Below are 55,457 nucleotides of genomic sequence, written 5' to 3'. Positions count from 1 at the left end.
TCATCCGACGGCGCCGGCACCACGTTCGGCAGGCCGTCCACCGTCGGGTACACATAGAAGCAGTCCGTGCCGGCCGGTATCGGCGTGCCCTGCGGGCTTCCGCCCGTGACGTCCGTGGTGTCGAGGGGTACTTGGTCGTGGCTCGCCGGGTACGTAGCCGTCACCGGCCCGCACGCGCCGTGGCACATCCACACCGGCGCCGGCAGTGCGTTCGGCACGGCCAGGCTCGCGGTCAGTGCCGCCGCGGCGGCCAGGGTTCCCCAGATCATGAGTGAAGTGAACCAGGGGGTACCCGCCCGCTCCCCCCGCTTGTCACCCGTTCGAGGTACACGGGTTTTTCACATGCGCTTCCCATGTGGCAACAGGACGCAAACGGGAAGCGCACGTGACAGCGCCGGGGTGCCGGAAACCGTATTTCGGTGTGCCGGAGAGCGTGACTCGCGGGGGGTGTCCCCGGTGCTCCGGGGGGGTAGCCCGGGTGCGGCGGCCGCCACCACCGCACCCGGCCCCTCCGGGTTACGCGCCGCCGCGTACCCGGCGAATGGTGTCGCGATACCACAGAGCGCTGGCCTTCAACGTGCGCTGCTGGGTCTCGTAGTCGACGCGGACGATGCCGAAGCGCTTGGCGTAGCCGTAGGACCACTCGAAGTTGTCCATCAGGGACCAGGCGAAGTAGCCGCGGACGTCGGCGCCGGCCTGGCGGGCGGCGGCGACGGCGCCGATGTGGGACTGGAAGTAGGCGACGCGGTCGTCGTCCTGGACGTAGTCGTCGGCGTCGGGCTGGTCGGCGTAGGCGGCGCCGTTCTCGGTGATGACCATGGGCAGGCCGGGGTAGTCGCGACCGAGGCGCACCAGCAGGTCGGTGAAGCCGGAGGGCACGATCTCCCAGCCCATGTCGGTCACGGGCAGGCCGGACATGACCTGGCGGGTGACGGGCAGGCCGTCGGCGTCACGGGTGGAGCCGTCCTCGGCCACGCCGGAGTAGCGGTGGCTGGAGTAGTAGTTGACGCCGAGCACGTCGATGGGCGCGGAGATGATCTCCAGGTCGCCGTCCCGCACGGGGATCTCGACGCCGCGCTGCAACAGGTCCGCGACGACGTCCTTGGGGTACCGCCCGTAGCGCAGCGGGTCCAGGTAGATCCGGCCGCCGAGGCCGTCGGCGCGACGGGCGGCCTCGCGGTCGGCGGCGCTGTCGGTGGCGGGGTAGGACGACCCCATGTTCAGGGTGATGCCCAGCTCGACCGGAGAGGTCGCGGCCTCACGCATGCGTTGCGTGGCAAGGCCGTGCCCGAGCAGCAGGTGGTGCACGGCGGCGATGGCGGCGGGGAACTCCTGCCGGCCCGGGGCCTGCCGCCCCTCGGAGTAGCCGAGCATGGCGGTGCACCATGGCTCGTTCAACGTCGTCCAGATCCGGACCCGGTCCTGGAGCTTGTCGAACACCATCATCGCGTAGTCGGCGAACCGGTAGGCGGTGTCGCGCACGGGCCAGCCGCCGGCGTCCTCGAGCTCCTGCGGCAGGTCCCAGTGGTACAGCGTCACCCACGGGTCGATGCCCTGGCCGAGCAGCTCGTCGACGAGCCGGTCGTAGAAGGCCAGCCCCTTCTCGTTGACGGGACCCGTGCCCCGGGGCTGGACCCGGGGCCACGCCACGGAGAACCGGTAGGTGTCGACGCCGAGCTCCTTGATCAGCGCGACGTCCTCGGGCATCCGGTGGTAGTGGTCGCAGGCCACGTCGCCGTTCTCGGCGTTGTGCACCATGCCGGGCGTCCGGCAGTAGGTGTCCCAGATGGACGGTGTGCGGCCGTCCTCGTCGACGGCGCCCTCGATCTGGTACGCGGAAGTGGCCACGCCCCAACGGAAGCTCGCCGGCAGGCTGGCGATGAGATCTGCCTCTACCGCCGTGGCAGTGGTTTCCATCGAATCTCCTCCAGTGTCGATACGCGGGTCAGCGGACGGGGTGCAGCCAGCAGGCCACCTCTCTGTCCGAACCGCCGGGAACATCGGGCACACCGAGCACCGGGAGGTCCCGCGCGCACGGCTCGAAGGATTTCGGGCACCGCGGGTGGAAAGCGCACCCGGTCGGCATGGCCCGCAGGTCCGCCCGGCTCGACTTTGGAGTAAAGTCTTCGGCATGGCACGGCACCTTTTCGACTGAACTCACTACCGGCTCTACACATCACTAGGGTTTGATATTCCCTGAAGCCGGGGTGCGGCGGCGACCCCGGAATGCCCGTCAGCTCCCGCTTGGGCCCGCGCAGCGCGGGGAAGGAGCCGAGCAGTCCGGCACTGTAGGGGTGGTACGAGTCGGTGTAGATCTCCTTGGCCGGCGCCTGTTCCACGATCCGGCCGCCGTACATGATGGCGATCCGGTCGGAGAACTCGACCAGCAGCGACAGGTCGTGGGTGATGAACAGCACCGAGAAGCCCAGCCGCTCGCGCAGCTGCACCAGCTCGCCCAGGATCTGCCGCTGCATCACCACGTCCAGCGCAGTGGTCGGCTCGTCCATGATGACGACCTTGGGCTCCAGGGCCAGCGCCATGCCGATCATCACGCGCTGGCGCATGCCGCCGGAGAGCTGGTGCGGGTAGCTGTCCAGCCGGTCGGACGGGATGCCGACCAGGGTGAGCAGCTCACGGGCCCGGGCCAGCCGGGCTTCCTTGCTGCTGCGGGGATCGTGCGCCCGGATGACGTCGGTGAGCTGGCTGCCGATGCGGTGCACCGGGTTGAGCGAGTTCATCGCGCCCTGGAACACGATCGAGGTCTCGGCCCAGCGGAAGTCGCGCAGCTCGTTGTTGGTCAGCGACAACACGTCATACGGGCCGCGCTCGGGGTCGTGGTAGATCACCTCGCCACCGGCGACGACGCCGGGCGGCGGCAGCAGGCGGGTCATGCCGTAGGCCAGCGTGGACTTGCCGCTGCCGCTCTCGCCGGCCAGACCGAGCACCTCGCCGCGGTGCAGCGTCAGGGTGACGTCGCTGACGGCGTGCACCGCGTCGTCGCCCAGGCCGTAGTCGACGTTGAGGTTCTTGATCTCGATAAGGGGTTCGGCCATCAGCGGTTCTCCTTGCCCAGAACCGGCGTGAAGCCGATCCGCATGCGCACCGACTTGCCCTTGATCCGGCCCGCGTTGCGCAGTCGGGGGTTGACGATCTCGTCGATGCCGAAGTTGATCAGGGACAGCGCCGTGCCCAGCACCGCGATGGCCAGGCCGGCCGGCACGAACCACCACCACGCACCCTGGGCCAGCGCCTGCTGGCTCTGCGCCCAGAACAGGATGGTGCCCCAGTTCCAGACGGTCGGGTCGGCGACGCCGATGAAGGCCAGCGTGATCTCCGAGAGCACCGCGAAGATCACCGTGCCGACGAAGCCGGAGGCGATGACCGCGGTCAGGTTGGGCAGCAGCTCGAAGAAGATGATCCGCCAGGTGGACTCGCCGGTCGCCTTGGCCGCGTCGACATAATCCCGGCCGCGCAACGACAATGTCTGTGCTCGCAGCACCCGCGCACCCCAGGCCCACGAGGTCAGCCCGATGACCAGGCCGATGATCGTGTTGCTGACCGTGGGCAGGATCGAGGCCACGATGATGATCAGCGGCAGGGCCGGGATCACCAGGAACACGTTGGACAGCGCGGACAACGCCTCGCCGCCGGTGTTGGCCAGGTAGCCCGAGCTGACGCCGATGATCACGGCCAGCGCGGTGGCGACCAGGCCGGCCAGCAGGCCGACGTAGACCACGCCGCGGGCGCCGGCCAGCACCTGGCTGAAGATGTCCTGGCCGAGGTGCGTGGTGCCGAACCAGTGCGCGCTGGTGGGCGGCGACTGCAGCACGTCGCCGCGGGCGTCCGGGTCGTACGGCGCGATCATCGGCCCGAAGATGGCCAGCAGCACGTAGAAGCCGAGGATGATCAGGCCGATCAGCGTCTTGGTGTTGGTGATGAAGCGGAACTTCTGCCGCCTGGCCGGCTTGGGGGTCGGCGCGGCCGCCCCGGCGGCGGCCTGCAGGTCGACGGTGGAGATGGCCACGGCTCAGCCCTCCTTGCGGGTGCGCGGATCGAGCACCAGGTAGGCCAGGTCGGCGATGAAGTTGGCGGCCAGCACGGACAGCGTGATGATCAGGAAGATGCCCTGCATCAGCGGGTAGTCCTTGGCCCCGACCGCCTGGAACAGCTGGAAGCCCACGCCCGGGAAGGAGAACACGATCTCCACCAGCAGCGTGCCGCCGACGATCAGGCCGAGCGACAGCGCGAAACCGGACACGTTGGGCAGCAGCGCGTTGCGCGCCGCGTAACTGAGCATCACTCGTCGGTCGGACAGGCCCTTGGCGTGCGCGACGGTGATGTAGTCCTCCGAGGACACCGTCACCATCATGTTGCGCATGCTCAGGATCCAGCCGCTCATCGACGAGATGAGGATGGTCAACGCCGGCAGCAGGCTGTGCTGCACCGCGCTGCCGATGAAGTCGATGTCCCAGCCGGGCACGACACCGGGGTCGTAGCCGCCCGAGGACGGGAAGAAGCTGTTCGGGCCGGCCAGCAGCTCGATCATGATCAGGCCGAACCAGAAGTACGGCACCGAGGAGATGAAGGTCGTCACCGGCAGCACCAGGTCGACCCAGCTGCCGCGCCGCCAGCCGGCCAGCACGCCGAGGCCGGTGCCGAGCATGAAGCTGCACACGGTGGTGACGCCGACCAGGATGAGCGTCCACGGCAGGCTGGAGCTGATCACCTCGGAGACCGGCGTCGGGAAGAAGGTGAACGACAGGCCGAGGTCGCCGTGCAGCAGCTGGCCCCAGTAGTCGACGTACTGCTGCCACAGGGGCTGCTGCTTGTCCAGTCCGAACAGGACGTACAGCGAGTGCACGGCGTCGGTGGACAGCTGGCCCTGCTCCTTGGCGATCAGGGCCTGCACCGGGTCGCCGGGCATCAGCCGCGGCAGGAAGAAGTTGATGGTGATCGCGGCCCACGCCGTGAAGACGTAGAACACGATGCGCCGCAGGAGATAGCTCATCCGGCGACCTCCCCGCCGGCGACGGTCGCGGGCTTGGTCACACCGTCGGCGTAGAGCCAGCACGCGGCCCAGTGGCCGGGAACGTCGCCGATCTCCAGCCGCGGCGGCTGCTCCGTCCTGCACCGCTCCATCACGTGCGGGCAGCGCGGGTTGAACCGGCAGCCCTGCGGCGGGCGGATGAGGCTGGGCGGTTCGCCCCCGACCTCGTCGGCCTGTGCGGGCCGGTCGGGGTCGGGAGCGGACTCGATCAGCAGCTGGGTGTACGGGTGGGCCGGGTTCTGGGTGACGGTCTCGCTGTCGCCGCCCTCCACCACCCGGCCCGCGTACATGACCAGCGTCGTGTCGGCGAAGTAGCGGGCCGACGCGATGTCGTGCGTGATGTACAGGATCGCCAGGTTGAGGCGTTCCTTCAGGTCCCGCAACAGGTTCAGCACGCCGAGCCGGATGGAGACGTCCAACATGGACACCGGCTCGTCGGCCAGCAGCGCCTCCGGGTTGGCGCCGAGCGCGCGGGCGATGGCCACGCGCTGGCGCTGCCCGCCGGACAGCTCGTGCGGGAACTTGTCGATGTAGCGCTCCGGCGGCGTGAGCTGCACCCGGGTCAGCAGCTCACGCAGGGCCTCCTCGATGTTCCCGTTGGCATTGCCGTGGATGCGCAGCGACCTGGTCAGGTGGTAGCGCACCGTGTGCACGGGGTTCAGGGAGCCGAAGGGGTCCTGGAAGATCATCTGCACCTGCCGGACGTAGGCCCGGAACCGGCGCCCGCCTCTGACGTTGACCTTCTTGCCGTGCAAGCGGATCTCGCCCGAGGTGGGATGGTGCAGCTGGGCCAGCAGTCTGGCCACGGTGGACTTGCCCGAACCGGACTCGCCCACCATCGCCACCACATGGCCGCGGGTCAGCGTGAAACTGACATCGTCGACCGCGTGCACGCTGCGTGCCTTGCGGGTCAGTAGCTCCCGGCCTTTCCTTCGCACCGGGAAGTGCTTGCTGAGACCGTCTACTTCCAGGACGACCTCGCCGGTCTTGTCAGTCATGTCAGGCGGCCGGCCTCAGGTGCAGGATGACGTCAAGGGCTCCGGGCAGGGTGGGGTGCGCGTCGGCGTACGGGTCGCTCGTCGACGGCCAGCCCGTCCAGTTCTTGGTGCTGTACTCGCCGCCCAGGTTGGACGCGCTGGTCACGATGACCGGCATGTTGTCCACGAAGATCTTCTGCAGCGTGTTCAGCGCCGCGGTGCGGCCCGCGTCGTCGGCGGCGTTGGCGTACGCCTTGAGCGCCGCGGTGGCCTCCGAGCTCTGGAAGCGGCCGTAGTTGCCGTTCACGCCCGGGGTGCCGATCGGCTTGTACAGGTCGCCGTCCATGATCGACTTGTACAGCTGGTACGGGGTCGCGCCGCCGTCGGTCCAGTGCATCGCGGCGTCGAAGTTGCCGGTGTCGATGTCCTTGGTCCAGGTGTCCTGGTTGGCCTTGTCGACCGTGGCGGTGATGCCGATCTTGGAGACGTTGTCCTTGATGATCTCCAGGTCGGTCTGGTAGTCGCTCCAGCCGGCCGGGTCGGTCAGGGTCAGCTTGACCGGCGCGCCGGTCTTGTCCTTCAGCGTGTTGCCGTCGAAGGTGTAGCCGGCCTGGGTCAGCTTGGCCTTGGCCCCGTCCACGTCGACCTTGACGTCCTTGCCCTTGTAGTCGGCGGCGAGGAACGAGTCGCCGGCCGGGGTCGGGATGCCGGTGATGTTGGTGACCGGCGGGTAGAAGTAGCCGGACTCACCCTGGTTGAAGATGTCCTCGCGGTTGACCACCATGTTGATCGCCTGGCGCAGCGCCGGGTCGTTGAACGGCGCCTTCTGGGTGTTGAACCACAGGCCGTGCCCGGCCAGGTCCGGCGGGAAGAACAGCTGGTTGTGCGCCGGGTCCTTGCTGACGAAGACCTGCTTGGCGTTCGGGATGAACGCGAAGGCCCACTCGCAGGCGCCGGTGGTCAGCGCCGTGGCCTGGGAGTTGTTGTCGGTGTAGGAGGTGTAGCGCAGCTCCTTGACCTGGGGCTTGTCCTGCCAGTAGTCGTCGCGCACGTCCAGCGTGACGGTCTGCGGCGTGAAGGTCTTCAGCTTGTACGGGCCGGTGCCCACCGGGTCCTTGACCGGGTCGGTGGCCGGGTCCTTGAAGGTGGACCACTGGTGCTTCGGCACGATCGGCGTGTCGGTGAGGATCTTGTACTCGTTGACGAACTGCGGGCTGGTGAACGTGGCGGTCACCGTGTTGCCCGACACCGTGGTGTCGCCGAACGGGATCGCGTTGTGGTTCAGGCCCGCCGTCGCCTTGAGCAGGTCGAAGGTGAACTTGACGTCGTCGGCGGAGAACGCCTGGCCGTCGGACCACTTGACGTTGTCGCGGATCGACATCGTCAGGGTCTGGTAGTTGTTCGACCAGTCCCACTTGGTGGACAGCCACGGCTTGGCCGGGTCGGTCGGCTTGACCTTGTTGAACAGGGCCAGCGGCTCGAAGATCACGTTCTTGTAGCCGAGCGAGTTGGACGCCGAGCTGGACAGGTACGGGTTGTTGTTGTCCGTCTGGGGCCCGTTGGGCATACCGACGTTGAGCACGCCGTTCGCGTTGCTCTTCGCGGTGGTACCGCCGCCACCGCACGCGGTGAGGGCGGTGGCCGCGATGATGCTGCCGGCTACGGCGAAGACCACTCTGCGACTGACGCGCATGGGTCCTCCTTGTCGTTTGCGAGGAGGGTGGACCGTGTGCGCCGCCCGCGCGGCGCGTGTTGCGGCAGAGTCAACCTGCGTGTCACAGCTCACGTCAATAACGGAGCGGTCACAAAATTAACCCTAAATTTAAGCCTTGAACAAAACGCCAGGCTAGGACCGCCGCCGCACACGAACGTTGCGTGGACAACCGGCAGCCTAGTCCCACCGAGCGCGATGGTGTAGACACCCAGAGTGTCGACTTCGAGGTCCGTTCGGACACGTGAACAGGCGAGCCCGGGGCGGCGAACGGGGTAAACGGCCGGATCGGTCGGATCCGAACGTCTATGGTTGTGAACCGTCGACTAGCCTCGGGGATCCGGACACGCGAGGGTGATCCGTGCCGGCAGGATGGGCCGGCCAGGTTTCTTACGGTGTTAAATTATGGCGCTAACTTAGTCGGTCCGGCATCCTGTCACGCAGACGTCCCCACCGTCGATGGGCACCCCATGGAACCAAAGCGCACCACGGTTCGCGATCTTCGCCGCCACAACAGGTCAACGCTGCTGTCGAAGCTGTTCTTCGACGGGCCGCTGAGCCGGCATGAGCTCAGCCAGCTCACCGGCCTGTCCGCGGCCACGGTCAGCAACGTCACGGCCGAGCTGGTCGAAGATCGCCTGATCGTGGAAGCGGGCCTGGTGGAGTCCGACGGCGGACGGCCCCGGGTGCTGCTGCGCGTCGACCCCAAGTACGCCCACGTGGTCGGCATCGACGTCGGCGAGACCGGCGTGAAGGTGGAGCTGTTCGACCTGTCCATGACCCGGCTGGCCGCGGCCGACCTCCAGCTCAACTCGATCGAGCCGGACCCGGCCGAGGTGGTGGCCCGCACCGCCGAGGGGCTGCGCCAGGTCATCGAGACCGCCGACGTGACCGAGAGCAGCGTGCTCGGCGTGGGCATCGGCGTGCCCGGCACCGTCGAGAAGGGCACCCGCACCCTGGTGCACGCCCAGACCATCGGCTGGGACGCGGTGCCGCTGCCGTCCATGCTGCGCGACCAGGGGATCCGGCTGCCGCTGTTCCTGGACAACGGGGCCAAGACGCAGGGCCAGGCCGAGATGTGGTTCGGCGCCGGCCGGGGCGCCCGGCACGCGGTGATCGTGCTCGTCGGCTCCGGGGTGGGCGCGGCGGTGATCACCGACGGCCAGACGTACGCCGGATACAGCAGCAGCGCCGGCGAGTGGGGACACACCACCATCGTCTACGGTGGCCGGCAGTGCCGCTGCGGCGCGCGGGGCTGCCTGGAGGCGTACGTCGGCGCGGAGGGCATCCTCGACCGGTACCGCAAGGCGCGCGGCGGGCGGGGCGCGGTCGACACCGACGAGCAGGCGGCGCTGGCCGCGCTGGTCGCCGCGGCCGACAGCTCCAAGATCGCGGCCAAGGTGCTGGACGACACCGCCGGCTACGTCGGGGCCGGCATCGCCAACCTGGTCAACCTGTTCAACCCCGAGCGCATCGTGATCGGCGGCTGGGCCGCGCTGGCCATGGGCGGGCAATGGCTTGACGTGGTGAAGAAGTCCACCGCCGAGCACGCGTTGCGGCATGCGTATGAGCAAACCTCGATCGAGCTGTGCCAGCTGGGTCCGGACGCCGTCGCCGTCGGCGCGGCCACTCTCCCGGTGGCGGCGCTGTTGGAGGCCGGCGGCGACCCGCGGGAGAGTTCGCGCAGCGTGGCCTAGGGCCTGTTTCAGAAGTTGATCTCGGTTTGAGATGATCTTCGGGTGGGTCGTGGTGATCTGACGAACGAGCAGTGGGCAAAGCTGGAACCCTTGCTACCCAAGGGCAAGAAGTCTGGACGCCCGCCCAAACACCCGAAACGGCAACTCATCAACGGGATCCGGTTCCGGGTGCGGACGGGTGTGCAGTGGCGAGACCTGCCGGACCGGTACGGGCCGTGGCAGACCGTGTATGGCCTGTTCCGACGCTGGCAGCGCGACGGGACTTGGAAACAGATCCTGACCCGGTTGCAGGCCGAGGCTGACGCGGCCGGGCTGATCACCTGGGATGTGAGCGTCGACTCCACTGTGGCTCGCGCGCACCAGCATGCCGCTGGCGCGCGTAAAAAGGGGCTGACCAGCGTGAATCTCCGGGTGGAGTCGACACCGAGCCGGATGACCATGGGATCGGCCGGTCCCGGGGCGGGCTGACCACGAAGGTGCACCTGGCGACCGAGCAGGGGCTGAAGCCGTTGTCGGTCGTGGTCACGGCCGGGCAGCGGGGTGACTCGCCGCAGTTCCAGACGGTGTTGGAGCGAATCAGGGTGCCCCGTCTGGGTCGGGGGCGGGCGCGGACGCGCCCGGATCGGGTCTTGGGGGACAAGGCGTACGGCTCCCGCGCCAATCGCTGCTACCTGCGGCGGCGGGGTGTTCGGTGCACGATTCCGGAGAAGGCGGACCAGATCCTCCATCGCAAGAACCGTGGTGCGCGTGGTGGTCGTCGGCCGGCGTTCGACAAGGAGATCTACAAGCGGCGGCATGCTGTGGAGTGCGGCATCAACCGACTCAAGCGGAACCGGGCCGTGGCCACTCGGTACGACAAGCTCGCTGTCCGGTATGAGGCCACGGTCGTTATCGCGGCGATCAACGAGTGGCTCTGACATCTGAAACAGGCCCTAGGTCCATATTGGTTCGACGGTGGCACGGGACGCTGGCACAGTGCGGCCATGGATCTCCTCACCGCCGCGGACGTCCGGCTCATGCAGGTTCTGGCGCAGCGGATCGCCGGCACGCGCCTCGATCTGGTGAACAGCGGCGCCTCGTACGGGGAGCTGGCCTGGAACTGGGGCAGGGCCCATGCCGCCAACGGCGACACCTGGTTGCGCCGGCTGTGGTTCGCGGGCGACGACCTGGTCGCGTGGGCCTGGGCGCAGCTGCCGCACCGCGTGCGGCGGTGGGACGGGTCGGTCAAGGACGTCACCGGCGCCTATCTGGCGTATCAGGTGCACCCCGACCACGCACCGTTGGTGGACGAGGTCATCGACTGGTTCGACGGTGTGACGCCCGGCCTTGAACGTTCGGTGATCGCCCAGGCCGCCGACGAGTTCGGGCTGGAACGCTGGGCGGCGCACGGTTACGTGCCCGAGGCGGACTCAAGCTCCTGGACCCAGCTCAACGTGCGGGAGCTCGACGACATCGAACAGCCGGTGCTGCCGGCCGGATTCCGGTTCAGCGACGCCGATGAGGCCGACGCGGCGGCCGTGGTCCGGGCCCATGTGGACGCCTGGCCGTTCTCCTCCTACACGGTCGACGCCTATCGCGATGTCCGGGCGGCGGCGCCGTATCGCGGCGACCTGCACGTGTTGGTCGAGGCGCCGGACGGGACCGCGGTCGCCTCGGCGGTGATGTGGCTGGACGAGGTCAACAAGACCGCCGAGTTCGAGCCGGTCGGCACCAGCCCGGCGTGCCGACGGCAGGGGCTGGGCCGGGCGTTGTTACTGCACGGAATGCGGCTGGCGCGGGAGGCCGGGGCCGGTCAGATGACGGTCGCCTGCCTCGGCGGGGTGCAGCCGCCCAAGGCCCGCGACCTGTACTACAGCGTCGGCTTCCGCTGGTTCAGCCAGGACGTGCCATTGGTCAAGTCCGAGCAGTAGTCGTGGGGGTGGGGATATGTCGCGCCTTACATCTAGCCGTGAAGTATGTCCGTTGCTACCGTAGACCTCCCTGCACGACTCGTCGTGGGCCGCTCACATACGGTGAGCGCCGCCGCCTCCCGCGACGCGTCGTTGGTTCGACCTGGAGGCGACAATGACGTCACTTGCCCGATCCCGTCGGGCCGCGGTCGCCGTCGCGGCCGCAGCCGCGGCGGTGTTTGCCTGCGTGAGCCCGACAACGGCGAACGCGCAGCCGCAGCTGACCGCCACCTTCACCGAGGACTTCAACGGCGCGGCCGGCAGCCCGGCCAACAGCAGCCGCTGGAACTACGAGACCGGCGACAACGTCAACAACCACGAGCGTGAGTGGTACACGTCCGGGGCGGCCAACGCCGCGCTGGACGGCAACGGCCACCTCGTGATCACCGCCAAGAAGCAGGGCGGCCACACCTGCTGGTACGGCCCGTGCCAGTACACCTCGGCCCGCCTGAACACCTCCGGCAAGTTCACCGCGCAGTACGGCCACGTCGAGGCGCGCATGCAGATCCCGCGCGGCCAGGGCATGTGGCCGGCGTTCTGGCTGCTGGGCAGCAACATCGGCAGCGCGGGCTGGCCCAACTGCGGCGAGATCGACATCATGGAGAACGTCGGGTTCGAGCCGAACACCGTGCACGGCACCATTCACGGCCCCGGCTACTCCGGCTCCGGCGGCATCGGCGCCGGCTACAGCGGCCCGGTCTTCGCCGACACCTTCCACACCTACGCGGTGGACTGGTCGCCCAACAAGATCGTGTGGTCGGTGGACGGCCACGCCTACCAGACCCGCACGCCGGCCGATCTCGGCGGCAAGAGCTGGGCGTTCAACCACGGCTTCTTCATCATTCTCAACCTCGCGGTCGGCGGCTACTGGCCGGGCGACCCCAACGGCAGCACGCCGTTCCCGGCCAAGCTCACCGTCGACTATGTTCATGTCACAACCGGCTGACATATAAGCGTTTCCGACGTTCCCGCCCGGACGCACGACGCCGGGCGGGAACGCCGCGCGCCCTAGTTGATCTTGACGTCGCGAGACTTGTTCCTAGTCCTGGACGAACTGGCCGCCAAAGCATTGCCAAATCCGGTCCAACCCTCGGATACTCGTCGCACCGACGGGCAAACCCCTGTGCCCGCTGGATTTCACCCCCTGCCACAGACCGATTTCGCGCCCCTGCAAGAAAACCGCCGCACACAGCCGAGATCCGCCCTCGGCCGGTGCCTCCTGCGGTGCGAACTGACGTTCCCCGAGAGGCGAGACCCATCATGCGCAGACCCAGACACCTCCTGCTGGCCGCGGTGCTCGCGGCCACCACCATCGTCCCCTTGGGACTGACGGCTTCGGCCGCGCCCGCCGCACCGGCGGCCGCCAGCTTCACCGACGACTTCGACGGTCCGGCCGGCGCCGCCGCCGACGGCAGCAAGTGGCAGTACGAGACGGGCGACAACGTCAACAACCACGAGCTGGAGTGGTACACCGCCGGCAGCTCCAACGCCGCGCTGGACGGCCAGGGCCACCTCGTGATCACGGCCAAGCAGGAGGGCGGCCACACCTGCTGGTACGGCCCGTGCCAGTACACCTCGGCCCGCCTCAACACCGCGCAGCACTTCACCCAGGCCTACGGCCACTTCGAGGCCCGCATGCAGATCCCGCGCGGCCAGGGCATGTGGCCGGCGTTCTGGATGCTCGGCGACAACATCGGCGACCCGAACGTCGGCTGGCCCAACAGCGGCGAGATCGACGTCATGGAGAACGTCGGCTTCGAGCCCGGCACCGTGCACGGCACCATCCATGGCCCCGGCTACTCCGGCTCTGCCGGCGTCGGCGCCGGCTACTCGCTGCCCGGCGGGCAGTCCTTCGCCGACGGCTTCCACACCTTCGCGATCGACTGGTCGCCCAACCGCATCACCTGGTCCGTGGACGGAAACGCCTACGAGACAAGGACTCCGGCCGACATCAACGGCAACCGGTGGGTGTTCGACCACGGCTTCTTCATCATCATGAACCTGGCTGTCGGCGGCTACTGGCCGGGCAATCCCGACGGCGGCACGCCGTTCCCGGGCAAGCTCACCGTGGACTACGTGCACGTGACCACGGGCGACACCGGGCCTCCGCCGGGTGGCGGCGGCTCGATCACCGGCCTCGGCGGCAAATGCGTCGACGTGGCCGGTGCCGACAGCGCCAACGGCACCCCCGTGCAGCTCTACGACTGCAACGGCACCGCCGCGCAGCAGTGGAAGGTCGCCAACGGCCAGATCCAGGCGCTGGGCAAGTGCCTCGACGTCTCCGGCGGCGGCACCGCAAACGGAACTCCGGTGCAGCTCTACGACTGCAACGGGTCCGGCGCGCAGAACTGGGCGGTCAGCGGGGCCAACGACATCGTCAACGTCCAGGCCAACAAGTGCCTCGACGCCTCGAACAACAGCTCCGCCAACGGAACCCGGCTGCAGATCTGGGACTGCGGCGGCAATGCCAACCAGAAGTGGACGGTGAACAGCTGATGCGCAGGCGAATTCTCACCGTGCTCGCCGGTTTCCTGTTGGCCCTGCCCCTGTTCGGCGTGACCTCGGCACCGGCCATGGCGTCCGATCCGGGCGGCCCGTCGGCCAGCCAGCTGCTGGCCAAGGTGACCAACTGCCAGCAGATCTCCAACGGCACCTACGCCACCGACGAAGGCCAGGGCGGCAGCATTCCCGTCTGCCAGGCCAATGGCGCCGTGTTCTTCAAGGGCGACATGGACGTCGACTGCGACGGTGTGCGCACCTCGCAGTGCAACGAGCAGACCGACTGCTGCTTCTACCCGGACACCGCTTTCCACACATCCACCGACCAGCCGCTGAACGCGGCGCAGCTGCCCTACATCGTGCTGCCGAGCCCGTCGGGCATCTGGGACTACCGGACGGCCGGCATCGAGGGCGGCGCGGTGGTCGCGGTGATCTACAACAACCAGGTGACCTATGCGGTCGTCGGCGACACCGGTCCGACCGGGATCATCGGCGAGGCCTCGTACGCCACCGCGCAGTCGCTGGGCATCAACCCCGATCCGCGCAACGGTGGCACCGACAGCGGTGTCACCTACATCGTGTTCCCGCACTCGCAGGTGAACCCGATCGAGAATCACGGCAGCGCCGTGTCTCTGGGCCAGCAACTGGCCACCACGTTCGTCGGCGGTGGCGGTGGCAACCCGCCGCCGCCCACCGGCGGCACGATCACCGGCATCGGCGGCAAGTGCGTGGATGTGGCCGGGGCCAACAACACCAATGGCACCGCCGTCCAGCTCTACGACTGCAACGGCAGCGCCGCGCAGCAGTGGACCACCGGTTCCGACGGCACCATCCGTGCCCTCGGCAAGTGCCTCGACGTCTCCGGCGCGAACTCGGCCAACGGAACCGTGGTCCAGCTGTGGGACTGCAACGGCAGCGCCGCGCAGAACTGGTCCCGCCCGGACGACGGCTCGGTGCGGGCGCTGGGCAAGTGCCTCGACGCCTCGAACAACAGCTCCGCCAACGGAACCCGGCTGCAGATCTGGGACTGCGCCGGCTCCGCGAACCAGAAGTGGACGGTCGCATGATCAGGAAATCCCTCGCGCTGCTCGCCGGCGCGGCCGCGATCACGACCGTGCTGCTGCCGGGCACCGCGTCCGCGGCGACCGGGGCGATCACCGGCTTCGGCGGCAAGTGCGTCGACGTGGCCGGGGCCAACAGCGCCAACGGCACCGCCGTGCAGCTCTACGACTGCAACGGCACCCCCGCCCAGCAGTGGACCACCGGCTCCGACGGCAGCCTCCAGGCGCTGGGCAAGTGCCTGGACGTGGCCGGCGCGAATCCCGCCAACGGCACCAAGGTGCAGCTGTGGGACTGCAACGGCTCCGGCGCGCAGCAGTGGACGGTCGGCGGCAACGGCTCGCTCCAGGCCCTGGGCAAATGCCTGGACGCCACCAACAACAGCTCCGCCAACGGAACCCTGCTCCAGATCTGGGACTGCGCCGGCTCGGCCAACCAGACCTGGGCGGCCCCCGGCGGCGGCACCACTCCCCCGCCGCCCCCGCCCCCGCCGAACGGGGCGATGGCCGTCGCGCCGTACTACTACAACGGCTGGGGCGACCCGCCGGACCCGCGCACCATCATGAGCGCGACCGGCGTCAAGTGGTTCACGATGGCGTTCGTGCTCAACAACGGGTACTGCAACCCGATGTGGGACGGCGGCCGGCCGCTGACCGGCGGCGTGGACCAGAACACCATCAACACCATCCGCTCGGCCGGCGGTGACGTGGTGCCGTCGTTCGGCGGGGCCAACGGCAACAAGCTGGAGGCCTCCTGCAACACCCCGGGCGAGCTGGCCGGGGCGTACCAGAAGGTGATCAACACCTACGGCCTGAAGGCGATCGACCTCGACTTCGAGGGCGACGTCTACGGCAACGCCACCTACCAGCAGCGCATGGTGGACGCCCTGAAGATCATCCGGTCGAACAACGCCGGGATCGCCATCTACATCACCATCGGCAGCGGCCAGGACGGCCCGGGCAACGACCTGATCACCCGGGCGGCCAACTCCGGGCTGACCGTGGACGTGTGGACCATCATGCCGTTCGACTTCGGCGGAGCCGGCCAGGACATGGCCAGGCTCACCGCGCAGGCCACCGACGGCCTGGAGCGGGCGGTGCGCGACGCCTACCACTACAGCGACGACGTTGCCTACCGCCACAGCGGCCTGTCCTCCATGAACGGCATCACCGACAACAACGAGCGGGTGACGCCTGCCAACGCCCAGACCATGCTCGGTTACGCCAACCAGCACCACCTGGGCCGGTTCACCTACTGGTCGGCCAACCGGGACCGGCCGTGCCCCGGCGCCTACCCCAACGACGACACGTGTTCGGGTGTTGCACAGAACGCGTGGGACTTCACTCGTACATTCGCGCAATACAAGGGCTAAGGCCTCCGAACATTGTGACCTGACAGGACGGCGCGGGGCGACCCGCGCCGTCCGTATGCTCCCTCCGGTGCAGCGTATGGAGCACTGGCAGAACAGGCTCGACGAACTGGCCCGGCGGCACGGTGTGCCGGGCGCCGTACTGGGGATCTCCTCCCCCGGCATGACCGGGGTGGCCGCCACCGGCGTGCTGAACGTGAGAACCGGCGCGCCCGTGCGGCCGGATTCCGTGTTCCACCTGGGGTCCATCACCAAGGTCTTCGTGACCACGGCGGTGCAGCGGCTGGTCCAGGACGGCCGACTGGACCTCGACAAACCGGTGTCGGCCGTGCTGCCGGAACTGAACCTGGGCGAGATCACCGATCGGGTGAGCCTTCGTCACCTGCTCACCCACACGAGTGGCATCGACGGCGACGTCATCGTCGACACCGGGCGGGGTGACGACTGCCTGGCCCGCTATGTCGCCCAGTTGGCCGATGTCGCCCAGAACTCCCCGCTCGGCGCCACCTGGTCGTACTGCAACTCGGGATTCAGCCTGGCCGGCCGGGTCATCGAGCAGGTCACCGGGCAGGTGTGGGACGCCGCCATGCGGGACCTGGTGTTCGAACCGCTGGGATTGCGGGACACCCTCACCCTTCCGGAGGAGGCGCTGCTGCGTTCGGCCGCCGTCGGCCACATGGTGGAGGACGATAGGACGATTCCCGTGCGGCAGTGGCAACTTCCCCGCGCCATCGGCCCCGCCGGCCTCATCGCCGCCACGGTCTCGGACGTGCTGACGTTCGCTCGCCTGCACCTCGACGGCGGCGGGGAGCTACTGACAACGTCGTCACTGGAGCAGATGCAGGCCGAGCAGGTCCGGGTGGACGCCAAGTACTCGCTGGCCGAGACCTGGGGCCTGGGCTGGCAGCGTTTCGTGTGGGACGGGCAGCCGCTGATCGGACACGACGGTTCGACCATCGGGCAGCAGTCGCATCTCGTGCTGCTGCCGTCACAGGGGCTGGCCGTGGCGCTGCTGACCAACCGGCGCACCCCTCACTTGTACGAGGACCTCTACCGGGAGATCTTCGCCTCGGTCGGCGTGGAGATGGCCCGCCAGCCCGTGCCACCCGTCACGCCCCTGGGGTTGCTGCCCACCGACTACGTCGGCGTGTACGAGCGGGCCGGGCAGCGGATCGAGGTGCTGTTGGAAGGCGGGAAGCCCATCCTGCGGGTGACCACCCTGGGCAAGCTGGCCGAGTACATCCCGGATCCCGTCGAGGAGCTGCCCATGGTGGCCCTGGAGCCGGACGTCTACCTGGTCCCCCTGACCGGCAGCGACCACTGGCTCCCCGTCAGCTTCTACAGCCTGGCGGACGGCAGCCCGTACCTCCACTTCTGCGGGAGGGCAAGCGCTCTCAATGACATGCCGCGCGTCCCGCGCGGGGCGAGGTCGCTCTAAAGCCGGTCTCTTCCCTTGCGGTCCAGAGACCGGCGCGACCTCGCGCCGTAACGGCGGTGGGCCCGGCGGCACGGCAAACTGATCCGCTATGGAGGTCATCACCGCCAAGACCTTGCGTCTGATCGTGCTGCTCGGCGTCGCGGGCGGCTACCTGGACGCGTTCACGTTCGTGGCCCACGGCGGCGTGTTCGCCAACGCCCAGACCGGCAACGTGGTGCTGCTGGCCGTGGACGCGGCTCGCGGCGACGTGGGCGGGGCGCTGGCCCACGTGCCGCCGCTGATCGCGTTCGTGCTGGGCGTGGCGGCGGCGGAGACGCTCACCCACCCCCGCATCGCCCCGGTCGTGCGCCGGCCGATCCGGGTGGCGCTGGTGATCGAGATCGTGGTGCTGTTGGTCGTGGGCGCGATCCCGACCTGGTTCGCGAGCAGCGCGGTGGTGCTGGCGGTGGCGTTCGTGGCGGCGCTGCAGAACGCCACCTTCGGCACGGTCCGCGAGTGGTCGGTGAACACGACGATGACCACCGGCAACCTGCGGACCGCCGCCCGGGCCACGTACCGGGCGGTGTTCCGCCGCGACGAGGACGCCGGCCGGCAGGCCCGGACCTTCGGCCTGGTGGTGCTGTCGTTCCTCGTCGGCGCGGGCGTGGGCGCGCTGGTCACCGAGCTCGTCGGCAACAGGGCGGCCTGGGGTGCGAATTTCCTGATCGTGACCGGATTGGCGCTTTTCTTCCTCGACGAGCGCGCCCCGGGTTAGGGTCCCCACCGCCACCGAGCAGGGGGGACTACATGAAAAAGTACCTGGTCACTGCCGTCGCCGGCTTACTGGCGCTGGCCCCGGCAATCGCTCACGCGGACACCCCGCCCACCGCGGTCAAGATCTCGACGCCCAGCCCCTTCCCGGCGGGCTGCGACCACAAGGACCCGGTCGGCACCAATTACCCGAACGCCGAGGTGCAGCCGGACATCGCGGTCGACCCGCGTAACCCGTCGCACATGGTCTCGGCCTTCCAGACCGACCGCTGGCAGGGCGTCGGCGGCCACGGCCTGATCACCGCGGCCACCTTCGACGGCGGCCGCACCTGGACCTACGCCACGCCGCCGGCCGTCTCGACGTGCTCGGGCGGAGCTTTCGACCGCGCCACCGACACCCAGGTGTCCATCGCCCCCAACGGCATGGTCTTCCTGACGTCGCTGAGCATGAACACCACCACCCCGCACGGCGACCACGCGCTGCTGGTCGTGAAGTCGGGCGACGGCGGCCGCAGCTGGGGCACGCCGACCACGATCACCCGTGAGGGCACGGGCGACACCGACAACATCTGGAACGACCTGCCGACGGTGTACACCACCGGCAAGGACGTCTACGTGGCGTGGGACCGGATCAACCTGGACGACGGCACCGGCCCGATCTACCTGGCCCACAGCGGCGACGGCGGCACGACGTGGGGCGAGCCCCGCAAGGTCGTGGACTTCGGCGTCGGCAAGGGCGCGTCCGGCGTCCGGCTGGCGTCCGTGCAGGGCAAGCTGGTCGCCTTCTTCGCCTACTACGAGCCGATTCCGGGCACGGCCGACTACGCCACGTCCTGGCGGTCGATCACCTCGGCCGACCTCGGCGAGACCTGGTCCGCGCCGGCCGTCGCCGGTCAGGCCAAGTCGGTCGGCACCAAGGAGCCGGGCGGCAAGAACGTGCGTGACGGGCACGACGTGTTCGGGCAGCTCGCGGCCGGCCCGCACGGCGAACTCCGTGCCGTGTGGCAGGGTTCGCAGTTCGCCGGCGACCACGACGGCGCCGTCATGGCCACCTCCACCGACGCCGGGGCGACCTGGTCCGCGCCGGTTCCGGTCGGCTCCTCGCCGGCCAAGCAGTTCATGCCGGCCGTCGCGGTCAACTCCGACGGGGTCGTCGGCGTGACGTACTACCAGCTCGACAGCACTGGCACGTCGTACTGGCAGGCCACCTCGGCCACCGGAACCTCGTGGCACACCACCAAGTTGTCCGGTCCGTTCGACATCACGGCCGCGCCGGTCGTCAACGACGGCTCGTACTACGTCGGCGACTACCACGGCATGGCCGCGGCCGGCACGTGCTTCGTGTCGGTGTTCGCCAAGACCAACAGCGGCCAGCCGGACAACCGCACGGACGTCTTCTTCACCGTATCGTAGAAGCATGATCCCACTGTCCGTATTGGACCTGTCGCCGATCGTCTCCGGCGGCAGCGCGGCGGAGGCGCTGCGCAACAGCGTCGACCTCGCCCGGCGGGCGGAGGAGCTGGGCTACCACCGTTACTGGGTGGCCCAGCACCACCTCACGCCGGGCGTGGCCGCGGCGGCCCCGTCCGTGCTCGCCACCGTCATCGCCGAGGCCACGTCCCGCATTCGGGTCGGCTCGGCGGCGGTGCTGCTCGGCTACGTCTCGCCCGTGGTCGCGGCCGAGCAGTTCGGCACCCTCGCGCACCTGCACCCCGACCGTGTCGACCTCGGTCTGGGCCGGTCCGGGACGACCAAGCTGGCCGAGGTGGTCGGCAAGGTCCCGGACGCGCAGCTGACGGTGTGGGAGCAGCTGAACCGGATCCTCATTCCCATGGACGCCGGCCCGTACCTCAACCAGGTGCGGTCGATCCTGGAGTTCCTGGACGGCACCGGCGAGCACCACGCCGTCGCCGCGGAGCACGCGCGGTTGCAGGTGTGGATCCACGGCGCGACGCCGGGCGAGAGCGCCCGGGCCGCCGGGGCGCTGGGTCTGCCGTTCGGCGTGGCCTACCACTTCGCGCCGGAGACCGCTTTCGACACGATTGCCGCCTACCGCGCGGCATTCGTGCCGTCGACCCGGCTGGCCGAGCCGTACGTCGCCGTGTCGGCGGACATCGTCGTGGCCGAAACCACTTCCGCCGCAAGGGAACTGGCCAGCGGCTACGGTCAGTGGGTGCTCGGCGTGCGGTCCAGCACCGGCGCGCCGCCCTATCCCTCGCCGGCCGAGGTGGCGGCATTCCCTTGGACCGAACGGCAGCGCGCCTCGGTGGCCGACCGGGTCGGCTCGCAGTTCGTTGGCGCGCCGGAGGAAGTGGCCGCCGACCTTGAGGAGTTGCGCGCCAAGGCCGGCGCGGACGAGGTCGTCGTCACCACGATCACCCATGACCACGCCGCGCGCGTGCGTTCGTACGAGCTGCTGGCCAAGGCCTGGGGTACACCCGGATGATGTACTCCGCGCGGGTTGGCGCCGGGTTATGTTCGAATGCGTGCGGGACAACGATGATCTCCCCGGGGCCGAACTCTCCGGTGACGACGCCGACGGGTACGTCCGCGCGGCCATGCGGTGGCACTTCGATCCCGAGACGGGGTCGCCGTTCTGGCTGGCGCAGGCCGCCTCGCTCGGCTTCGACCCGCGCGAGGCGGTGCGGTCGGTCGAGGATCTCCGGCTGTTCCCCACTGTGGTCGACCAGCTCCGGAATGTGCGTCCCGAGCACCTGATCCCGCGCGGCTACGGCGATGCCGCCGACATCGTCGGCGTGTACGACAGCGGCGGCACCACGGGGCCGCCCAAGCGGGTGGTGTTCCTCGACGACTGGCTCCAGCGGATGATCACCCACATGCTGGAGCCGTTGGACCGCCTGGGCATTCCCCTCGGCCTGAACTGGCTGGGCATCCTGCCCACCGGGCCCCACGCCGTCGGCCACTTCATCGGCCTGGCGGCGCGGGCCCGGCGCGGCCTGATGTACACAGTGGACATGGATCCGCGCTGGGTCCGCAAGCTCATCGCCTCCGGCCAGACGGCCCAGGCCGACGCCTATGTCGAACACCTGGTCGAGCAGTCCTCGCATATCCTGCTCAGCCAGGAGGTCGGCGTCCTCATGACCACGCCGCCCATGCTGGAGCGCCTGGCCCGGCGGGACGATCTCCTGGCCGCCATCACCCGCAACGTCCGGCTCGTCATGTGGGGCGGCGCCCACATGGACGCCGACACGCACGACCTGTTCCGCAACGAGGTCTTCCCCGGCATTCCCCTGCACGGCGTGTACGGGAGCACCATGATCATGGGCGGCGCCAGCCAGCGCCTCGGCGACACCGAGTACCCGATCTTCGACGGCTTCGGGCCGCACATCACCTTCCGCGTGGTCGATCCGGTCTCGCTGGAGCCCGTCCCGTACGGCACACGGGGCCAGGTCGTCACCAACCATGTCAGCCGTTCCATGTTGCTGCCCAACAACCTTGACCGTGACACGGCCATCCGCGTGCCCGCGCTGCCCGGCCAGCCCGGCGATTCCCTCGGCGATCTCGCGCCCGTGCAGGTGTTCGGCAGCGAGACCGTCATCGAGGGCGTGTACTAGCCATGCTCGCCGTGGACGCCCTGGGCCCGGTCGGCCCTTACCGTTCCCGCAAGCAGCTCACCGTCACCGACGTCACCGGCGTGCCGGTCGCGTCGGTCAGCCTCATGCCCCGGCTCTACGTCACCCGCACCATGTCGGCTCTCCATCGGGCGTCGGAACTACCTCTGGCGCAACGGCTTCGAGCCTTGGCCACCGCCGGTTCCCTGTTCGCCAAGGATTCCGACGACTACGTGGACCTGGTGGCTCGCGTCTCCGGCCTGCCCCTGGACGACATCCGCTTCGCCACCAACGCCATCTCCGAGGCGTGCTGCACGGCTTTCGAGGCCGCCCAGCAGGGCCGCCCGCGCGGCGCGTCCACTGTGGAGGATGACCGGGTGGCCGAAGGCGCCGTGTGGACCCGCCGCGGCCACGTCTTCGCCGTCCATGCCGCCGGCAACCATCCGGCCGTGCATTCCCTGTGGCTGCAAGCCCTTGCCCTCGGCTACCGCGTCGCCGTCCGGCCTTCCCGCCGGGAACCCTTCACCCCGCACCGGCTCATCGCCGCCCTACGTGCCGCCGGTTTCCCCGACGACCACGTGATTCTCCTGCCGTGCGAGCACGACGTCGCCGACGAGATCCTCCGCTGCGCCGACCTCGGCATGGCCTACGGCGGCGACGAGGTCATCGCCAAGTACGCCGGGAACCCCCGCGTCCTGCCCCAGGGCCCCGGCCGCTCCAAGATCCTCGTCACCGCCGGGGACTGGGCGCCTTTCCTCGACACCATCGTGTCGTCCATCGCCCATCACGGCGGCGTCGGCTGCATCAACGCCACCGGCATCCTCGTCGAGGGCGACCCCGCGCCCCTCGCCGCCGCCTTGGCCGCCCGCCTGAGTGCCCTGCCCGATGCCGTTCTCCCCCGCTACCCTCTCGCCGCCGCCGTCGCCCTCCGCGACCACCTCGCTCAACGTGCCGCCGGCGCCCAGCCCTTTCTCGGCGCCGACCAGCTGATCCACGACCTCGGCGACGGCTCCGCCGTCCTCCGGCCAGCCCTGCACCTACTGCCCTCGGCCGCTTCCCCCCAACTCGGCGCCGAGCTCCCCTTCCCCTGCGCCTGGATCGCCCCGTGGACCCGCGCGGACGGCATAGCTCCCCTTCGCAACACCCTCGTCCTGACGGCCATCACCGACGACCACCCCCTGATCGCCTCTCTCCTGTCCGAACCCACCATCGCCAACCTCTACCTAGGCAACCGCCCCACCCACTACTTCCACCCCCACCTCCCCCACGACAGCTACCTCACCGACTTCCTCATGCGCACCAAAGCCCTCGCCTGAAACCGCGAGTCCCGCTCTCAGGCACCCATGAAACCGGTTCGAAACCCCCGCGAGTCACGCTCTCCGGCACACCGAAACACGGTTTCCGGCAGACTGCCCGAACCTGACATTCGGTGGTTCTGAGGGCGTGACTCGCGGAGGTAGCAGGGCGTGCGTGAAGCGATGGTGGGGATCGACGTCGGCACCACCGCGGTCAAGGTCGCGGCCTTCGGCCTCGACGGGGAGCCCCTGGCGAACCATCAGGTCGGCTACCCGATCCACCGCCCCCGGCCGGGCTGGGCCGAGCAGGACGCCGACGACTGGTGGCGCGCGGTCCAGGAAGGCCTCCAGGCCATCGCCGGCCGCTACGCAATCACTGCGACCGGGATCGTCAGCCAGGTCAACACGCATCTTCTCGTCGACCACGACCTGAACCCGCTGACGCCGGCCATCATCTGGCAGGACCAGCGGTGTGCGGAGATCGCCAAGGAGCTCGACGGGCGGTTCACCGTCGAGGACAAGGCCCGGATCTGGGGCGGCCCGATCACGCTGGACGCCTCGTTCGTCGGCGCGAGGGCGGAGTGGTTCGCCCGCAATGAGCCGGAGGCATGGCGGAAGGCCCGCTGGATCCTGAGCCCGAAGGACTTCATCGGCGCGAAGCTCACCGGCCGCGTGGCCACGGACCTCCTCTCCGGCGTACGCATCGCGAACGCGGGCGGCTACATCCCGGTAGCCGCCGGCGTGACCGAAGGGCTGTGGGAGCGGCTGCCGGAGATCCTCGAACCGGAGTCGGTCCTCGGGAAAGGCCTGGTCGTGGGCACGATGGACGCCTTCGGGGCGGTCTTCGGCGCGGCCACGACCAAACCGGGCCGGGGCATGATCTCCTGCGGAACCTCCCTGGTCGTGGCGGGCGCGTCCGAAAGGAACGTCCCCACGGCCGGGATCGTCACCTTCCCGCCCCGCGACGGCCTCTACGTGCACGCCGGCCCCACCCAAGCCGCCGGCGACGCGGTGCGCTGGTGGAGCGAGACGACGGGCCTGACCATCCCCGAGGTCTTCGACGACGCCGCGAACGGCGCCTCGCAGGTGATCTTCACGCCCTACCTGTCCGGCGAACGGGCCCCGCTCTGGGACTCCACGCTGCGGTCCAGCTTCCTCAACGTGAGCTCGGCGACCACCCGCGCCGACCTGTCCCGGGCGGTGCTCGAAGGCGTCGCGATGTCCGGCCGGCACGTGCTCGAATTCGTCGAAGAGGCCTGTGGTGCGCCGATGAAAGCGCTTGCTTTCTGCGGCGGCGGGGCCCGCAGCGACCTCTGGGCGCAGATCTTCGCCGACGTGCTGCAACGGCCGATCCACCGGCTCCGGGTGCACGACGCCGGCGTGCTGGGCGCGGCGCTGCTGGGAGCCGTCGGCGCGGGCCTGTACCCGGACGCCGAAACCGCTGCTGAGGCCGCTGTCGCGGTCGCGAAGACCGTCCTGCCGTCAAAAACCAACGACCTCTATGACGTTTATGTCGAGATCCACCAAGCGCTGCACGGCATTCACCACCGCCTGAATCCCTAGTTCGCACGTTCGGAGGATTGAGATCAACCGGATCGGGTAATCCCTGGGCCTGATGGGAGGGGAGGACACATGAACGACCGCAAGGACGGCATGGTGCGGCTGCTGGTGCGCACCGCGGTGACCCGTATGCAGGACGAGGATCCGGACGGCGCGCTCGACGCGCTGACGGCGCTGTACCAGGGCGCCGACCACAGCCCGAGAGAGGCCGCCGACGTGCTGGCCGATGCCTCGGCGGACATGCTGAAGTCCCTGTGCGTGCAGGTCGGCGACGGTGCACCGATCAAGATGCAGCTGGGTGACACCGAGGGCAACGAGATCCCCATCGACGACATCGACCCGCCGCTGCGGGCCAGCTTCCGCGCGGTGATGGCGCTGGTCAACTCCGACGAGCAGTCCGCGGACCTGCAACTGGGGCTGGTGTTCGATCGCCACGATCCGGAGGAGGACACCGTCGCGCTCATGCACCTGCTGCTGTGGACCACCGACCTGCTGACGGCCTGTCGCGAGGGCGGGGCCCGGGCGCCGGACTGGCTGGCCGACACCTCGGCCGGCTAGAGCGAAAAGGAAGCACCCCACATGAACACCTTCGAGGAGACGGTCGAGCTCGCGGTGCCGCTGCGTTTCGCCTTCGAGCAATGGGCCAGCCACAGCTCCTCGCCGCGCCCGGTGACCGCGCAACGCCAGGACGAGCTGATCGCCTGGCCCGGGGGCCGCGTTACCTTCCAGTACGTCGACACCCACACCACCAGACTCACCCTGCGCGCGGACCCGGACACCACACCGGCCGGCATCCTGCTGCGTTTCAAGGAGTTCGTGGAGTCGGCGCCGCTGACCTCCCCCGCCACCCGGCAGTACTGGCGCGTGGAAAGAGCCTGATCGGGTTACCCCCGGCGGGGTAGTTTCCCCCTCGGGCACGCTCGGAGCCTGGTAGGCAGACATCAGCACCTGGGGAGGGAGTTTCGCTGATGTCGCCAGGCACTCCGATCTTCGACCAGCTGGCCGAGGCCAGCGGCCTGCACTGGGTGATGCTGCCGGACGGCCGGATCAAGGTCGCCCTGGGCGAACCACGGCCCAAGGAGCAGGCCTCGGACCAGGCCGCCGCCCACCGGGCGCCGGCCCGATGACAGGCAGGCCGGTGACGGGCAGGCCGGTGACGGGCAGGCCGATGAGCGCTACCCCAGCCAGGCCAGCGCCGCCGTCACCAGGGCCGTGACGCCGCCGTCGAGGGTGGGCTGGAGCAGGGGCGCGAAGTGCGGCGAGTGGTTGGACGGGATGTCCCGCTCGAACGTGCCGCCGCTGTAGGCGGTCACGAAGCGCTCCTGGTCCTCGCCGCCGAACAGCCAGTAGCAGGTGGGCACGCCGGCCGTGGCGCCGAAGTGGCCGAAGTCCTCGCTGCCGGTCACCGGCCCGGGGTCGACGACCATCGGGAACGCCTCGTCGAAGGCCGCCTTGGTGCGCGCCATCGCCGCCTCGTCGTTGACCAGCACGGGGAACGCGTTGGACCGGGTGATCTCCGGGTCCTTGGGCGCGCCGGCGGCGGCGGCCTCGGCGTGCACGATGCGTTCGATCGAGGCCAGCACCCGCGCACGGACCTGGTCGTCGAAGGTGCGCACGTTCACGCCGAGGTCGACGTGGTCGGGGATGATGTTGTCCTTGGTCCCGCCGTGCACCATGCCGACGGTGACGACCGCGGAGTCCTTGGCCGCGATCTCACGGGAGACGATGGTCTGCAGGCGCAGGATGGTCGACGCCGCCATCACCACCGGGTCGACGGTGGTCTCGGGTCGTGACCCGTGTCCGCCCTTGCCGTACAGCCGCACGTCGAGTGTGTCGGTGGCGGCGAACGCAGGCCCGGCATGGCAGCCCAGCCAGCCGGCCGGGATGGGCGCGAGGTGCTGGCCCAGCGTGATGTCGGGCTGGCCGAACCGCTCGTAGAGGCCGTCGTCGACCATAGCCTCAGCCCCGACCGCCAGCTCCTCGGCCGGCTGGAACACGGCCAGGATGGTGCCCGACCACTGGTCACGGCCGCGGGCCAGCAGGTCCAGCGCCCCGAGCAGGCAGACGGTGTGCATGTCGTGCCCGCACGCGTGCATCACGCCGTCGACCATCGAGGCGTACGGCAGGTCGGTCTGCTCCTGCACCGGCAACGCGTCCATGTCGGCCCGCAGCAGCACGGTCGGGCCGTCTCCGTTGCGCAGCACGGCAACCACGCCGGTGCGGCCGACGCCGGCGGTGACCTCGTAGCCGGCCGCCTGCGCCCGCCGCGCGACCTCGGCCGCGGTGCGATGCTCCTCGAACGCCAGCTCCGGGTGCGCGTGCAGGTCCCGGTAGAGGTCTTCGAGGCCGGCCCGGACGTCGTCCAGGCCCGCCATCACGTGCTCGCGTGCCGCGGTCATGCTCCCGACACTACAGAGCGAGCCTGCGCTCCTCGGCGGTGATCTTGAGGTCGTTGATGCTGGCGTAGCGCCGCGCCATCAGGCCGTTCTCGTCGAACTCCCACTGCTCGTTGCCGTAGCTGCGCCACCACTGGCCGTCGGCGTCGCGCGACTCGTACTCGAAGCGCACCGCGATCCGGTTGCCCGTGTATGCCCACAGCTCCTTGCGCAGCTTGTAGTCCTGCTCCCGGGCCCACTTCTGGGTCAGGAACTCGCGGATCTCGGCCCGTCCCTTGAGGAAGGTGTCCCGGTTGCGCCACTCCGAGTCCTCGGTGTAGGCCAGCGACACCCGTTCCGGGTCGCGGCTGTTCCAGGCGTCCTCGGCCGCCTGCACCTTGGCGCGGGCGGTCTCCTCGGTGAACGGCGGCAGCGGCGGGCGCTGGTCGGCCATGGTCGGCTCCGATCGCTAGAGAACGAGCGTTCTCCGCGTTACCCTAGGAGAACGTTGGTTCTCCAGGCAAGGGGTCGGACATGATCCAGGAAGCCGAAGTGCTGACCGCGGCCGAGGCGCTGTTCTACGAGCGCGGCGTGCAGCAGGTCGGCATGGATCAGGTGCGGGCCGCCGCGGGCGTCTCCCTCAAGCGCCTCTACCAGCTCTTTCCCTCCAAGGACGACCTGGTCATCGGCTACCTGACCGCTCGCGACGAGCGCTGGCTGGCCTCGGTCGCCGCCCACGCCCGCACCGCCGGCGACGTGCTCACCGTCTTCGACTGGCTGGCCGAGTGGTTCGCCGAGCCCGACTTCCGCGGCTGTGCCTTCGTGAACTCCTTCGGCGAACTCGGCGGAACCTCCGAGGCCGTCGCCGCCATCGCCCGACGCCACAAAGAGGCATTCCGCCAGCTCATCCGCGACCTGGCCGGCGACGACGAACTCGGCGACCAGCTCACGCTGCTGGCCGAGGGAGCGATCACCATGGCCGCCATCGGCGGCTCGCCCGAACCGGCCCATCAGGCCAAACGGGCGGCGCGGGCGCTGCTCGCTACCCCTGCTTGACGGTCCGCATCAGCACCGCCGTCTCCAGCGACGTGATCTTCCGCAGCGCCCCCACCCGCTCCGTCAGGTACCGGTAGAACTCACCGCTGTCCCGGCACGCCACCACCGCCACCAGATTCGTCGGCCCGGTGGTCGCCGCCACGAACGACGTCTCCTCGTGCTCGGCCAGCCGGCGCCCGACCTCCGTCAAAGCATGCGGCGGCACGGTCATCCACAGCCGGGCCTGGGTGCCGAAACCGAGGACGGCCGCCGGAATGTCCACTTGGTACGAAACAACCCCGTTGTGCCGCAAGATGTCCAGCCGTCGGCGCACGGTCGACTCCCCCAGCTTCGTACGGCCGGCGAGCTCCGCGTACGGCATGCGACCGTCGCCGGCCAGCAGCTCCAGCAACGCCTGATCGGCGCCATCGACCTCAACCCGAGCAACACTCGACTCTGGTGGCCGCAGCCGCGAAACTTGTTCCTCGCCGAGAAACCGCAGGCCCGACCAGTCCGACGGCAGCGAGAAGGCGCTCAGCACCGAATGCGCGCTGACACCCAACACCCGCCCGGATCGCGGCAACTTCTCCAGCAGCAGGATCTCCTCGCCGGGCGGCAACTGGGCGTGGCAGGAGATCTCGGCGCCGCCGGACATCACGTGCACCCAGGACACATCGGGACGTTTCGCCAATGCCTTGGCCAGCGGCAGTGCGACATCCGGCGTGCAACGCAGCCGCAGCGTCCAGGCGCTCCGACCGAACAGCACGCCGTTGACTGCGCCGACCACCCGCAGCCCGGCCATCGCCCGCAGCCGTTTGTAGCGCCGCGCGACCGTGGTCTCCGAGACGCCCAGCACCTCGGCCACCCGGGCGAACGGAATCCGGCCGTCGAGCTGTAGGGCGTGCAGGAGTCCGCGATCCAAGCCGTCGAGAACGACAGATTCCGCCATATCGGGCAGCTTAGCGCCGGAATGCGCCACCTCCCTAGGTACTCGCGCCGCCGACGGCTCAGACTTGGACCCATGAGCCACGACTTCGACGCCTTCTACCAGGGCGAACCGCTCGCCCCCGGGCTGAAGCACAACGGCATCCCGTGGGACATCGGACGGCCGCAGCCGGCGCTGGCCGGTCTCGACTTCCACGGCGACGTGCTCGACATCGGCTGCGGTTTGGGCGACAACGCGGCGTTCGTCGCGAACCAGGGCCATGCGGTGACGGCCGTCGACAGCAGCCCGACCGCCATCGCCGAGGCCAGCAAACGCTTTCCGGACCGCGACGTCCAGTTCGTCCTGGCCGACGCGATCGACCTGGCCGGTTACGCTGCCTCTTTCGACACCGTGCTGAGCTGTGCTCTCTTTCACTGTCTGGACGCCACCGACCGGATCCGCCACCTGCACGCGCTGCGCCGGGTCACCCGGCCGGGCGCGGTCCTGCACCTGCTGACGTTCTCCGACCGGGTGCGCGACGGCCTGCCCTCGCCCTTCCCCCAGTCCGAACAGGAGGTTCGCAAACCGTTGTCCGACAACGGGTGGATCATTACCGACTTCGACGAGGGCACCCTCCTGGCCAACGGCGCGACCATGGTCGCCTTCTTCGATGCCGTCGGCCAACCGCCCACCGAGCGGCCGGCGCTGCCGTGCTGGGTGGTGCGCGCGGTTCGGGGGTGATCTGGGACACCGAAACTTTCCGAATGGGTCCACCTCAGGATGCGGGCTGGCACAGGGCTTCGGTTCGCGATTAAGTGGACCTTGTCGAATCTTGAGGAGCCGCGTGACCGAGCTTGCGAGGGCACCATTCAACACTGGGACATCGGTCGCAGACGCTCCGAGCGCCAGCGAGGAGAGTTTGTGAACGACCTGAACATCCTGGCCATCTCCGGCAGCCTGCGCGCGGGCTCGTTCAACACCGCACTGGTGCGCAACGCCCAGAAACACGCGCCGGCCGGCATGACCATCTCCACCTACGAGGGGCTCGGCGACCTGCCGCACTACAACGCGGATCTGGACAACGACGAGAACCTGCCGGCCTCGGTGGCCCAGCTGCGGCTGGCCATCGCCGACGCCGACGGCCTGCTCATCGCCACCCCCGAGTACAACTACTCGATCCCCGGCGGGCTGAAGAACCTGCTGGACTGGGCGTCCCGGCCGGCCGCGAGCTCGGTGCTGCGGCACAAGCACATCGCCATCATGGGCGCCTCGCCCAGCCAGTTCGGCACCGTGCGGGCGCAGCTGGCCCTGCGGCAGGTGTTCCTGTGGACGCACTCGCACGTGGTGATCAAGCCCGAGCTGATGCTGTTCGGCGCGGCCCAGCGGTTCGACGACGGCGGCAACATCACCGACGAGATGACCATCAACCTGCTGCGCGAGCTGCTGACCGCGCTGCACGACCAGATCCGAGGCTGAGCCATGACGCGCGGGTTTCGTGCATTCCCCCAGTCCCACCCGGGTCGTCAGAAGCGATCGGAATGACCCTCGCCCACCTTCGTCAATATAGCCGCTGGATCCGGGTGTAGGGAGTAGTAGTGTACATTGTTTACCGAACCGATGGGGACGGCAGCCGCCCAAACCGTCGCGACCGTAATCGGGGAAAGCCTCCAGGGGTATGAATGTTGGCAATGATGTATGGAGAGAGGACAACTGATATAATTTATCTTCCCCAGAAAGCGGCTCAAAATACGAAGTCCGGTAATGATGGAAAGACGAGGTGTCGTACCCATAATTGTTACTCCCCTTCCGATCCGCCTGTTCTTCTCAGGGCTTTAGGCTACTGGCTAACTACCCGGTGAGGTCACGCGCAGGCGCTGGACGTCCTGAAGTCGGCCGCCGCGGACTGCGTGGTCGCGGTCGGCGGCGGCTCCACCACCGGCCTGGCCAAGGCGCTGGCCGCGCGAACCGGTGTGCCGCAGGTGATCCTGCCCACCACGTACGCCGGCTCCGAGGTGACGCCGGTGCTCGGCGAGACCGAGAACGGCCGGAAGACCACCCGCCGGTCGCCGGACATCCTGCCGGAGACGGTGATCTACGACGTGGACCTGACGGTGGAACTGCCGGTTCCGACGACGGTCACCAGCGCGGTCAACGCCCTGGCTCACGCCGTGGAGGCGTTGTACTCGCCGGAAGCCAACCCAGCCACCGATGCCGTTGCCGTACAGGCGATCCGTGGCATCACGCACTCGCTTCCCCTGGTCACGGCCGATCCGTCCGATGTGGACGCCCGGGCTGAGCTGCTGGAGTCGGCGTGGCTGGCCGGCAGCCTCATGGCGCAGGTGAGCATGGGCCTGCACCACAAGCTGTGTCACCAGCTCGGCGGCCAGTTCGACCTGCCGCACGCCGAGACCCACACGGTGATGCTGCCGCACGTCATGGCGTACAAGGAGAAGGAGTCGCCGGAGGCGCTGGCGAAGGTGGCCGACGCGCTTGACGTGCCGGACGCGGCGGCGGCCGTGTACGACCTCGTGCACTCGCTGGGCGGCCCGAGCTCGTTGCGGGAGCTCGGTCTTGCCGAGTCCTCTTTGGACGGCATCGAGCCGATGTCGGTGCTGCGCGCGGCCTGGGAGGGAACCCGGCCCGAGGGCGCCCCGGACCTGAGCGCGCTGACCGCGCAGGTCATCGCCAGCTTCGACGAGACCCCGAGCCCGCGGCTCAAGCAGCTGATCACCGACCTGGTGCGGCACCTGCACCACTTCGCCGTGCACAACGACGTCACCGAGGACGAGTGGCTGTTCGCCATCGACTTCCTCACCCGCACCGGCCAGATCAGCGACGACAAGCGCAAGGAGTTCGTGCTGCTGTCCGACACGCTCGGCGTGTCCAGCGTCGTGGACGCCCTGACCAACTCACGCAGCCCGCTGACCACGCCGTCGGCGGTGCTCGGACCGTTCTATGTGGAGGGTCCGCCGGCCATGGAGCACGGCGCGGACATCTCCGGCGGCCTCGCCGGCGATCCGCTGTGGGTGTCCACGCAGATCGTCGACGTGGACGGCAAGGCGGTGCCGGGCGCGGTCGTGGACGTGTGGCAGGCCAACAAGGATGGCTTCTACGACGTGCAGCTGCCCGAGGTGGACGGCCCGGTGCTGCGCGCCCGGTTCGTCGCCGACGACGAGGGCAGGCTGACGTTCTGGACGACCCTGCCGCGCGAGTACCCGGTGCCGGAGGACGGGCCGGTGGGCCAGATGCTCCAGGGCACCAACCGGCACCCGTACCGGGCCCCGCACGTGCACTTCATGATCGTGGCCCCGAACTACCACAAGCTGGTCACGCAGCTGTTCGTCAAGGGCGGCGCGTACATGGACTCCGACACGGTGTTCGGCGTCAAGAACGGCCTGATCGTGGACTTCCCGAAGGCGCAGGGCGAGCCGCCGGCCGGCCGTGCGGTGGGGGCGGACGGCTGGCACCGGCTGGACTACACGTTCCGCATCGGCCGCTGATCGACGAGTTCGTCGTCCTTGCGCGGGTTCAGCGCGGACGCGAACACGACGGTCAGCACACAAAGGACGATGGGCACGAAGAAGGCCGCGTTGAGGGGCATGAACCGGGTCAGGCCGCCGATGACGGCCGGCCCGGCCAGCAGGCCGACGTAGCCGAGGCCGACGACCCTGGCCATCAGGGCGCCGGCCGAGCGGTGGTCGAGGTTGCCGGCGGCGGTGAACAACTGCGGCACGCCGCCGGCCAGCCCGATGCCGAACAGCGCGTATCCCACCAGCGCCAACCAGATCCACGGCGAGAACACCACGACCGTCAGCCCGATCGCGGCGATCGCCGCGCCGTAGCGGACGATTCGGGTTGCCCCGATCCTGGCGGCGACCCGGTCGGTGGCGAAGCGGCCGACGGTCATGGCCACCGCGAACGCCCCGTAGCCGAGCGGGGCCTCGCCGGCCGAGGCGTTGAGGATGCCCTTGAGCTCCAACGTCGCCCAGTCGTTGGCGACGCCCTCGGACAGCATCAGCGCCAGCGCGAGGAAGCCCAGGATCCAGACCAGGCCCTTCGGCGCCGGTTTGGCCGGCGTGACAACGGTTTCCTCGGCCTTGTGGTGGTCGGCGTCGATCGTGAAACGGCCGGCCACCAGTGAAAGCGCGGCCACGAACAGGCCCACGGCGGTCAGCGTGATCCCGGTCGGCACGCCTGAGCCGAGCACCACCGAGCCGATCAGCGCGGCGAACGCGCCGCCGATCGACCACACCGCGTGGAACGCCGCCATGATCGGCCGGGGGTAGCCCCTTTCCACCACCACGGCATGCGCGTTCATGGCGACGTCCAGCGCGCCGTTGGCGAAGCCCATCACGATCATGATCAGGCCGAGCGCCCACCACGAGGTCAGCCAGCCCGGCACCGTCAGCGAGAGCCCGAAGGCCGCCGCCGCGGCCGGCACGAGCCGGCGGGGGCCGATCTTGTCCACCAGCGGGCCGACCACCTGCATGCCGACCAGGGCCGAGCCGCCCAGCACCAGCAGGAGCAGGCCGAGCACGCTGTGCGGGATGTCGACGTCGCGCTCCACGTTCGGCAGGTGCACCAGCCACATGCCGAGGCCGAAGCCGTTCAGGCCGAAGGTCAGGAAGGTCGCGAAGCGGGCGGCCCGTGGGGGCGAGGTCATGCGGTCTCCTCTGTGACGTGCACCAGCACGCCACGTTCGGCCAGCGCCCGGCGCTGGTCCTCGGGTGCGGCCGGGTCGGTGACGACGACGTCGGGGCGGTCGGCGGCGCAGACGTGGGCCAGCGCGGCGCGGTCCCACTTCGCGCCGTCGATCAGCGCGAGGGTCCGGGCCGACATCGCGAGGGCCTGCTGCTTGACCTCCGCGTCGTCCAGGTCGAAGGCGGTGAGCCCGTCGTCGAGGCTGAACGCGCAGGGGCTCAGCACCGCGACGTCGAATCTGAGCTGTCGGAGGGAGTTCAGGGTCAGCGGGCCGACCATGGCCAGCTCCCCCGGCCGCGGCTCACCGCCCGGGATCAGCAGCCGAACCCTTGGCGCGTCAAGGAGTTCCGTCACCGCGTGCAGCGACAACGGCAGCACCGTCACCGCGCGGTCGCGCAGCCGGCGGGCCACCTCCAGCGCGGTCGTGCCGCTGTCCAGGACGATCGTCTCGCCGTCACGGATCAGGTCGACCGCAGCCTCGGCTATGGCCCGCTTGGCCTGCGTCGCCGACACGGCCCGGGCCGCGAACGGCGGCTCCACTCCGGACGGCGTCGCCGGCACCGCGCCCCCATGCACCCGGCGCAGCACGCCGTGCGCGGCCAGGACGTCCAGGTCACGGCGCACCGTCATCTCCGACGCGCCCATCTCCACCGCGAGCTCCGCGACCGTCACCTGAGCCGTGCTCTTCAGCCGCTCGACGATCACCCGCTGCCGCTCCGCTCCCCTCACCCGTGGGATGTTTCCATTCCGGACCATGTTCGCACAACCCGTTTGTTCGTTCTATCACCCGGCTTGTTCCTTTGCCGCTGCGGCATGATGGTTTCATGCGCGCCGTCGACACCGGGGGCTACCTGAAGGGCCGGATCCGCCGGGAGGACATCATCTCCGCGGCGGAAGTCGTGTACGGCGAGGTCGGCTACCACGGGGCGTCGCTGCGGGAGATCGCCAAGCGTGTCGGCATGTCCCACGCCGGCCTGCTGTACTACTTCCCCACCAAGGAGGCCCTGCTCGCCGCCGTCCTGGAGCGCCGCGACGCCGAGGACGCCGAGCGGGAGCAGCTCGCCTCGCCGCCCGGGCTGGAGGTGCTGCGCCACTACCTGGCCCTGGCCTCCCACAACGTCCGCCACCCCGGCATCGTGGATCTGTACTCCCGCCTGGCCGCCGAGGCCGTCGCCGCCGACCACCCCGCCCACGACTACTTCCGTCGGCACTACGACGAGGCCCGGGCCGGCGTGCGGGACTCCTTCCGCGTGCTGGCCGACTCCGGCGACCTCCGTCCCGGCATCGACCCCGAGCAGGCCACCGTCACCTTCATCGCCCTCATGGACGGCCTCCAGGTCCAGTGGCTCACCACCCCCGACGACGTCGACCTCGTCGCCTCCCTCCGCTTCTACCTCCAATCCCTGCTCACAGTCCCCCTCTGACACCGCGAGTCCCGCTCTCCGGCAACTGAATGTCGAGTTCCGGAACTCGACACATAGCTGCCCGAGAGCGGGACTCGCGGTTGCGGGTTTGGTTCTGTGCTGATCGGCGCGCACCGCAAGGCCGGCATCCTCGCCCTGCGTCAGCGCCTGGAGCGGGCCGAAGGCGAGGGTGACGGCGGCCGTCGACAACCTCTTCAGTCCAGCTTGACGAGGTTCAGGGCAGGCAGCACGCCGCCCGTAGCCGAAGCCTGGATCGAGTTGTTGGTGTCCGGACCCCGGCTGTTGCTCAGCACCGCCTCGTGACCTGAGCGAAGCGCCGCCACGGCGATGGCCTGGGCGCCGATGAATCTGATCCGCACGGTGGGCCTCACACCTCTCAACCGCAGGCCGGCGTTCTCCGACGGCCTAGAGGGAACAGGGACCTGCGCCGGCACGGCCTGACATCTCGGCGCGGGCCACTCACCGACTACACCCGCTCCGGCTCATCCAACATCAAGCGGAACTCGTCGACGGTGTGGCACAACAACAAATCGACGTCACGAGCGAAGCCGGCGGCGATGGCCCGCAGGGGCGTGGTCGGCAAGGTGTCGCCGCCGATGACAGGACTGAACACGGTGGGAACCTGCTGGCGCAGGCCGGGAGCGGAGCGGTAGTGGGAGAGCACCGCGCCGGCAGCGGCGATCATGCGGGCGGGATCGACGGCGGCGAGAGAGTCCAGGTCATAACCGACCATAACCGCCGTGATCGTCCACACCGGACCACAAAGCTCGAACGGGTACCGAATCCGCGGCAAAGGGCGGGTGGGACCGGCCCCACCCGCCAAGAACCGGTCGGTCAGGTGCCGAAAGTAGCGCTGAAAGGATCCCAGTCCACCGGCAGGGCGGGCGGAACCTCAACGGTGCTGGCCACTTCTACGGAATGGCCGGCGGCGATGGACTCCTCCACGGCGAGCAGGGCGTCCAGGACGTGGTAGCCAGTTCGCCGGAGGCGCGCTCGGGCACGCCGGCGCGGATGGAGCGGGCCAGTTCGAGGGCGCCGGGCCGCGCTCGGCGGAATTGTCCTTGCGCGGCAAGCTCCTCCGGCTCGTCCCGAGATGCAGGAGGGTGCTGCCGACGAAACTTGTTGGGGTCGGGCAGGACGGCGGTGCCGAAAGAAAACCGGTGACCTCCAACTGGCCCCGCCGCACGAGCTTGGAGTCGAAGCTGAACACGACCTGGGCGGAGCCGCCGCGCTCGAACTCCAGCAGGGCGAAAAAAAATCATGAGGACGTCGACGGGGAACTCGGTGCCGGCCTTGGGCCCGCTGGCGATGACCCGGCGGTCCTGGGCCCGAGCCCCGGAGCCGGTGACCCGGCGGATGGGGCCGAAGAGCTGGATCAAGGTGGTCAGGTAGTACGGCCCCATGTCCAGCAGCGGACCGGCCCCGGGCTGGTACAAGAACTCCGGCGACGGATGCCAGATCTCGGGCCCGGGCACCTGGAACAGCGCCAGGGCCGACAGCGGCGTGCCGATGGTGCCGGCGTCGACGGCCCGACGCGCGGTCTGAAGGCCGGCGCCGAGCACGGTGTCGGGGGCGCTGGCGACCCGAAGGCCGCGCTCGCGGGCACGGTCGAGCAGCTTGCGGCCGGTCTGCCGGTCCATGGCCAACGGCTTCTCGGCCCACACGTGCTTGCCGGATTCCAGCGCCGCGAGGCCGACGTCGACATGCGCGCTGGGCACGGTCAGGTTGACGACGAGCTCAATGTCCGGCGTGGCCAACAGCTCGGCCACGGTGCCGGAGGAAGGCACGCCGAACTTGGCGGCCTGGGCGGCGGCGCGGGCGGTGTCGAGATCGGCGACGAACAGCACCCGCAGGTCGGGGAAGCTGGTCAGGTTGGTCAGATAGGTGTCGCTGATGACGCCGGCGCCGATCACACCGACGCCCATGGGCCCGCTCACGGCTCAAGCCCCACGACGAAGGCGCGGCTGGCGGCGATGCCCTCGTAGATGTCGCCGTCGTACTGGTCGAACTCCACGACACGCAGCGCCTGTGGGGCGGCGGCGAGGACCTCGGCGACGGGAACGGTGCCCTGGCCGGCCGGAACCTGGCCGGTGGCGTCGGTGTTCAGGCCGCCGTCCTTCACGTGGATGGCCCGCACCCGGTCCCCGAGCCGCCGCAGCAGCGCCGGGGCGTCCTCGCCGCCGGCGGTGGCCCAGTAGGTGTCGACCTCCAGCACCAGGGCGGGGTCGAGCTGGTCGGCGAACACCTCGAACGCGCTGCGGCCGTCGAGCCGGGACTGCAGCTCCCACCAGTGGTTGTGGTAGCCGACGCGCACCCCGTGCTCGGCGGCCAGCTTGGCGGCGGCGTTCAGGGCGTCGGCGGTCGCGCCGATGTCGCCGGCCTGCTGCCAGTGCTCGGCGCCGACGAACGGGTCGATCACCACGTCGATGCCCAGCTCGGCCGCGGCGGCGAAGACCGCGGCCTGGTCGGCCCCGATCAGGCGGGCGTGCGCGGTGGGCGCGGTGAGGCCGTTGGCCGGCAGCCCGCTGCGCAGTGTGGCGACGTTCTCCAGGACGCCGTACGGCTCCACATGCTTGAAGCCGATGTCGGCCAGCCGCGCCAGCACGGCGGCCGGGTCCTCGGCGAACCTGTCGCGGACCGAGTACAGCTGCACGGAAAGCTCGCTCATCCCAGCTCCTTGGGGTCGGTGACCGCCATCACCCAAATCTCTACCACCTGGTAGAAATCTACGCCAGAGGGTCCGCTTTCCGTGGCCCGTTGTGTCGGCGCGGTTGCGCTCCGACAACGGGCCGTGATCACGTGGTCGAGTGCAGCGATTCGACGGACGCCGGGTGCTCGTGACCGGCGGTGGGGCCGGCATCGGCCAGGCGGTGACCCTGCGGCTGCTGGCGGAGGGCGCCCACGTGGTGGCGGTGGACATCGCCGAGGACGCATTGGAGGCGACCGCGGAGCTGGCCGGCGAGGACGTCGACGAGCGCCTGTGCACGCTGACCGGCGACGTCGCCGAGGAATCCTCGGTCGCGGACTTCATGGCCACGGCGCTGCATCACCTGGGCGGCCTGGACGTGCTGATGAACAACGCCGCGGTGCTGCACGCGGCGCACACGCACGAGACCTCGCTGGACCTGTGGAATCGCACGATCGCGGTCAATCTGACCGGGATGTTCCTCGTCACGAGAGCGGCCTTGCCGGCGCTGACCGCAACCGGGAACGGAGTTGTCGTCACCATCGGCTCGACCGCAGGCTCGTTCACCCACCCGTTCCTGTCGGCCTACGCGGCGACCAAGGGCGGAGTGCAGGCCTTCAGCCGGGCCATCGCGGCCGAGTACGCCGACCAGGGTCTGCGGGCGGTCACCATCCAGCCGGCCGGCATCGACACCGGCATGCCGGCCCGGGTCGGCGAGACCCTGCCCGAGGGCGCGGACATCATGCTGCTGGCCCGGAACGTCTCCCTGCTGACCAAGGGCGCGCTGGTGCCGCCGGACCGGGTCGCGGGGGTGGGCGATGGTCGCCTCCGACGACGGCCGGTACATCACCGGCACCGAGATCCGCGTCGACGGCGGCGCGCACGCGTGAGCTAAGCCAGGCCCAGCGCCACGGCGTCGTCGATGGACAGCCGACTGCCGACGGCGAAGGCCAGCTCGTACCCACGATCGCCCAACGCCTGCCGGGCCAGCTGCTCACACTGCTCGTGCGGGGCGGCGAAGTTGCGGGAGCCGAACAGCGGAACGCCCACGTGCGGCCAGATCCCGGCGACCGCGCCCAGCAACTGGGCCGCCCGCTCGGCCTCGCCGACCATCGCGGCCAGCAACGCCAACAACTCCACCGACAACGCGATGCCCAGCAGGTCGTTGAAGGTCTGCTTGATGGCCAGGCACTTCTTGGCGTGGGCGACGGCCTGCCCCAACGCGCCCTGCAGACACGCGGCGAAGCCCAAAACGTAGTGCGCATAGGCCAACGCCCACTGCTCACCGTGCTGTTCGGCGACGGCGTGGGCGTCCTGGGCCAGGGCGACCGTGGTCGGTAGGTCGCCGGTGAAGGCCACGGTCATGGCCAGCGCGACCTTGGTCATCACGACGTTGCTGTCGAGCTGGCCGAGGCCGGTCAGCCGCTGGTTGGCCTCGGCGAACAGGGCCGTGCCGGCCACGAGGTCGTCGGTGAAGATGGCCGCGGCGCCGCGGACGTAGATGGAGTACGCCACCGCGACGAGGTCGTCGGACTGGGCCCGGCACTCGTCGAGCATGCCGATGGCCGCGGGCGTGTCGCCCTGCAAGGTGGCGACATAGCCGTTGACCCACAACGCCTTGTGCCGCTCGTAGCCCCGAAAGGGCAGCCCCAGCAAGGCATCGAGCCACCGGCGCCCCTCGGCGAACACCCCGCACCCGATCCAGTAGAACCACAGCGTGCCGGCCAGCCGCAGACCGGCGGCCGGATCCGATTCGAGGCCGAACTCCAGCGCCGCACGGAGATTCGCCCGATCACGGTGGATCCGCGTGAACACCACGGCCTGGTTGGGCCCGAACCACTCCTTCTCACCCCATGACGCCAACCGCTGGCACCAGGCCAGATGCCGACGCCGCAACGTCTCCGTGAAGCCGTCGGCCAGCAGCTGCTCGGCCCCGAACTGCCGCAACGTCTCCAGCAGCCGGTACCGCACCACGCCGCCGACGGTCTGCGAGGACAGCACGGACTTGTCGACCAGCCGGGCCACCAGCGACAACACGTCGTCGCCGCCGCACACCTGCTCGACGGCCTCCAGGTCGAAACTGCCGGCGAACACCGAAAGCTGGCTCCACAGCAGGCGTTCCGCGGGCGTGCAGAGCTCGAAGCTCCACTCCACCGCGGCCCGAATCGTCTGGTGCCGGGCCATCACGCCCCGCCGGGCCCCGCTCAGCAGCGCGAACCGATCGTCCAAACGGGACAACAGCTGGGACGGCGACAGCGTGCGCAGCACGAGGGTGGCCAGCTCGATGGCCAGCGGGATCCCGTCCAGCCGCCGGCACAGGTTCTCCACGATCCGCACATTGTCGGCCGTCACCTCGAAATCGAGGACGGCGTCCCGGGCCCGCTCCGCGAACAGCCGCATCGCCGCGTGCTCGACCGGCATCGGCGGCACGATCAGCACCTGCTCGCCCTCGACGCCCAGCGGCTGCCGGCTGGTCACCAGCATCAACAGCCGCGGGCACCCTCGCAGCAGCGCCGTCACGAAATCGGCGCAGGCCTCCAGCAGGTGTTCGCAGTTGTCCAGCACCACCAACACATCCCGGTCCCGCAGCACATCGACCAGAACGTCCACAGGGGACCGTCCCGACTGGTCGCGAACCCCCAACGCCTCGGCCACGGCATGGGGCACCAACGCCCGGTCCCGCAGCCCGGCCAGCTCCACCAGCCGAACCCCGCCCTGCACGGACGCCGCCAACTGCCCGGCGCACCGCAGAGCCAGCCGGCTCTTGCCCACCCCGCCGGTGCCGGCCAAGGTCACCAGACGGCCGCCGGCGAACATGCCGCCCAGCTTGGCCAATTCCTCCTCGCGGCCGACGAAGCTGGTCAGTTCCGCCGGCAGGCCGACGGAAACCACGGCCTGCAACGACACCGGCGGCTCCTGCACCGGCTCGTCGGCCAGGATGGCGCTCTCCAAGCTCCGCAGCCGTGTCCCCGGCTCCACGCCCAGCTGCTCCACCAGCGTCGACCGGGCGCGGCGGAAGGTGGCCAGCGCCTCGGCCTGCCGCCCGGACCGGTACAGGGCGAGCATCAGCTGCTCCCACAAGCGTTCCCGGAACGGATGGGCCACGACGAGACCGGCCAGCTCCCCCAGCACCTCGCCGTGCCGGCCCAACGCCAGCTCGGCCCCGATCAGGTCCTCGTGCGCGTCCAGCCGGGCATCCCCGAGCCGGGAGGCCTCCTGCCGTGCCCACTGGCCCTGCCGGCAGTCGCCCAGCGCGTCCCCACGCCACAACGCCAACGCGGCCTGCAGCTGGTCGGCGGCGGCACGGTGATCACCGGACGACAGGGCCTGATGCCCGCGCCGGGCCAGCGACTCGAAGCGCACGACGTCCACCGAGAACGGCGGGATGCGCAGCAGATACCCGGGATCCCGAGTGATGATCATGTTCAGCACGTCGGCGGCCCGCAGGTCGCGGCGCATGTGCGCGACGTGGCTGCGCAGTGTTTTGGGCGCGGTCGGCGGCGCCTGGTCCCACAGCGCGTCGATCAGCGCGGACGAGGCGACGGGCTGACCGGGCCGCAGGGCCAACCGGGCCAGCAGGGTTCGGTGCCCCCTGCCCCGCAGCGTCACCGGCCCCTGCGGGCCGGCGATCTCGACGGGGCCGAGCACCCGGACTCTGATGTCGTCGGACACGAGTGCTCGGATCGACAGCGCAACGCACGCACTCCATCGGCCAACCGGGTGTCATCACCACACGTCTCGGTGATTTAGCCCGGTTGGCCGATGGCTGCGATCACTCCTTGTCGATCCAGATGGCCGACGACGGGCACACGTTGACCGCCTGGCGGACGGCGTCCTGCTCGCCGGTCTCCGGGTCCATGGTCAGCGGCGCCACCAGGCCGTCGTCGTCCTGGTCGAACACGGCGGGCGCGGCCAGCACGCACTGGCCGGCGCCGACGCACCGCTCCCTGTCCGCGGTGATGTGCATGGTGTGGCCTCTTCCTGCGAGAGCGTCAGAAATTCACGGGAACCCGGTAGATACCGTAGATGCCGGCGTCGTCCTTGTACGGCAGTTCGCCGGCCGGCACGGCCAGCGACAGACTCGGCACCCGACGGAACAACGTCTCGAAGACGATCTCGAGTTCCAGCCGGGCCAGGTTCTGCCCGAGGCACTGGTGGACGCCGTAGCCGAAGGCCACGTGGTGCCGGGCGCCGCGGTGGAAGTCCAGCTGCTCCGGGTTCTCGAACACGTCGCCGTCCCAGTCGGCGGCCAGGCCGGACACGATGACGCCCTCGTCCTTGCGGATGGTCACGCCGCCGAGTTCGAGGTCGTCGGTGACCACGCGGGCGGTCGCGCTCTCCACGATGGTGAAGTAGCGCAGCATCTCCTCGATGGCCGAGGGCAGCAGCGAGGAGTCGGCCACGACCTGGGCCTTCTGCTCCGGGTTCTCCAGCAGCGCGACCGTGCCGAGCGAGATCATGTTGGCCGTGGTCTCGTGGCCGGCGATCAGCAGCAGGATGGCGGTGCCGACGATCTCGTCGTGGGTCATCACCTGCTTCTCGCGGTTGCGGGCGATGAGCCGGCCGATCACGTCGTCGGTGGGCTCGCCGGCCTCCTTGGCGGTGACCAGCCCCTCCAGGAAGTCGTTGAGCGCATCGGCGGCGGCGGCCCGCTCCTGCGGCTCGGTGGTCCGGCTGATCAGCTTGCGGGTCCACTCGTGGAAGCCGTGCCGCTGCTCGTAGGGCACGCCGAGCAGCTCGCAGATGACCAGCGACGGCACCGCCAGCGACACGTGCTCGACCAGGTCGGCGCCCTGGCCGGCGGCCAGCAGGTCGTCGATGCTCTGGTCGACGATCTCCTGGATACGCGGGCGCAGCGCGGCGATGCGGCGCACGGAGAACTCGCTGATCAGCATCTTGCGGTGGGCGCCGTGCTCGGGCGCGTCCAGGCCGATCATGGATCGACGGATGCTGAGCCGGCTGTTCTGCTGGAACGCCTTGCGCTGTTCGGTGGTCAGCGCCAGCGGGAAGTTCGGGTGCTGCCGGTCGGAGCTCACGCGCGGGTCGGACAGCAGCTGACGGCTCAGCTCGTGGCCGGTGACCAGCCACGCGAGCTGACCGTCGGGCATGCGGACCCGGCTGACCGGCTCCTGTGCGCGGATCTCCCGGTACTCGGCCGGCGGGTGCATCGGGCACTCGCGGGCCATCGGGAACGACGGAAGGTCGGTTTCGAGCATCTCGGTCATCGGACGCGCTCCCCAGGGTCGTCACAGTTGCCTGTTACAACCAACGTACCCGAAGCGGAGGGAAATCGTCCACATATTGGCTACAGCCAGTCGGCACTCCGTGACCAGGTGAGAAGATTGTCCAGTTCTCCGTCGACCTCCTCCCGGGAGTCCGTGGCCGCGTAGGCCCCGCGGTAGAACAGCAGCGGCTGCCCGTCGCGGCATTCGCCCAGCTCGGTGACCCTTCCCACGACCACGTGGTGGTCGCCGGCGTCATGCACGTCCTCGACCTTGCAGTCGATCCAGGTCAGCACCCCGTCCAGCACCGGGCAGCCGCTGGGCGACGGCCGCCAGCCGGTGCCGCTGAACCGGTCCGCGCCGCGTGTGCCGAACAGCTTGGAGACCGGCTGCTGGTCGTGGGCCAGCACGTTCACGCAGAACAGGCCCGAGTCCCGGATCGCCGGCCAGGTGCCCGACCGGCGGTCCGGGCAGAACAGCACCAGCGGCGGGTCCAGCGACAGCGCCGCGAACGACTGGCAGGCGAAGCCCACCGGCACGCCGTCCACCACGGTCGTGACCACGGTGACGCCCGTGCAGAAGTGGCCGAGAACCGAGCGGAAGCGGTCCATCTAGCGGCTGCCGATGCCGAAGTCGTGGCCCCACAGGCTGACCGCGGTGCTCTCCCGCGCGATCCACGACTCGTCCTCGACCTGCCGGCCCTCGGTGCCGAACTCGACGTCGAAGCCGCCGGGGGTCTTCATGTAGAAGCTCAGCATCAGGTCGTTGACGTGCCGGCCCAGCGTCGCCGACATCGGCACCTTGCGGCGAGCGGCCCGGTCCATCGCCAGGCCCACGTCGTCGGAATTGCCGACCTCGATCATCAGGTGCACGATGCCGCTCGGCGTCGGCATCGGCAGGAACGCCAGGCTGTGGTGGCGGGGATTGCAGCCGAAGAACCGCAGCCACGCCGGCGCGCCGTCGGCCGGGCGGCCGACCAGCTGCGGGGGCAGCCGCATCGAGTCGCGCAGCTTGAAGCCGAGCACGTCACGGTAGAAGCGCAGGGCCTCCTCGTCGTCACGGGTGCTCAGCACCACGTGCCCCAGCCCCTGCTCCCCCGTCACGAAGGTGTGCCCGTACGGGCTGACGATGCGCCGGTGTTCCAGCGCCGCCCCGTGGAAGACCTCCAGCGTGTTGCCGGAGGGGTCGTCGAAGCGGATCAAACCGTTGACACGCCGGTCTTTCAGGTCGTCGTCGCTGGCCTTCTCCACGGCCACGCCCGCGGCGTCCAAAGCGGTGGCGATCTCGGCCAGCTCGCCTTCGTTGGCCACCTCCCAGCCGGCCTGGGCCAGGCGGTCCCTCTCGCCGGGGAAAATCACCAGGCGGGCCGGGAAGTCGTCCATACGCAGGTAGAGGGCCTCGGGGTCGGCGCCCTTGCCCTCGATCATGCCCAGCACCTTGAGGCCGTATTCGCGCCAGGCCGCCATGTCCGTGGCCTCGATGCGCAGGTATCCCAGTGACCTGATGCCCATCTCAGTCCTCGCTCAGGAAGTCGATCGCCAGCCGGTTGAACTCGTCGAACTTCTCCAGCTGGGCCCAGTGTCCGCAGCCGCCGAACACGTGCAGCTGGGCGCGCCGGATCAGCTTCAGCGCCACCAGCGCCCCGTCCAGCGGGTTGACCCGGTCCTCACGGCCCCAGACCAGCAGGACGCGCTGACGCAGGCGGTGGGCCTCGCGCCAGAGCATGCCCTCCTCGAACGTGTCCGGGCGCGAGAAGGAGGCGCCCATGGCCGCCATGGCCTTGAGCGACTCGGGCTGGCTGGCGTACTGGAAACGCTCCTCCACCAGCTCGTCGGTGATCATCTTCTGGTCGAAGACCAGCGTCTTGAGGAAGGCCTTGAGCGCCTCCTTCGACGGCGCCATCCCGAAGGCCCCCAGGCGTTTCACGCCTTCGGTCGGGTCCGGCGCGAAGACGTTGAGGCCGAGGCCGCCCGGGGCCATCAGCACCAGCCGGCCGGCCCGCTCGGGGTACTTGAGGGCGAACCGCACGGCCGTGCCGCCGCCGAGGGAATTGCCCAGCAGGTCGGCCTTTTCCACGTCCAACTCGTCGAGCAGGGCCTTGAGCGCGTCGGCGCTGTGCGTGAAGTACTGGCCGTGCTCGGTCGGCTTGTCCGACTGGCCGAAGCCCGGCTGGTCCGGCGCGATGACCCGGAAGTGCTTGGCGAACACCGGGACGTTGCGGCCGAAGTTGCTCCACGCCGAGGCGCCGGGGCCGCCGCCGTGCAGCAGCACCAACGGTTTTCCCTCGCCGACGTCGTGGAAGTGCAGCCGGATCTCGGCTTTTTCGGTGTGCTTTCCGTTGGACATCACAGCATCGCGTCCTGTACCGGGATGCCGAACTCGCCGTTGCCGAACATCATCAGCGCCCGCTCGGGGTCGTTGATCGCGTGCGCCCGGCCGGCGTGGGCGTCCCGCCAGAAGCGCTGGATCGGCGTGCCCATGCGGATCGCGCGGCCGCCGGAGTTCTCGAACAGCATGTCGATGGCCTCGATGGCCCGGCCGGTGCCGCGCACCTGGTCCCGGCGGACCCGCAGCCGCAGCGGCAACGGGATTCGCTCGCCGCGGTTGGCGTGGCCCATCAGCTCGGTCATGTTGTGCGTGAGCTGTAGCCAGGCCGCGTCGATCTCGCTGGCCGCGGTGGCGATGCGCACCTTGGCGAACGGGTCCTCGCTGGAGCGTTCTCCCTTGTAGGACACCCGAACCCGGGCCTTCATGTGCTCGACGTGCGCGTTGTAGGCGCCGGTGGCCATGCCGATGATCGGCGTGGTGATGGCGTACGAGAACAGCGACGCGAACGGCAGCTTGTACAGCGGCGAGGTGTTGAGCTCCTGGCCCGGACACACGCATTTCGACGTGTCGGCGAAGCTCAACGCCCGATGCTTGGGCACGAACACCTTGTCCACGATGATGTCGTTGCTGCCGGTGCCGCGCAGGCCGACCGTGTCCCAGACGTCCTCGATGACGTAGTCCTTGCGCGGCAACAGGAACGTGCAGAAGTCGACCTGCTTGCCGCCCTCGTCGCTGACCACGCCGCCGAGGAACACCCAGGACGCATGGTCGCAGCCCGAGGAGAAGCTCCAGCGGCCGGTCAGCTCGTAGCCCCCGTCGACCAGCGTGGCCCGGCCGGTCGGTGCGTACGAGGAGGAGATGCGGCTGTCCGGGTCATCGCCCCAGACCTCGCGCTGCGCCTCGTCCGGGAACAGGCCCAGCTGCCAGGGGTGGATGCCCACCACCGAGCTGACCCAACCCGTCGACCCGCAGGCGCTCGCGATCGCGCGGATCGTCTCGTAGAACGTGACCGGCTCCGCCTCGAAGCCGCCGTAGCGCTTCGGCTGCAGCAGCTTGAACACGCCGGCCAGCTGCAACGCCTTGATCGACTCGTCCGGCACCCGCCTGCGGTCCTCGGCCTCCTGGGCCCGCTCACGCAGCGCCGGCAGGACATCCCGGACCGCCGCGGTCACCTGCTCGCTCATGGACCTAGACTAGAACGTGTTCTCGTTCGTGTCGACCGCTGACGGTAGCCATCCGAGGCTCCGAAACTATAACCTGTTCCAGTAGTCGCCTCTGGAGGTGTGATGGGTACCGACGTCCGCACGATCGAGGCCGGCGCGCCGCCGTCCCGGTTCGCTCGGGGCTGGCACTGCCTGGGGCTGGTCGCACAGTTCGCCGACGGGCAGCCGCACGCCGTGCAGGCTTTTGGCACCAAACTGGTGGTGTTCCAGGGCACCGACGGCTCGCTCAACGTACTGGACGCCTACTGCCGGCACATGGGCGGGGACCTGACCCAGGGCACGGTGAAGGGGACCGAGGTAGCCTGCCCGTTCCACGACTGGCGCTGGGGCGGGGACGGCCGCTGCAAGTCGATCCCGTACGCCAAGCGGGTGCCACTGCGGGCGCGCACCCGGGCGTGGACCACGTGCCAGCAGAACAAGCAGCTGTTCGTCTGGCACGACCCGCAGGGCAACCCGCCGCCGCCCGAGCTGGCCATCCCGGCCATCGAGGGCGCCTTCTCCGACGAGTGGAGCGACTGGACCTGGGACTCGGTGCTCATCGAGGGCGCCAACTGCCGGGAGATCGTCGACAACGTGGTCGACATGGCGCACTTCTTCTACGTGCACTTCGCCTTCCCCACGTACTTCAAGAACGTGTTCGAGGGGCACACCGCCAGCCAGTACCTGAACTCCAAGGCCCGGCCGGACGTGCACGCCAAGACTGCCTACTCGGGCGAGAACGACCTGGCGACCCGGTCCGAGGCGTCCTACTACGGACCGTCCTACATGATCGACTATCTGTGGAACGACTTCCACGGGGCCACCGTCGAGACCGTGCTGATCAACTGCCACTACCCGGTGACGCCCAACTCCTTCGTGCTGCAGTGGGGCGCGATCGTGAAGAAGTTCCCCGGCATGGACGACGACCAGGCCAACAAGATCGCCGGCAAGTTCGCCAAGAACACCGGCGTGGGTTTCCTTCAGGACGTGGAGATCTGGCGCAACAAGTCCCGTGTGGACAATCCGCTGCTGTGCGAGGAGGACGGCCCGGTGTACCAGCTCCGGCGCTGGTACGAGCAGTTCTACGTGGACGTGGAGGACGTCCAGGACGACATGGTGCGGCGGTTCGAGTTCGAGGTGGACACCACGCGGGCCAACGAGGTGTGGCAGCGGGAGGTCGCCGAGAACCTGGCCCGGCGGGGCGGCTGAGCCCGTGCGCGAGTCGGCCAGGTACCTGACCGAGGGTCTGCGGCCGCACGTGTGCGACGGCTGCGGAACCACCGTGCTGGTCAAGAAGAACAGCCCGCAGCACACCAGCGTGCAGTGGCAGTCCGCCACCTGCTCGCGGCTGGGCCCGCAGGTCGCCGGCTGTCCCGCACTGCGGGACAGCATCGACCGGGCCGTGCGGGAGGGCTCGATCGAGGTGCCGGCCGATGAGTGACGTCCGGGTGGCCGAGGTGATCTCGGAGACCTCCGACGCCGTGTCCCTGGTGTTGGACGCGGAGCTCTCCTACGAGCCGGGGCAGTTCCTGACGTTCCGGCTGCCGAACGGGCTGGAGCGGTGCTACTCGCTGTCCAGTTCCCCTTACACCGGCGAGAAACCGACCGTCACCGTCAAGCGCATGCCCGGCGGCGCCTGCTCTTCGTGGATCTGCTCCTCCGTCGTCGCCGGGACCGTGCTGGAGGCTCGGGACCCGGCCGGGGTTTTCACACCGTCCTCTTTGGACCGGGACCTGGTGCTGTTCGCCGGCGGGAGCGGGATCACTCCGGTCATGTCCATCATCAAGTCCGTGCTGGCGGCCGGGTCCGGTCGGATGGTTCTGTTCTACGCCAACCGTGATCCGTCGTCGGTGATCTTCGCTGCCGAGCTGCGACGGTTGGCCGCCGAGCATCCTGCTCGCCTTCAGGTGACGCACTGGCTGGAGTGCCTCCAGGGCATTCCTTCTCGGGCCCAGCTGGAGGCTTGGGCTTCGTCTTTCGACGCGCGGGAGGCATTCGTCTGCGGCCCCGGGCCGTTCATGGACGCCGTGGTCTCCGTCCTGCCGTCGGCCCGGGTCGAGCGATTCGACGTCTTCCAGGAGGAGATCACCGAGACCGGAGACTCGTCCACTGTGGACGTGTCCTTGGACGGGGTCCGCAAGCGTTTGGCCTGGCCCTCGCACAAGCGGCTGCTGGATGTGTTGCTGGACAGCGGTTTGGACGCCCCGTACTCGTGTCGGCAGGGCCAGTGCAGCGCCTGCGCGTGCCGGATCGTGCGGGGCGAGGTCCGCCTGCTGCACAACGAGGTTCTCGACGACGACGATCTGGCCGAGGGCTATGCCCTGGCCTGCCAGGCCCTTCCCGTGACCGACGAGGTCGAGGTCACCTACGAGGACTGACGGGCCTCCGCCAGCAGCTCCACCTGCCTGAACCAGTCGCCGCCGGCGAAACTCACCACCAGCTCCTCGGCCCCGGCCGCGAAGTGGCCGGCCATCCGGTCCGCCGCCTCCCGGCCGACCCCGGTGATCGGGATCGACTCGGCCTGCTCCAGAGGGATCTTGAAGCCATTGGCCAGGCTGGAGACCAGCGCCTGGCGGCTCGGGGCCCCGTCGCCCAGCGACGCGACCACGCCCGTTGTGATGGTCGGCGGCTTGCGTCCGCGCTGGTCCGCGCCGTCGTGCAGGATCTGCCGGACGGCCGCGACCGACGTCGGCGTCACCATCGACGGGAACCAGGCGTCCCCGAACTCCAGGGTCCGACGGATCGCCACCCGTCCCGCGCCCCCGACGATCACCGGCGGCATCGGCGACCCCGGCGCCAGCGTGATCGTCGGCGTGCCGGGGAGATGAGCCAGCTTCGTCGGCTTGCCCGTGACCAGGCCCGGCAGCACCGCCAGCGCCGCATCCGTCAACCGGCCCCGGTCGCCCTGCGGCACCCCCACCGCCTGCCACGAGGAGACGCCGTGCGGCGTGCCGCCCGAGCCCACGCCCAGCAGCACCCGGTTGCTGGAGAGATGTTGGAGCGCCGAGACCTGCTTGGCCACCGCCGCCACCGGCCGCAGCGGCAGGATCAGCACGCCGAACCCCACCCGGATCCGCTCCGTCACCGCCGCCGCCGTGGTCAGCACGACCATGGCATCCAACATCGGAGTCCCGGAGCCCACCACGATCTGATCGCCGGCCCAGACCGCGTCCAGCCCGTGCTCCTCCGCGTGCCGCGCATACGCGACGACGTCGCCCGGACTGCCGCCCCGACCCACGGTCGGCAGGAACACACCGACCCGCACCCGAGCATTCTAACCGGCGGGATTCGGGTTCCGCCGCAACGGGACAAAGCCGTCACTGACCGGCCGGGGCGGCAACGGCCGGCCACCACCTCAATAGAGTCTCGCCATCCCTGCGGCCCGAGGAGACGGTGTGGGCAAGATCTACGAACGCAAGCTGCTGACCAAGGCCAGACCCATGATGGCGGCCGACGAACAGGTCGAGGTCGTCGCGATGGCCAAGGTCGGCTCGATGCGCGCCAACGCTACGCGCAACCTCGTGGCCGGCGTTGCGGCCGGCATCGCCAGCGGAGGCACGGTGATGGTCGGGCTGATCCAGGCCGAGGCGTACTTGATCCTGACCGATCGCCAGATCCTGATCTTCCAGTCCGTCACCGGCAGCCCGGGCAAGCACCTCGGCACGATCCCCCGGGTCTACGCGCACCCGGTCGACGTGCGCGACGGCCTGCTGTTCCTCAAGTTCTTCCTCCAGGTGGACGGCTGGACCGAGATGCTCAAGCTGACCGTGCCGCCGATGCCGCCCTACCTGCGCAAGCGCGGGCGGCAGTTCATCGAGTCGCTGGGCGCAGTCGCGCGCTGACCGAGACCGTCACGTACGGCAGCGTGAAGCCCTCGCCGAGCGCCGGGGCGAGCTCGGCGAGGATCGTCGAACGCTGCTCTGCGGTCAACGGCGTCATACCGCCGTGGGTGGACAGCAGGTCGAGCCACTCGTCCCGGTTGTAGTGCCGCTCCCAGGGGTAGCGCCGATCCTCGGACTCGTCGAAGCCGGCCTGGCGCATGCCGTCGGCGGTGCGGTCGAACTGGGCCTGGTAGAGGTCGATCATCGACTTGCCGGTGCTGAAGTCGAACGGGGCGTCGGGCACCACCCGCCGGTAGTTCTCGGCGAAGGCGACCGCGATCGGCTCGGGCAGGTCGAAGATGTGCCAGAACGTGGCCAGCTGGCCGCCGGGGTTGAGCACCTCAGCGGCCTTGGCCGCGCCGGCGACCGGGTCGACCCAGTGCCAGGCGGTGCCGGAGACGACGGTGTCGAAGCGGCGGCCTCTCGCGTCCCAGGTCTCGAAGGTCGACACCTCGGTCTCGACGCCGGTCGAGCGGGCGAAGTCGGCCATCCGGGCGTCCGGCTCGACGCCCAGCACCGTGCAGCCGGCCGCCTGGAACTGGCGTGAGGCGATGCCAGTCCCGCAGCCCACGTCCAGGACGGTCGGGCCGGGGCTGCCGGCCACGATCCGCGTGATCAGATCATTCGGATAGGACGGACGATTACGGTCGTATCGGGCGGCGTCGATGCCGAACGACTCCGCCACGGCGCGCTGCTGATCCGGAGTGGGCATGCGCCCACCTTAGTGGGCGGCCGCCCACTTGGATAGAGTTCGCCCCGTGCCGACCGGGGTTCACATCCAGGACGCCCGCTCGCAGCTGTTCGACGCCGCCGAGCGGGTGCTGCTGCGCGACGGTCCGCACGCCCTGACCAGCCGGGCCGTCACCGCCGAGGCCGGGTTCGCCAAAGGCGTGCTGCACCGGCACTTCGCGGACTTCGACGCCTTTCTGAGCGAGCTGGTGCTCGACCGCGTCGCCCGGCTGTCCGCGCTGCCCCTGGTCCCCGGCGCCGGTTCCGTCGTCGACACCCTCACCGCGTTCCTGACCGACGTGTTCTCCTCCGTCGCCGTCGCCATCGTCGCCCTGATCACCTTCCGCGACGACCTCCGGCAGCGCCTGCGCGCCGCCCTCGGGCCCGGCATTCCCCTCGCCTCCGAGGCCGCCGCCCTCGTCCACGGCTATTTGACGGCCGAGCGCTCCCTCGGCCGTCTCCCCGCGGATGCCGATATCGACGCCCTCGGTCTGGCCCTCATCGGCAGCGCCCACATGCTGTTCGCCGACCGTCAGGCCGGGCCGCCCTCCGCTGACGCCGTGCGGCGCATGGTCGTCACCGTCCTGCCGTGACGTGCCGGACCAGCTCCGCCGCCCGGTCCAGGTCCGCCAGCTCCCGCTCCGTCATCGTCGGATTCGCCCGGCGGTACTCCACCGCGCGCTTCAACTCCGTCACCGCATCCGTCCTCGGTGCGAACTCACGCAACAGCCTTTCGGCCAGCCCCGCCAGCTCCGCCTCCCCCACCGCCACCTGCGCCAGGATCAGCGCCGACACCGCCGCGTCCAGCTCCGGCGGCCCTTCCGCGCTGTTCGTCCAGTCGATCAGCACCGGTCCGTCCGGGCCCAGCAGGATGTTGTCCGGGTGCAGATCCAGATGCAGGATCCCAGCCCCGCGCAGCTTCTCGTGCAGGGCCAGCATGATCTCCGACGCCTCCACGACTCCCTTGTCGCCGCTGCGCATCGCCGCGAGCAGGCTCGGGCCAGGCACCCGTTCCATCACCAGGTCCCGGCCCGACGCCTCGAACACCGCCGGCACCGGGAATCCGTCCGCCCGGAGCCGGCGCATCACCGCCGCCTCTTTCGCGACGTCACCCTCATAGCGGCAGCGCCTCAGCACCCGGCCGTCCCCGATGTCGAAGACGTCCGCACCCCGCCCCTTGGCCAAAAGCCTCACGCGGACACCGTATCCAGGCCAGGATGATCCACCGTGAACTGGAGCGACATCGGCTACCACGGGTGGACCGACCTCGACAAGGTGCGGGCGGTGCTGGCCGCGGGCGCGGACCCGGATGCCGACAACGGCTGGCCCGGGCCGGCGTTGCATCAGGCGGCGGAGCGCGGATCGCCGGAGGTGGTGGCGGAGCTGGCCCGACGGGTGGCCGACGTCGACGCCCTGCACGACGTGGCCACGGCGCTGTGGCGGGCGGTCGCCGCGCGTCAGCCGGACAACGCCCGGATCCTGGCCGCTGCCGGCGCGGATCCGTTGCGGGACATGATGTCCGGCTGGTCGCCGGCGCGGCTCAGCCTCACCGGCCCCACCCCCGACCTGTTCGGCGCCACCACATCCCTCACCGACGACGAGGCCGAGACGGTGCGGGAAAGCCACCGGCTCATCGCCCTGTTCGACGACCTTGACTACGAGGGCCTCGGCCTGGCGTGCGTCGCCGGCATCGACGCCGCCGAGGCGGTCCGTCGAATCAACGCCACGGTCGTCGAGCCCGAGTCCACCGACGACCTGTCGATCATGTGGGCCACCGACGTGCCCGGCGGCTGCGTGATCGCGCAGCCCTGGGGCTACGCGCCGACCGGGTCCGAGCTCACGGTGCCCCTGTCCGCCGGCACCACCTGCTACGACCTGTACGCCAATCCCAAGAGCGGCGACCAGGGCGACATCGTCCGTGACGGCGAGATCATCGGCTCGGATCTCCACCCCGGCGGCGGCGTCGACCCCGACGACGAGAATCCGCTGCTCTCGTACCTCTACGAGGACGCTCCTGTCGCCTACTGCTTCGCGTTCGCCGGCCTCCGCCCCACCGACACCCGCGCCGTCACCGGGCCGCCCGACCTCTGGATCCGAGTTCCTGCCTGATCGGCCGGCGCTTCCCGCACGGGGCCGATTCCGCCGCTAGCCTCGGGTGCGTGCACGTGCAGCGGATTCTGTCCTGGAAGAGGTCGCCAGCCGCAGCTACCTGCCGGTGATCGCCGAGGGGGCGTCGGAATTCCGTGGGCGCATGGCATTGCACCAGCGGGGCAGCACCGTTGCCCTGTTCGAGGCGAAGATGGGGCCGCTGCGGACGTCGCAGACCGCGCGGATGGCCGCCCGCCGTGGATCGGGACGACATGCTCCTGTTCTGCATCCACCTCGCCGGCTCCGCGCGCCTTGAACAACGCCGGCGGCTGGCCGAGCTCCGGCCCGGCGTCGGCGTCCTGTACGAGGCGCGCAGCCCGTGGGCGTTCGACGCCCCCACCGCCGCGCACAGCCTGCTCCTACAGTTCCCTCACCACGTGCTTCCCTTGCGGGCCAAGGAGATCACCGACGGCCAGCTCGCCGACGACATCGCCGCCGAGCAACGCCAGGACGCCGGTCTCGCCGCCCTCGACATGCTCACTATGGCCCTGCGCGGCCTTCGCCCCTCCGTGCCCTCCGACTCCAGCGCCGGCGCCGGCGCCGGCGAGATCCTGCTCGGCCTCATGCGCACCCACATCCGGGACCACCTCTCGGACCCCCGCCTCACCGTCACCGAACTCGCCCGCCGCCACCACGTCTCCGAGCGCCACGTCCACTCCCTGTTCGCCCGCATCGGCGTCACCCCCGGCGCCTACCTCCGCGAACAACGCCTCCTCGCCGCCCGCACCGCCCCCCGCCCCGTCACCGACATCGCCTTCGACGTCGGCTTCACCGACCTCCGCACCTTCGAACGCGCCTTCCACCGCCAGTTCGGCGCGACCCCCACCCGCTGGCGCCGCGACAACGTCGCCTACGACTCACCTTCCAGCGACTGAAGGAACAGGTACATCCCCGAAGACGGGTTGTCGTTCGGAAACGGGGTTCCCTCACGCTCGTGACGCTTCGCCAGCAGCTGCGCCCGCCGAACGGCGTCCTTGCGCAACGGCAGGTATTTGGCAGCATCAACACTCTTGCCGGGCCGGCCGTCAAGCCGCCGGCTCAGGCTCTCCACCGCCGCCGTGTGCCCGAACTTGTGGTGATCCTGGTGGTGCAGGATCAGCCAGAGCTCGAAGCACGGATTCGAGACCGCCAGCCGGATGCCGTACTCCTGGGCCAGCGAGACCGCTTCGGTGAGCTTGGGATGATGCTGCGGCCACTCGACGTCGAAGATGCACCAGCACTCGTCGACTTCAGGGTCGCGGTTGCGTTCGATCGCCATCTGCACGAGGGTGAGCGGCACCCCGTGCTCAGGATGGATCTCCACCCGGAGCGAGACATTGCCACGGACTTCGGGCAGCCGCTTCACGCCGTTGACGTAGTCGGGCTCGGAGTTGCGCCCCTCGGTGAACACCACGATGGTGCGCAGTTCGGGGCGCTGGGCGACCGAACGCTTGAGCGGCTTGGGAAGCCTCCGGCTCGTGGGCATCAGCCGATCAGCCCGAGCGCGCGGAGCAGTTCGGACTGGTCAACCTGCGGCAAAGCACCGAAACGCCCGTGCAGGTACGCGTTCTCCAGATTCTGCGACTTGCGTACCCGCTCGCCGGCGAAGTCCGCCAGCGCCCCGAGCCGCGTCGAGCCGTCGGGATTCTTCTCGGTCAGCCAGACCTCGTCACGGTTGAGATGGTTGAGCAGGCTCGTGTCGTGCGAGGTGAACACCAGCTGCGCGCCGCGCGGGTTCGTGGCAGGGTCGTGGAACAGGTCGATCAGCTGGGCCGACAACGTTGGATGCAGACTGGCGTCCAACTCGTCGAACAAGACGGTCGCCCCTTCGCGGAGCGCCGTCAACACCGGCCCGATGAGCTCGAACCAAGTTCGCGTCCCTTCGGACTCCACGCCGAA

57 protein-coding genes and 1 pseudogene (2 of these 58 running past the window's edge) are annotated in these 55,457 nt (G+C 69.6%); 30 read left to right on the top strand and 28 right to left on the bottom strand.

The genetic code is table 11. The features are described from left to right. From KUTG_RS42620 to KUTG_RS42590, 7 genes are all read right to left on the bottom strand, one after another. A protein-coding gene (locus tag KUTG_RS42620) for a DUF3089 domain-containing protein (protein ID WP_043725259.1) crosses the window boundary here: on the bottom strand, positions 1–269 show its start. 901 nt of this gene lie to the left of the window's left edge; the window shows 269 of its 1,170 coding nt (coding positions 1–269); the start codon lies at positions 267–269; its stop codon lies beyond the left edge, outside the window. Between the two features lie 247 nt (positions 270–516). Then, positions 517–1,917 (bottom strand): GH1 family beta-glucosidase, encoded by a 1,401-nt coding sequence (locus KUTG_RS42615; protein WP_043725258.1) that lies wholly within the window; start codon positions 1,915–1,917, stop codon positions 517–519. Beyond that, complete coding sequence (locus KUTG_RS42610; protein WP_232241251.1) at positions 1,893–3,053, bottom strand: ABC transporter ATP-binding protein; 1,161 nt, start codon at positions 3,051–3,053, stop codon at positions 1,893–1,895. The genes KUTG_RS42615 and KUTG_RS42610 overlap by 25 nt, the downstream gene beginning before the upstream one ends. Further along, positions 3,053–4,024 carry an ABC transporter permease gene (locus KUTG_RS42605; protein WP_043725255.1) on the bottom strand — a complete coding sequence of 324 codons (972 nt, stop codon included), beginning with the start codon at positions 4,022–4,024 and terminating at the stop codon, positions 3,053–3,055. The genes KUTG_RS42610 and KUTG_RS42605 overlap by 1 nt, the downstream gene beginning before the upstream one ends. Before the next feature lie 3 nt (positions 4,025–4,027). Then, positions 4,028–5,008, bottom strand: a complete 981-nt coding sequence (locus tag KUTG_RS42600) for an ABC transporter permease (RefSeq protein WP_043725252.1) — start codon at positions 5,006–5,008, stop codon at positions 4,028–4,030. Further along, on the bottom strand, positions 5,005–6,045 hold the full coding sequence (locus tag KUTG_RS42595; protein ID WP_052396061.1) for an ABC transporter ATP-binding protein: 1,041 nt from the start codon (positions 6,043–6,045) through the stop codon (positions 5,005–5,007). Before KUTG_RS42595 ends, KUTG_RS42600 begins: the two co-directional genes overlap by 4 nt. Position 6,046: 1 nt before the next feature. Then, entirely contained in the window at positions 6,047–7,717 is a 1,671-nt protein-coding gene (locus KUTG_RS42590; protein WP_043725250.1) for an ABC transporter substrate-binding protein, read from the bottom strand. Between the two features lie 488 nt (positions 7,718–8,205). Between KUTG_RS42590 and KUTG_RS42585 the strand changes: the two genes are divergently transcribed. From KUTG_RS42585 to KUTG_RS59670, 17 genes and pseudogenes are all read left to right on the top strand, one after another. After that, positions 8,206–9,432: an ROK family protein gene (locus KUTG_RS42585; RefSeq protein ID WP_043725247.1), complete on the top strand. Its 1,227-nt coding sequence runs from the start codon at positions 8,206–8,208 to the stop codon at positions 9,430–9,432. Positions 9,433–9,474: 42 nt separating this feature from the next. Then, a protein-coding gene (locus KUTG_RS57230; protein ID WP_198047272.1) for an IS5 family transposase occupies positions 9,475–10,349 on the top strand; the annotation gives its coding sequence in 2 pieces (ribosomal slippage) (positions 9,475–9,865 and positions 9,865–10,349; 876 coding nt in all). Between the two features lie 66 nt (positions 10,350–10,415). Further along, positions 10,416–11,342, top strand: a complete 927-nt coding sequence (locus tag KUTG_RS42570) for a GNAT family N-acetyltransferase (RefSeq protein WP_043725245.1) — start codon at positions 10,416–10,418, stop codon at positions 11,340–11,342. Between the two features lie 154 nt (positions 11,343–11,496). Further along, positions 11,497–12,321, top strand: a pseudogene (locus KUTG_RS42565) (family 16 glycosylhydrolase); the annotation flags it as partial. A gap of 320 nt (positions 12,322–12,641) precedes the next feature. Then, positions 12,642–13,877 carry a glycoside hydrolase family 16 protein gene (locus KUTG_RS42560; protein ID WP_043725242.1) on the top strand — a complete coding sequence of 412 codons (1,236 nt, stop codon included), beginning with the start codon at positions 12,642–12,644 and terminating at the stop codon, positions 13,875–13,877. Next, positions 13,877–14,947: a glycoside hydrolase family 75 protein gene (locus tag KUTG_RS54655; protein WP_084580438.1), complete on the top strand. Its 1,071-nt coding sequence runs from the start codon at positions 13,877–13,879 to the stop codon at positions 14,945–14,947. The genes KUTG_RS42560 and KUTG_RS54655 overlap by 1 nt, the downstream gene beginning before the upstream one ends. Beyond that, the gene (locus KUTG_RS42550; protein ID WP_043725239.1) at positions 14,944–16,311 is read left to right on the top strand and encodes a chitinase; all 1,368 of its coding nucleotides are present in this window, start codon (positions 14,944–14,946) and stop codon (positions 16,309–16,311) included. Before KUTG_RS54655 ends, KUTG_RS42550 begins: the two co-directional genes overlap by 4 nt. Before the next feature lie 76 nt (positions 16,312–16,387). Beyond that, positions 16,388–17,746 carry a serine hydrolase domain-containing protein gene (locus KUTG_RS42545; protein ID WP_052396060.1) on the top strand — a complete coding sequence of 453 codons (1,359 nt, stop codon included), beginning with the start codon at positions 16,388–16,390 and terminating at the stop codon, positions 17,744–17,746. A gap of 88 nt (positions 17,747–17,834) precedes the next feature. Beyond that, positions 17,835–18,500, top strand: a complete 666-nt coding sequence (locus tag KUTG_RS42540) for a YoaK family protein (protein WP_043725237.1) — start codon at positions 17,835–17,837, stop codon at positions 18,498–18,500. A 32-nt stretch (positions 18,501–18,532) separates the two neighbouring features. Then, positions 18,533–19,909: a sialidase family protein gene (locus KUTG_RS42535; RefSeq protein ID WP_043725235.1), complete on the top strand. Its 1,377-nt coding sequence runs from the start codon at positions 18,533–18,535 to the stop codon at positions 19,907–19,909. 4 nt (positions 19,910–19,913) lie between these two features. After that, on the top strand, positions 19,914–20,942 hold the full coding sequence (locus KUTG_RS42530; RefSeq protein ID WP_043725233.1) for an MsnO8 family LLM class oxidoreductase: 1,029 nt from the start codon (positions 19,914–19,916) through the stop codon (positions 20,940–20,942). Between the two features lie 40 nt (positions 20,943–20,982). Next, positions 20,983–22,071, top strand: a complete 1,089-nt coding sequence (locus KUTG_RS42525) for an AMP-binding protein (RefSeq protein ID WP_043732563.1) — start codon at positions 20,983–20,985, stop codon at positions 22,069–22,071. Between the two features lie 2 nt (positions 22,072–22,073). Continuing rightward, positions 22,074–23,384 carry an aldehyde dehydrogenase family protein gene (locus tag KUTG_RS42520; protein ID WP_043725231.1) on the top strand — a complete coding sequence of 437 codons (1,311 nt, stop codon included), beginning with the start codon at positions 22,074–22,076 and terminating at the stop codon, positions 23,382–23,384. 150 nt (positions 23,385–23,534) lie between these two features. After that, positions 23,535–24,926, top strand: coding sequence for a xylulokinase (locus KUTG_RS42515; RefSeq protein WP_232241249.1), 1,392 nt, complete (start codon positions 23,535–23,537; stop codon positions 24,924–24,926). A gap of 69 nt (positions 24,927–24,995) precedes the next feature. Continuing rightward, positions 24,996–25,481 (top strand): hypothetical protein, encoded by a 486-nt coding sequence (locus KUTG_RS42510; RefSeq protein ID WP_043725230.1) that lies wholly within the window; start codon positions 24,996–24,998, stop codon positions 25,479–25,481. Positions 25,482–25,502: 21 nt separating this feature from the next. After that, complete coding sequence (locus tag KUTG_RS42505; protein ID WP_043725229.1) at positions 25,503–25,802, top strand: hypothetical protein; 300 nt, start codon at positions 25,503–25,505, stop codon at positions 25,800–25,802. 89 nt (positions 25,803–25,891) lie between these two features. Beyond that, the gene (locus KUTG_RS59670) at positions 25,892–26,050 is read left to right on the top strand and encodes a hypothetical protein (RefSeq protein ID WP_157495181.1); all 159 of its coding nucleotides are present in this window, start codon (positions 25,892–25,894) and stop codon (positions 26,048–26,050) included. A 48-nt stretch (positions 26,051–26,098) separates the two neighbouring features. Here KUTG_RS59670 and KUTG_RS42500 read toward each other — a convergent pair whose 3' ends face one another. Together KUTG_RS42500 and KUTG_RS42495 are read right to left on the bottom strand one after the other, a co-directional pair. Continuing rightward, on the bottom strand, positions 26,099–27,322 hold the full coding sequence (locus KUTG_RS42500; protein WP_198047495.1) for an amidohydrolase: 1,224 nt from the start codon (positions 27,320–27,322) through the stop codon (positions 26,099–26,101). Between the two features lie 10 nt (positions 27,323–27,332). Beyond that, positions 27,333–27,752, bottom strand: a complete 420-nt coding sequence (locus tag KUTG_RS42495) for a nuclear transport factor 2 family protein (RefSeq protein WP_043725222.1) — start codon at positions 27,750–27,752, stop codon at positions 27,333–27,335. A gap of 80 nt (positions 27,753–27,832) precedes the next feature. Here KUTG_RS42495 and KUTG_RS42490 point away from each other — a divergent pair, with 80 nt between their 5' ends. Beyond that, on the top strand, positions 27,833–28,354 hold the full coding sequence (locus KUTG_RS42490) for a TetR/AcrR family transcriptional regulator (RefSeq protein ID WP_043725221.1): 522 nt from the start codon (positions 27,833–27,835) through the stop codon (positions 28,352–28,354). Here the strand turns inward: KUTG_RS42490 and KUTG_RS42485 are convergent. Next, on the bottom strand, positions 28,341–29,282 hold the full coding sequence (locus KUTG_RS42485; protein WP_043725219.1) for an Lrp/AsnC family transcriptional regulator: 942 nt from the start codon (positions 29,280–29,282) through the stop codon (positions 28,341–28,343). The genes KUTG_RS42490 and KUTG_RS42485 overlap by 14 nt on opposite strands. Positions 29,283–29,354: 72 nt before the next feature. On the opposite strand from KUTG_RS42485, the gene KUTG_RS42480 reads away from it, so the two are divergent. From KUTG_RS42480 to KUTG_RS57225, 3 genes are all read left to right on the top strand, one after another. Then, positions 29,355–29,999, top strand: a complete 645-nt coding sequence (locus KUTG_RS42480; RefSeq protein WP_052396058.1) for a class I SAM-dependent methyltransferase — start codon at positions 29,355–29,357, stop codon at positions 29,997–29,999. Positions 30,000–30,179: 180 nt separating this feature from the next. Continuing rightward, a complete protein-coding gene (locus KUTG_RS42475; protein ID WP_043725217.1) occupies positions 30,180–30,734 on the top strand; it encodes an NADPH-dependent FMN reductase in 555 nt (184 codons plus the stop codon). A gap of 398 nt (positions 30,735–31,132) precedes the next feature. Then, a complete protein-coding gene (locus tag KUTG_RS57225; RefSeq protein ID WP_084580432.1) occupies positions 31,133–32,758 on the top strand; it encodes a maleylacetate reductase and hydroxyquinol 1,2-dioxygenase domain-containing protein in 1,626 nt (541 codons plus the stop codon). Here KUTG_RS57225 and KUTG_RS42465 read toward each other — a convergent pair. Further along, on the bottom strand, positions 32,734–33,921 hold the full coding sequence (locus KUTG_RS42465; protein ID WP_043725215.1) for an MFS transporter: 1,188 nt from the start codon (positions 33,919–33,921) through the stop codon (positions 32,734–32,736). The genes KUTG_RS57225 and KUTG_RS42465 overlap by 25 nt on opposite strands. Next, positions 33,918–34,688: a DeoR/GlpR family DNA-binding transcription regulator gene (locus KUTG_RS42460; protein ID WP_232241247.1), complete on the bottom strand. Its 771-nt coding sequence runs from the start codon at positions 34,686–34,688 to the stop codon at positions 33,918–33,920. Before KUTG_RS42460 ends, KUTG_RS42465 begins: the two co-directional genes overlap by 4 nt. Positions 34,689–34,783: 95 nt before the next feature. Here KUTG_RS42460 and KUTG_RS42455 point away from each other — a divergent pair, with 95 nt between their 5' ends. Next, positions 34,784–35,383, top strand: coding sequence for a TetR/AcrR family transcriptional regulator (locus KUTG_RS42455; protein ID WP_043725211.1), 600 nt, complete (start codon positions 34,784–34,786; stop codon positions 35,381–35,383). Between the two features lie 194 nt (positions 35,384–35,577). Here KUTG_RS42455 and KUTG_RS59665 read toward each other — a convergent pair whose 3' ends face one another. The 4 genes from KUTG_RS59665 to KUTG_RS42440 all read right to left on the bottom strand — a co-directional run bounded on the left by KUTG_RS59665 (position 35,578) and on the right by KUTG_RS42440 (position 38,051). Beyond that, positions 35,578–35,742 (bottom strand): hypothetical protein, encoded by a 165-nt coding sequence (locus KUTG_RS59665; RefSeq protein WP_157495180.1) that lies wholly within the window; start codon positions 35,740–35,742, stop codon positions 35,578–35,580. 107 nt (positions 35,743–35,849) lie between these two features. After that, the gene (locus tag KUTG_RS42450) at positions 35,850–36,116 is read right to left on the bottom strand and encodes a hypothetical protein (protein WP_043725209.1); all 267 of its coding nucleotides are present in this window, start codon (positions 36,114–36,116) and stop codon (positions 35,850–35,852) included. Between the two features lie 178 nt (positions 36,117–36,294). Then, entirely contained in the window at positions 36,295–37,308 is a 1,014-nt protein-coding gene (locus tag KUTG_RS42445; RefSeq protein WP_232241246.1) for a Gfo/Idh/MocA family protein, read from the bottom strand. A gap of 8 nt (positions 37,309–37,316) precedes the next feature. Then, the gene (locus tag KUTG_RS42440; RefSeq protein WP_043725207.1) at positions 37,317–38,051 is read right to left on the bottom strand and encodes a sugar phosphate isomerase/epimerase family protein; all 735 of its coding nucleotides are present in this window, start codon (positions 38,049–38,051) and stop codon (positions 37,317–37,319) included. Between the two features lie 139 nt (positions 38,052–38,190). Between KUTG_RS42440 and KUTG_RS42435 the strand changes: the two genes are divergently transcribed. Beyond that, entirely contained in the window at positions 38,191–38,964 is a 774-nt protein-coding gene (locus tag KUTG_RS42435) for an SDR family NAD(P)-dependent oxidoreductase (RefSeq protein ID WP_232241245.1), read from the top strand. Here KUTG_RS42435 and KUTG_RS42430 read toward each other — a convergent pair. The 7 genes from KUTG_RS42430 to hsaA all read right to left on the bottom strand — a co-directional run bounded on the left by KUTG_RS42430 (position 38,961) and on the right by hsaA (position 46,803). Next, a complete protein-coding gene (locus KUTG_RS42430) occupies positions 38,961–41,741 on the bottom strand; it encodes an AfsR/SARP family transcriptional regulator (RefSeq protein WP_052396056.1) in 2,781 nt (926 codons plus the stop codon). The genes KUTG_RS42435 and KUTG_RS42430 overlap by 4 nt on opposite strands. A gap of 100 nt (positions 41,742–41,841) precedes the next feature. Beyond that, positions 41,842–42,036 (bottom strand): ferredoxin, encoded by a 195-nt coding sequence (locus KUTG_RS42425; protein WP_043725204.1) that lies wholly within the window; start codon positions 42,034–42,036, stop codon positions 41,842–41,844. A gap of 25 nt (positions 42,037–42,061) precedes the next feature. Next, positions 42,062–43,294, bottom strand: a complete 1,233-nt coding sequence (locus KUTG_RS42420) for a cytochrome P450 (protein ID WP_043725201.1) — start codon at positions 43,292–43,294, stop codon at positions 42,062–42,064. An 80-nt stretch (positions 43,295–43,374) separates the two neighbouring features. Further along, the gene (hsaB, locus tag KUTG_RS42415; protein WP_043725199.1) at positions 43,375–43,902 is read right to left on the bottom strand and encodes a 3-hydroxy-9,10-secoandrosta-1,3,5(10)-triene-9,17-dione monooxygenase reductase subunit; all 528 of its coding nucleotides are present in this window, start codon (positions 43,900–43,902) and stop codon (positions 43,375–43,377) included. Next, positions 43,903–44,802 (bottom strand): iron-dependent extradiol dioxygenase HsaC, encoded by a 900-nt coding sequence (hsaC, locus tag KUTG_RS42410; protein ID WP_043725197.1) that lies wholly within the window; start codon positions 44,800–44,802, stop codon positions 43,903–43,905. A 1-nt stretch (position 44,803) separates the two neighbouring features. After that, positions 44,804–45,637 (bottom strand): 4,5:9,10-diseco-3-hydroxy-5,9,17-trioxoandrosta-1(10),2-diene-4-oate hydrolase, encoded by an 834-nt coding sequence (hsaD, locus tag KUTG_RS42405; RefSeq protein WP_043725195.1) that lies wholly within the window; start codon positions 45,635–45,637, stop codon positions 44,804–44,806. Then, positions 45,637–46,803, bottom strand: coding sequence for a 3-hydroxy-9,10-secoandrosta-1,3,5(10)-triene-9,17-dione monooxygenase oxygenase subunit (gene hsaA, locus KUTG_RS42400; protein WP_043725193.1), 1,167 nt, complete (start codon positions 46,801–46,803; stop codon positions 45,637–45,639). The genes hsaD and hsaA overlap by 1 nt, the downstream gene beginning before the upstream one ends. Positions 46,804–46,905: 102 nt before the next feature. Between hsaA and KUTG_RS42395 the strand changes: the two genes are divergently transcribed. Genes KUTG_RS42395 through KUTG_RS42385 form a run of 3 tightly spaced genes read left to right on the top strand, consistent with a single transcriptional unit; the run spans position 46,906 to position 49,199 of the window. After that, positions 46,906–48,030: a Rieske 2Fe-2S domain-containing protein gene (locus KUTG_RS42395; protein ID WP_043725192.1), complete on the top strand. Its 1,125-nt coding sequence runs from the start codon at positions 46,906–46,908 to the stop codon at positions 48,028–48,030. A 4-nt stretch (positions 48,031–48,034) separates the two neighbouring features. Next, a complete protein-coding gene (locus tag KUTG_RS42390; protein WP_043725191.1) occupies positions 48,035–48,262 on the top strand; it encodes a hypothetical protein in 228 nt (75 codons plus the stop codon). Continuing rightward, complete coding sequence (locus KUTG_RS42385; RefSeq protein ID WP_043725189.1) at positions 48,255–49,199, top strand: ferredoxin--NADP reductase; 945 nt, start codon at positions 48,255–48,257, stop codon at positions 49,197–49,199. Before KUTG_RS42390 ends, KUTG_RS42385 begins: the two co-directional genes overlap by 8 nt. Here KUTG_RS42385 and KUTG_RS42380 read toward each other — a convergent pair. Beyond that, the gene (locus KUTG_RS42380) at positions 49,187–50,086 is read right to left on the bottom strand and encodes an LLM class flavin-dependent oxidoreductase (protein WP_043725187.1); all 900 of its coding nucleotides are present in this window, start codon (positions 50,084–50,086) and stop codon (positions 49,187–49,189) included. The genes KUTG_RS42385 and KUTG_RS42380 overlap by 13 nt on opposite strands. Before the next feature lie 130 nt (positions 50,087–50,216). On the opposite strand from KUTG_RS42380, the gene KUTG_RS42375 reads away from it, so the two are divergent. After that, a complete protein-coding gene (locus KUTG_RS42375; protein WP_043725185.1) occupies positions 50,217–50,663 on the top strand; it encodes a hypothetical protein in 447 nt (148 codons plus the stop codon). Here the strand turns inward: KUTG_RS42375 and KUTG_RS42370 are convergent. Beyond that, complete coding sequence (locus tag KUTG_RS42370; protein WP_043725184.1) at positions 50,632–51,414, bottom strand: class I SAM-dependent methyltransferase; 783 nt, start codon at positions 51,412–51,414, stop codon at positions 50,632–50,634. The genes KUTG_RS42375 and KUTG_RS42370 overlap by 32 nt on opposite strands. Before the next feature lie 46 nt (positions 51,415–51,460). Between KUTG_RS42370 and KUTG_RS42365 the strand changes: the two genes are divergently transcribed. Continuing rightward, positions 51,461–52,024 carry a TetR/AcrR family transcriptional regulator gene (locus tag KUTG_RS42365; protein ID WP_043725181.1) on the top strand — a complete coding sequence of 188 codons (564 nt, stop codon included), beginning with the start codon at positions 51,461–51,463 and terminating at the stop codon, positions 52,022–52,024. On the opposite strand, the gene KUTG_RS42360 is transcribed toward KUTG_RS42365, so the two are convergent. Beyond that, positions 52,008–52,625, bottom strand: coding sequence for a phosphotransferase (locus tag KUTG_RS42360; protein WP_043725180.1), 618 nt, complete (start codon positions 52,623–52,625; stop codon positions 52,008–52,010). The genes KUTG_RS42365 and KUTG_RS42360 overlap by 17 nt on opposite strands. Positions 52,626–52,658: 33 nt before the next feature. Between KUTG_RS42360 and KUTG_RS64580 the strand changes: the two genes are divergently transcribed. After that, the gene (locus tag KUTG_RS64580) at positions 52,659–53,540 is read left to right on the top strand and encodes an ankyrin repeat domain-containing protein (protein ID WP_043725177.1); all 882 of its coding nucleotides are present in this window, start codon (positions 52,659–52,661) and stop codon (positions 53,538–53,540) included. Positions 53,541–53,674: 134 nt separating this feature from the next. Continuing rightward, entirely contained in the window at positions 53,675–54,454 is a 780-nt protein-coding gene (locus KUTG_RS66695) for a helix-turn-helix transcriptional regulator (RefSeq protein ID WP_084580430.1), read from the top strand. Here the strand turns inward: KUTG_RS66695 and KUTG_RS42345 are convergent. Together KUTG_RS42345 and KUTG_RS42340 are read right to left on the bottom strand one after the other, a co-directional pair. Beyond that, positions 54,430–55,044: an RloB family protein gene (locus KUTG_RS42345; protein WP_043725175.1), complete on the bottom strand. Its 615-nt coding sequence runs from the start codon at positions 55,042–55,044 to the stop codon at positions 54,430–54,432. The two genes, KUTG_RS66695 and KUTG_RS42345, sit on opposite strands and share 25 nt — an antisense overlap. Further along, a protein-coding gene (locus tag KUTG_RS42340) for an AAA family ATPase (RefSeq protein ID WP_043725173.1) crosses the window boundary here: on the bottom strand, positions 55,044–55,457 show its 3' portion. The gene runs 867 nt beyond the window's last position; only the last 414 of its 1,281 coding nucleotides appear in the window; the start codon falls outside the window, past its right edge; the stop codon is at positions 55,044–55,046. The genes KUTG_RS42345 and KUTG_RS42340 overlap by 1 nt, the downstream gene beginning before the upstream one ends.

This window comes from Kutzneria sp. 744 (genome assembly GCF_000568255.1).
Classification (GTDB): Bacteria; Actinomycetota; Actinomycetes; order Mycobacteriales; family Pseudonocardiaceae; genus Kutzneria.
This window is presented reverse-complemented; position numbering and strand designations above follow the sequence as displayed.

Excerpts from the sequence above, each read along its gene's own strand:
- KUTG_RS42615 (WP_043725258.1), bottom strand. The coding sequence starts at position 1,917 with ATGGAAACCACTGCCACGGCGGTAGAGGCAGATCTCATCGCCAGCCTG.
- KUTG_RS42610 (WP_232241251.1), bottom strand. The coding sequence starts at position 3,053 with ATGGCCGAACCCCTTATCGAGATCAAGAACCTCAACGTCGACTACGGC.
- KUTG_RS42600 (WP_043725252.1), bottom strand. The coding sequence starts at position 5,008 with ATGAGCTATCTCCTGCGGCGCATCGTGTTCTACGTCTTCACGGCGTGG.
- KUTG_RS42595 (WP_052396061.1), bottom strand. The coding sequence starts at position 6,045 with ATGACTGACAAGACCGGCGAGGTCGTCCTGGAAGTAGACGGTCTCAGC.
- KUTG_RS42590 (WP_043725250.1), bottom strand. The coding sequence starts at position 7,717 with ATGCGCGTCAGTCGCAGAGTGGTCTTCGCCGTAGCCGGCAGCATCATC.
- KUTG_RS42585 (WP_043725247.1), top strand. The coding sequence starts at position 8,206 with ATGGAACCAAAGCGCACCACGGTTCGCGATCTTCGCCGCCACAACAGG.
- KUTG_RS42570 (WP_043725245.1), top strand. The coding sequence starts at position 10,416 with ATGGATCTCCTCACCGCCGCGGACGTCCGGCTCATGCAGGTTCTGGCG.
- KUTG_RS42560 (WP_043725242.1), top strand. The coding sequence starts at position 12,642 with ATGCGCAGACCCAGACACCTCCTGCTGGCCGCGGTGCTCGCGGCCACC.
- KUTG_RS54655 (WP_084580438.1), top strand. The coding sequence starts at position 13,877 with ATGCGCAGGCGAATTCTCACCGTGCTCGCCGGTTTCCTGTTGGCCCTG.
- KUTG_RS42550 (WP_043725239.1), top strand. The coding sequence starts at position 14,944 with ATGATCAGGAAATCCCTCGCGCTGCTCGCCGGCGCGGCCGCGATCACG.
- KUTG_RS42545 (WP_052396060.1), top strand. The coding sequence starts at position 16,388 with ATGGAGCACTGGCAGAACAGGCTCGACGAACTGGCCCGGCGGCACGGT.
- KUTG_RS42540 (WP_043725237.1), top strand. The coding sequence starts at position 17,835 with ATGGAGGTCATCACCGCCAAGACCTTGCGTCTGATCGTGCTGCTCGGC.
- KUTG_RS42535 (WP_043725235.1), top strand. The coding sequence starts at position 18,533 with ATGAAAAAGTACCTGGTCACTGCCGTCGCCGGCTTACTGGCGCTGGCC.
- KUTG_RS42530 (WP_043725233.1), top strand. The coding sequence starts at position 19,914 with ATGATCCCACTGTCCGTATTGGACCTGTCGCCGATCGTCTCCGGCGGC.
- KUTG_RS42520 (WP_043725231.1), top strand. The coding sequence starts at position 22,074 with ATGCTCGCCGTGGACGCCCTGGGCCCGGTCGGCCCTTACCGTTCCCGC.
- KUTG_RS42510 (WP_043725230.1), top strand. The coding sequence starts at position 24,996 with ATGAACGACCGCAAGGACGGCATGGTGCGGCTGCTGGTGCGCACCGCG.
- KUTG_RS42505 (WP_043725229.1), top strand. The coding sequence starts at position 25,503 with ATGAACACCTTCGAGGAGACGGTCGAGCTCGCGGTGCCGCTGCGTTTC.
- KUTG_RS59670 (WP_157495181.1), top strand. The coding sequence starts at position 25,892 with ATGTCGCCAGGCACTCCGATCTTCGACCAGCTGGCCGAGGCCAGCGGC.
- KUTG_RS42500 (WP_198047495.1), bottom strand. The coding sequence starts at position 27,322 with ATGACCGCGGCACGCGAGCACGTGATGGCGGGCCTGGACGACGTCCGG.
- KUTG_RS42495 (WP_043725222.1), bottom strand. The coding sequence starts at position 27,752 with ATGGCCGACCAGCGCCCGCCGCTGCCGCCGTTCACCGAGGAGACCGCC.
- KUTG_RS42490 (WP_043725221.1), top strand. The coding sequence starts at position 27,833 with ATGATCCAGGAAGCCGAAGTGCTGACCGCGGCCGAGGCGCTGTTCTAC.
- KUTG_RS42485 (WP_043725219.1), bottom strand. The coding sequence starts at position 29,282 with ATGGCGGAATCTGTCGTTCTCGACGGCTTGGATCGCGGACTCCTGCAC.
- KUTG_RS42480 (WP_052396058.1), top strand. The coding sequence starts at position 29,355 with ATGAGCCACGACTTCGACGCCTTCTACCAGGGCGAACCGCTCGCCCCC.
- KUTG_RS42465 (WP_043725215.1), bottom strand. The coding sequence starts at position 33,921 with ATGACCTCGCCCCCACGGGCCGCCCGCTTCGCGACCTTCCTGACCTTC.
- KUTG_RS42455 (WP_043725211.1), top strand. The coding sequence starts at position 34,784 with ATGCGCGCCGTCGACACCGGGGGCTACCTGAAGGGCCGGATCCGCCGG.
- KUTG_RS42450 (WP_043725209.1), bottom strand. The coding sequence starts at position 36,116 with ATGGTCGGTTATGACCTGGACTCTCTCGCCGCCGTCGATCCCGCCCGC.
- KUTG_RS42445 (WP_232241246.1), bottom strand. The coding sequence starts at position 37,308 with ATGGGCGTCGGTGTGATCGGCGCCGGCGTCATCAGCGACACCTATCTG.
- KUTG_RS42440 (WP_043725207.1), bottom strand. The coding sequence starts at position 38,051 with ATGAGCGAGCTTTCCGTGCAGCTGTACTCGGTCCGCGACAGGTTCGCC.
- KUTG_RS42425 (WP_043725204.1), bottom strand. The coding sequence starts at position 42,036 with ATGCACATCACCGCGGACAGGGAGCGGTGCGTCGGCGCCGGCCAGTGC.
- KUTG_RS42420 (WP_043725201.1), bottom strand. The coding sequence starts at position 43,294 with ATGACCGAGATGCTCGAAACCGACCTTCCGTCGTTCCCGATGGCCCGC.
- hsaB (WP_043725199.1), bottom strand. The coding sequence starts at position 43,902 with ATGGACCGCTTCCGCTCGGTTCTCGGCCACTTCTGCACGGGCGTCACC.
- hsaC (WP_043725197.1), bottom strand. The coding sequence starts at position 44,802 with ATGGGCATCAGGTCACTGGGATACCTGCGCATCGAGGCCACGGACATG.
- hsaD (WP_043725195.1), bottom strand. The coding sequence starts at position 45,637 with ATGTCCAACGGAAAGCACACCGAAAAAGCCGAGATCCGGCTGCACTTC.
- hsaA (WP_043725193.1), bottom strand. The coding sequence starts at position 46,803 with ATGAGCGAGCAGGTGACCGCGGCGGTCCGGGATGTCCTGCCGGCGCTG.
- KUTG_RS42395 (WP_043725192.1), top strand. The coding sequence starts at position 46,906 with ATGGGTACCGACGTCCGCACGATCGAGGCCGGCGCGCCGCCGTCCCGG.
- KUTG_RS42385 (WP_043725189.1), top strand. The coding sequence starts at position 48,255 with ATGAGTGACGTCCGGGTGGCCGAGGTGATCTCGGAGACCTCCGACGCC.
- KUTG_RS42370 (WP_043725184.1), bottom strand. The coding sequence starts at position 51,414 with ATGCCCACTCCGGATCAGCAGCGCGCCGTGGCGGAGTCGTTCGGCATC.
- KUTG_RS42345 (WP_043725175.1), bottom strand. The coding sequence starts at position 55,044 with ATGCCCACGAGCCGGAGGCTTCCCAAGCCGCTCAAGCGTTCGGTCGCC.